Below are 57671 nucleotides of genomic sequence, written 5' to 3'. Positions count from 1 at the left end.
CACCTTAGCCGAGGGGCTGTGCCGGTGGAAGGCCTTCCTTCAAATGTAGGTGAACCGCGCAAGATCGCAGGCTCGATCAACCCCGGCAATGTGATCGATTGCCGCACTGTTACCGAATCCGAAAGGGTCCATGTCTGCAAAAGCACTTTGTGTTTTTGTAACAGGACATTATCCTGCCGCCCTTCTGCTGAATCGCTTCACTGCCTGCGTCAAATCGTAGCGGTCAGCCCGTCCCCCAAAAAAGATCAAGAAAGACCATTTCATGCCCGATTTTCCGTTCTCCCGAGACAGCGCTATCTCAACCCTGCGCCTGATCGGCGGCTGCACCGCCCTTGGCCTCGCCACCTGCACCCAGGCCGCTCCGGCCTTCGACAGTGAATCACCGTACATGCTCGGTGACTGGAACGGCACCCGCAGCGAACTCTCGGCGAAAGGCATCGACTTCAAGCTCGATTACACCGGCGAAATGGGCAGCAACCTGCACGGCGGCTACGACCACGACCGCACCGCGCGCTACAGCGATCAATGGGGCCTCGGCACTCATCTGGATCTGCAAAAACTGCTGGGCTGGAACGACGCCGAATTCCAGTTGACCGTGACCAAGCGCAGCGGCAACAACATCAGCAACGACCGCATCAACGACCCGCGCGTCGGCGGCTTCACTTCGGCCCAGGAAGTCTGGGGCCGTGGCCAGACCACCCGCCTGACACAGATGTGGTACCAGCAGAAATTCTTCGATCAGAAGCTCGACATCAAGGTCGGCCGCTTCGGTGAAGGCGAAGACTTCAACAGCTTCCCGTGCGACTTCCAGAACCTGGCGTTCTGCGGCTCCCAGGTCGGCAACTGGGTCGGCGGCATCTGGTACAACTGGCCGGTCAGCCAATGGGCGCTGCGCGTCAAATATCACCTGACGCCGGAGCTGTACGCACAGGTTGGCGCCTACGAGCAGAACCCGTCGAACCTTGATCGTGGCAACGGCTTCAAGCTCAGCGGCAGCGGCACCCAGGGCGCGATCCTGCCGGTGGAACTGGTGTGGACACCGAAGCTCAACGGCCTGCCGGGCGAGTACCGCGCCGGTTACTACTACAGCAACGCCAAGGCCACCGACGCCTATAAAGACAGCAACGGCCAGCCAGCAGCCCTGAGCGGCGAAGCCTATCGCAGCGCTTCGAGCAAGCACGGCGTGTGGCTCGGCGTGCAGCAGCAGATCACCAGCGTCGCCAGCGACAACTCCCGTGGCCTGAGCGTGTTCGCCAACGGCACGATGCACGACAAGAAGACCAACGCCATCGACAACTACGTGCAGGCCGGCGTGGTCTACAAAGGCCTGTTCGACGCCCGCGCCAAAGACGACATCGGCTTCGCCCTGGCCCGCGTCCACGTCAACCCGGCCTACCGCAAGAACGCCGAGGCGACCAATCAGGCCCGCGCGGTCTACGACTACGACGATCCGTCCTACCTGCCGCCGCAGGACACCGAATACAGCGCCGAACTCTATTACGGCGTGCACGTCACCAATTGGCTGACCGTGCGCCCGAACCTGCAATACATCCGCCATCCGGGCGGTGTGGACAAGGTCGATGACGCGCTGATCGGCGGGATCAAGATCCAGTCGTCGTTCTGACCCGATGCGGGCCGCTCAGGCCTGCAGATGAAATTCGATAGCAAGACAAGTTTTTATCTGAACCATGCCCGCGCCCAATCGTCATCTACAGTGACTACAGCGCGGGACTACTTGAAACGTCACGGAGAACCACACTATGAGCACCGAAAGTGCTTCGAGTCGAGGCCGTCTGCTTCCGAGCCTGCTCGGCATTCTGCTTCTACTGATGGGCCTGGCCATGCTGGCCGGGGGAATCAAGCTGAGCACGCTCGGCGGCTCGCTGTACTACCTGCTGGCCGGTATCGGCATCACGCTGACCGGCATTCTGTTGCTGATGCGTCGTCGCGCAGCACTGGGCCTGTACGCCATCGTGCTGTTTGCCAGCACCGTCTGGGCGCTCTGGGAAGTCGGCCTGGACTGGTGGCAACTGGTGCCACGTCTGGCCCTGTGGTTTGTCGTCGGTTTCGTGATGCTGCTGCCGTGGTTCCGTCGTCCGCTGCTGCTCAACGGTCCTGCACCGATGGGCACCGGCGGCCTGACCGTAGCCGTGGTGCTGGCCGGCCTCACCGCTCTGGCCAGCCTGTTTACCCACCCGGGCGAAACCTTCGGTGAACTGGGTCGCGACACCGCCGACACCACCAGCACCGCGCCAGCCATGCCCGACGGCGACTGGCAGGCCTATGGCCGCACCGAGTTCGGTGACCGCTACTCGCCACTGAAGCAGATCACCCCGGCCAACGTCGGCAAGCTGCAGGAAGCCTGGCGCATCCAGACCGGCGACCTGCCGACCGCCGATGACCCGGTGGAGCTGACCAACGAAAACACCCCGCTGAAAGCCAACGGCATGCTCTATGCCTGCACCGCTCACAGCAAAGTGCTGGCGCTGGACCCGGACACCGGCAAGGAACTGTGGCGCTTCGACCCGCAGATCAAGAGCCCGGTCGGCTTCAAGGGCTTCGCCCACATGACCTGCCGTGGCGTGTCGTACTACGACGAAGCCGCTTACGCCAAGTCTGAAAACGCTGCGTCCGCCGTCATCTCCGAGGCCGGCAAAGCCGTCGCCCAGGCCTGCCCGCGTCGCCTGTATCTGCCAACCGCCGATGCACGCCTGATCGCACTGAACGCCGACACCGGCAAGATCTGCGAAGGCTTCGGCAACAAAGGCGTGGTCGACCTGACCCAAGGCATCGGCCCGTTCACCGCCGGAGGCTACTACTCCACCTCGCCAGCCGCGATCACTCGTGATCTGGTGATCATGGGCGGTCACGTCACCGACAACGAATCGACCAACGAGCCATCGGGCGTGATCCGCGCCTTCGACGTGCGCGACGGTCACCTGGTGTGGAACTGGGACAGCGACAAGCCGGACGCCACCGAGCCTTTGGCCCCGGGCCAGATCTACAGCCGCAACTCGGCCAACATGTGGTCGCTGGCCAGCGTCGATGAAAAACTCGGCATGGTTTACCTGCCACTGGGCAACCAGACCCCGGACCAGTGGGGCGCCGACCGCACCCCGGGCGCCGAGAAATTCAGCGCCGGTGTAGTCGCTCTGGACCTGGCCACCGGTAAAGTGCGCTGGAACTACCAGTTCACCCACCACGACCTGTGGGACATGGACGTCGGCAGCCAGCCAACCCTGCTGGACATGAAAACCGCCGACGGCATCAAGCCTGCGCTGATCGCCCCGACCAAACAGGGCAGCCTGTACGTCCTCGACCGTCGTGACGGCACGCCGATCATCCCGATCCGCGAGATCCCGGTTCCGCAAGGCGCCGTGAAAGGCGACCACACCGCACCGACCCAGGCCCGTTCGGACCTGAACCTGCTGGCCCCGGAACTGACCGAAAAAGCCATGTGGGGCGCCAGCCCGTTCGACCAGATGCTGTGCCGCATCCAGTTCAAGGAACTGCGCTACGAAGGTCAGTACACACCTCCGTCGGAACAGGGCAGCCTGATCTATCCGGGTAACGTCGGCGTGTTCAACTGGGGCGGTGTTTCTGTCGACCCGGTTCGCCAGATGCTGTTCACCAGCCCGAACTACATGGCCTTCGTCTCGAAGATGATCCCGCGTGCCGAAGTGGCCGCCGACAGCAAGCGTGAAAGCGAAACTGCCGGTATCCAGCCAAACACCGGTGCGCCATACGCGGTGACCATGCACCCGTTCATGTCGCCACTGGGCGTACCGTGCCAGGCCCCGGCCTGGGGCTACGTCGCCGGTATTGACCTGACCACCGGCAAAGTCGTGTGGAAACGCAAGAACGGCACCAGCCGCGACAGCTCGCCAATCCCGATCGGCTTCACCCTGGGCGTGCCAAGCATGGGCGGTTCGATCGTGACTGCGGGCGGCGTCGGCTTCCTCAGCGGCACCCTCGACCAGTACCTGCGCGCCTACGACGTGAACACTGGTAAGGAGCTGTGGAAATCCCGTCTGCCTGCTGGCGGCCAGGCGACCCCGATGACCTACACTGGCAAGGACGGCAAGCAATACGTCCTGCTCGTGGTGGGTGGTCACGGTTCGCTGGGCACCAAGATGGGTGACTATGTGATTGCGTACAAACTGCCGGAATAAGTTTTAGCGGCGGTAAAGAGAAAGGCGATGCCCTGTGAGGGGTGTCGCCTTTTTTGTGGGCTGCGCTTTTTTACACGGAGTGTTTATGTCCTACAGACGGGGTGTTTGCAGGGGATGTTTCTGACATGTCGCGTCGGTTGTCCCTAGGAAACGGGGTGGATAGGCTTTGGGGGTCGCTGCAAATTCAGCGATGGGGCGTCGCGGCCCGATAACTGATGCATAATCGCCAACCTCACGGCACCTCGGTGCCTGTTGTTTGTGTCATGGCGGCTGTGCGCGGGATACCTTCTCTGGAGGTATGCCGATTCCTCAGTTATCGGTCCGCGAACCCGCGTACAGCTGCCACCTCAGATTGCGTCGCGGCAATTGAAGGCAGCTCCAATTTCACCAACTGAGTATTCACCATGAAAAAACCAACACCCAATCCCCCCGAATCAAACGACGCATCGCCCTACGAATCGCCAGATTCCAAAAAACTCCACGAAGCCGCCGAGCGCGCCCTCGACCACTACCTGAAACCCAACGCCACCACCCTGCGCTTCCATAAACCCAGCACCATGTTCCAGGTCGCACCCGATCAGGACAGCGAAAGCCTGCTGGTCCACGCCTGCGAATCACTGGCACAGGCCAACCTCATGACCAGCGACATCGCCGCACACATCGACCTCCCGCAGCGGCGGACAATCCTGGCCATTCAGCAAATCATCATGCTGGCCGAGCTGGCGGTGAATCGGGTGCTGGATAACGTCGAAGTACAGCGTTACCCAACACACAGCTGAGCCGCCCTGACGAAACCGACCTGCCAGCGACAGACTGTATTCGCTGGCAGCTCGATAGGGACGCAGAGCGTCCCGGGCTGCATTCCCACACAGAGCGTGGGAACGATCAAGTTACAGCCATGCGCGGGAGGGCCTACGCCTTGCCAGGTTCCATTCCCCGGTCGACCAACCCGCGCATGGCGCCCAAAACAAACCGGATGAGCGTTAGCTCGACAACGCTTTTGATCTTGATCCACCCGCCCCTTCGGAAGGCTGAGTGGAGGTGTTCATCCGGGGATTGGCGCGCAGCGCCGTTTGGCGAAGCCGAACTCATCGACGAAGTCGATGCCCCCGGAGGGATGCCGGAGCGAAGGGACCCGAGCTTGCGAGGGCCGAACGCCGGGGCGAGACCTTTTGGTTCCTTTTGGGGCGTTTGCCAAAAGGGACTCGCTGTAAAAGCGAAACCGCCAGCGAGCGCACCCGCAGAAACGGATATTCACCCCAAACACCCAGAGCATGGTCGGCCCAGAGGCCGCCAAGTCCAAAACCCTGTCAAAACCCTGAACACACAACCAGAAACACCCACCCCCATTGAAACCACCAAAACCCTGCCCCATCTAAGACCCATACCCCATTGCGCAGGTGCCCCATGAGCGACCAGCAAGAATTCCCCGAGAACCCCGACGACATCACCGAAACCGACGCCGAACACATCGAACACCACGTCCCCGGCAAAGGCCTCGCCCTGCCCGGCCAGAACCTGCCGGACAAGGTCTACATCATCCCGATCCACAACCGCCCGTTCTTCCCGGCCCAGGTCCTGCCGGTCATCGTCAACGAAGAACCCTGGGCCGAAACCCTCGAACTGGTCAGCAAATCCGAACACCACTCCCTGGCCCTGTTCTTCATGGACACGCCCCAGGAAGACCCGCGCCACTTCGATACCAAGGCATTGCCGCAATACGGCACCCTGGTCAAGGTGCACCACGCCAGCCGCGAAAACGGCAAACTGCAATTCGTAGCCCAGGGCCTGAGCCGTGTGCGCATCAAGACCTGGCTCAAACACCATCGCCCGCCGTATCTCGTTGAAGTCGAATACCCGCACCAGCCCACCGAGCCGACCGACGAGGTCAAGGCCTACGGCATGGCGCTGATCAACGCGATCAAGGAACTGCTGCCGCTCAACCCGCTGTACAGCGAAGAGCTGAAGAACTACCTCAACCGCTTCAGCCCCAACGATCCGTCGCCGCTGACCGACTTCGCCGCCGCCCTGACCTCCGCCACCGGCCCCGAGCTGCAGGAAGTGCTCGACTGCGTGCCGATGCTCAAGCGCATGGAAAAAGTCCTGCCGATGCTGCGCAAGGAAGTCGAAGTCGCGCGCCTGCAAAAAGAAATTTCCGCCGAAGTGAACCGCAAGATCGGCGAGCACCAGCGCGAGTTTTTCCTCAAGGAACAGCTCAAGGTCATCCAGCAAGAGCTGGGCCTGACCAAAGACGACCGCAGCGCCGACCTCGAGCAGTTCGAGCAGCGCCTGGAAGGCAAAGTCCTGCCGACCCAGGTGCAGAAGCGCCTCGAAGAAGAAATGAACAAACTGTCGATCCTCGAAACCGGATCGCCGGAGTACGCGGTCACCCGCAACTACCTCGACTGGGCGACCTCGGTGCCGTGGGGCGTGTACGGCGAGGACAAGCTCGACCTCAAGCACGCGCGCAAGGTGCTGGACAAACACCACGCCGGCCTCGATGACATCAAGGATCGCATCCTCGAATTCCTCGCCGTCGGTGCCTATAAAGGCGAAATCAGCGGTTCCATCGTGCTGCTGGTGGGCCCGCCGGGCGTGGGTAAAACCAGCGTCGGCAAGTCCATCGCCGAATCCCTCGGCCGGCCGTTCTACCGCTTCAGCCTCGGCGGCATGCGCGACGAAGCCGAGATCAAGGGCCACCGCCGCACCTACATCGGCGCGCAACCGGGCAAACTCGTGCAGGCGTTGAAAGACGTCGAAGTGATGAACCCGGTGATCATGCTCGACGAGATCGACAAAATGGGCCAGAGCTACCAGGGCGACCCGGCCTCGGCGCTGCTGGAAACGCTGGATCCGGAACAGAACGTCGAATTCCTCGACCACTATCTGGACCTGCGGATGGACCTGTCGAAAGTCCTGTTCGTCTGCACTGCCAACACTCTGGATTCGATTCCCGGCCCGTTGCTGGACCGAATGGAAGTGATTCGCCTGTCGGGTTACATCACCGAAGAAAAAGTCGCCATCGCCAAGCGTCACCTGTGGCCGAAACTGCTGGAAAAGGCCGGCGTGTCCAAGGGCAGCCTGAGCATCAGCGACAGCGCCCTCAAAGCCCTGATCGACGGCTACGCCCGTGAAGCCGGCGTGCGCCAGCTGGAAAAACAGATGGGCAAACTGGTGCGCAAAGCAGTGATGAAGCTGATCGACGACCCGAAAGCGGTGATCAAGCTCGGGCCGAAAGACCTCGAAGCGTCCCTCGGCCATCCGGTGTTCCGCAACGAACAAGTGCTTTCCGGCACCGGCGTAATCACTGGCCTGGCGTGGACCAGCATGGGCGGCGCGACCCTGCCGATCGAGGCCACGCGGATTCATACCCTGAATCGTGGCTTCAAGCTCACCGGGCAACTGGGCGATGTGATGAAGGAGTCGGCGGAGATCGCCTACAGCTACGTCAGCTCGCACCTCAAATCCTTCGGTGGCGATCCGAAATTCTTCGACGAGGCTTTCGTCCACCTGCACGTACCGGAAGGCGCGACCCCGAAGGACGGCCCGAGCGCCGGCGTGACCATGGCCAGTGCCCTGCTTTCGCTCGCCCGCAACCAGCCGCCGAAAAAAGGCGTGGCGATGACCGGTGAACTGACGCTGACCGGACATGTACTGCCGATTGGCGGGGTGCGCGAGAAGGTGATTGCGGCGCGGCGGCAGAAGATTTTTGAATTGATTCTGCCGGAGCCGAATCGCGGCAACTTTGAGGAACTGCCGGATTACCTGAAGGAAGGGATCACCGTGCATTTCGCCAAGAAGTTTGCGGATGTGGCGAAGGTGCTTTTCTGAAAGCTCAGTAGCGCCTGCTCGCGGAGGCGTCGTCACAAACGACGCCTCCGCTGCTGTCACACTTTGTCTCATCTTCAGTTATGCTCGCCGTTCGTCGCCAACGCCGGAGCCACTGAGCCTATGTCCCCCACTCGCCTGTTTGTCCCCCTGTCCCTCGCCCTGCTGGCCGCCTGCGCCACGCAACCGAAAACCAACGTGACCGTGGAAAAACAGAGCGAATGCCCGGTGCGGCTGACCAACGGCCAGAACCTGACCGTCATACTGCCAAGCAACCCCACCACCGGCTATCGCTGGGCCATCCAGGACTCGGCCGGCGGCGTGTTGCATGCGCTGAGTCCCGAGGTCTACAGCAGCCCGAAAGATTCCGGCATGGTCGGCGCGGGCGGTTTCTCCACCTGGCGCTTCCAGGCCTTTGCCACCGGCACCGGGCGCCTGCGCCTGACATCGCAGCAACCCTGGGAGCCTGAAGTCGAGCCGGTGGAAACCTTCGACTGCGCGATCTCGGTGAACTGATCGTGGGCTGGCTGATCCTCGCGCTGATGGGCGCAGCGACCTTTCTCTATGGCGTCAGCACCCACGCGGCGTTGCTTTGCCTGCTGGTCAAACCGTTGCCGGTGCTGGCACTGCTGGGTTGGCTGCACGATGCACCGCCGAGTGACTATCGCCGCTGGATCAGCCTCGGTCTGATTTTCTCTTTGCTCGGCGATGTGTTGCTGGCATGGCCGGGAGATTTGTTCGTGTTTGGCCTGGGTGCTTTTCTGATCGCGCATCTGGCGTATCTCAAGGCTTACCTGAGCGATTGCCGGCGTCTGGCCCTGCTACCGCTGATCCTTGCCGTTGGCGTTGGCGCAATCCTGCTCGGCATCCTGATTTCCAGCGGACTCGGACCGTTGACCGTGCCGGTGATCGTCTACGGCACCGCCATCAGCGCCATGCTCTGGCGTGCCTTGGCCCGCCTCGGCAGCGGCGTACCTCAACGTTCGGCACTGCTGGCGGCGGGCGGCGCGGTGGCGTTCGTGTTCTCCGACAGCGTGATCGGCATCGACCGCTTCGTTGCTCCATTCCACGCTGCCCCCTACGTCATCATCCTCAGCTACTGGCTGGGGCAGTGGGGCATCGCCGCCTCGGCATTTTCCCAGAGCAAACGCCCGGTCCTTTGATCGGGCGGTTTATCAGACAACCCGCGCATCTGCGCGCCACTTTGGCTAAAATGCCGGCCTTTTCATCGACACCGCCGGAACCGCCGTGAGCAAAGAACCCGATCGCATTTTCGCCCAGCCGATGGCCCAGGTGCCTGACTTCGCCTTCAACGAGGACGTGGTGCGGGTGTTCCCGGACATGATCAAGCGTTCGGTGCCCGGTTATCCGACCATCGTCGAGAACCTCGGCGTGCTTGCGGCGCAGTTCGCCCAGCCGAACAGCGTGCTCTACGACCTTGGTGCTTCGCTGGGTGCCGTGACCCAGGCCCTGCGTCGCCATGTGCGCACTGATGGTTGCCGGGTGATCGCGGTGGATAACTCGGCGGCGATGGTCGAGCGCTGCCGCGAGTACCTCAACGGTCAGGACTCGATGTTCCAGGAGCTGCTGCCGGTCGAGGTGATCGAAGGCGACATCCTCGCCCTCGACTTCAAACCGGCCTCGGTAGTGGCGCTGAACTTCACCCTGCAATTCATCGCCCCGGAGCAGCGCACGGCGTTGCTCTCGCGCATTCGCCAATCGCTGCTGCCGGGCGGCGCGCTGATTCTGTCGGAGAAGCTGCGCTTCAACGATGCCGAAGAACACGCGCTGCTGACCGACCTGCACGTGGCGTTCAAACGCGCCAACGGCTACAGCGAACTGGAAATCGCCCAGAAGCGCAGCGCCATCGAAAACGTCATGAAGCCCGACAGCCTCGAAGAACACCGCGAGCGCCTGCTGGCCGCCGGGTTCTCGAAAGTCGTGCCGTGGTTCCAGTGTCTTAACTTTGCCTCGTTGATCGCCTTGCCATGATTGATCTGTCCCCCCTCGCCCGCCGTTTGGCTGGCACGCCGCTGGCCGAATGGGCCAACACCCTGCAAGCACAACTCGACAAGAAAATGGAGAAAGGCCACGGCGATCTGGAGCGCTGGCAAAGTGCGCTGGACGCCTTGCCGAAGATCCAGCCAAGCGAAGTAGACCTGCTCAACGGCCTGAAGCTGGACACCGATTGCGACGACGAAACCCGCGCACAGATGCGTATCGCACTGATGGGCCTGTCGCCGTGGCGCAAAGGGCCGTTCGATCTGTTTGGCGTGCACGTCGACACCGAATGGCGCTCGGACTGGAAATGGTCGCGGGTCGCTCCGCATCTGGATCTGAAGGGCAAGCGCATCCTCGATGTCGGTTGCGGCAACGGCTATTACATGTGGCGCATGCTCGGCGCAGGTGCCGACAGCGTGATCGGCGTCGATCCGAACTGGCTGTTTTTCTGCCAGTTCCAGGCCGTACAGCGTTATCTGTCAGAGCCGAATGCCTGGCACCTGCCGTTCCCGTTCGAAGACCTGCCGCCGAATCTGGAAGGCTTCGACACGGTGTTTTCCATGGGCGTGTTCTATCACCGCCGTTCGCCGATCGAGCATTTGCTGGCGCTGAAGGATTGCCTGGTGAAGGGCGGCGAACTGGTGCTGGAGACGCTGGTGGTCGAGGGCGACAAGCATCAGGTGCTGGTGCCGGAAGACCGTTATGCGCAGATGCGTAACGTGTGGTTTTTGCCGTCGGTGCCGGCGCTGGAGTTGTGGTTGCGACGTGCGGGTTTTACTGACATTCGTTGCGTGGATGTCAGCATGACAACGGTCGATGAGCAGCGCGGGACCGAGTGGATGAAGTATCAGTCGTTGAGCGATTTCCTCGATCCGCAAGATCACAGCAAGACGATCGAAGGGCTGCCGGCGCCGATGCGGGCGGTGATTGTCGCGAAGAAGTAAATCTTCCGAACACCACAAAAACCTGTGGGAGCGAGCTTGCTCGCGATAGCGGTTTGACAGTCAACGTTTCTATAACTGTCGGACCGAATCGCGAGCAAGCTCGCTCCCACATTGTTTTTTGTGTTCAGTCTGCGGGTTTGGCGCGTCTCGCCCTGAAGAACTCGGTCAACACCGCCCCACACTCCTCCGCCAGCACCCCGCCTTCATACAACACTCGATGGTTGAGAAAGCCTTGGGTGAAGAACTGTCCCTGACTCTGCACAATCCCGGCCTTGGGCTCCAGTGCGCCGTACACCACACGAGCAACCCGCGAATGCACGATCAGTCCGGCGCACATGCTGCACGGCTCCAGGGTCACGTACAGCGTGCTGCCCGGCAGACGATAGTTGTCCACTGCTTGCGCAGCGGCGCGGATCGCGACCATTTCTGCGTGTGCGCTGGGGTCGCTGGTGCTGATCGGGCAATTGAAGCCGCGACCGATGATCTCGCCATCCTGCACCAGCACCGCGCCCACCGGCACTTCGCCAAGGGCCGCGCCTTGCGCCGCCAATGCCAGGGCTTCGCGCATGAAGTCGCGGTCACGGCTGCGGTCGATGATCGCCGCGGGGCGAATCTGACGCATCACTTCACCTCGATGGCGGCCATCAGGCCGGTTTCCATGTGGTCGATCACGTGGCAGTGGAACATCCACACCCCCGGGTTATCCGCCACCAGCGCCACTTGCGCACGCTCGTTCTTGCCCAGCAGATAAGTGTCGGTGAAGTACGGCACGATCTTGTGCCGGTTCGACGCAATCACCTTGAAGCTCATGCCGTGCAGGTGAATCGGGTGCTGGTACTGGGTCATGTTCTTCAGTTCGAAGATATAACTCTGGCCCAGTTTCAGACTGGCGATCGGCCGATCGGCGCAGGTCTTGTCGGTGATGTCCCAGGCCTTGCCATTGATCTGCCACAGGCTCGGCGGCTTGCCGTTGTCGACATTCACCGACACTGAACCGACCCATTCGAAATTGAAGTTGAGTTTCTCGGCATTGGCCAGATCCGGTTCGGCCACCGGGTTGGCGGGCAGTGCCTTCGGCCACTCGGTCGGCGCGTCGTTGTTGGCCACCGAACGCAAGGTGCCCAGACGTACCGGGCCGTTACGCAGCGACAATTCCTCACCAGCCGGCGGCGCCTTGATCGCCAGGCAGATGCGCATGCCCGGGCCGAGCCAGTATTCCTTGCCCAGCGGTCGGGGCTCGACCGGGTTGCCGTCCAGCGCATAGATCTGCGCTTCGACGCCAGGAATATTGATGCGATAGGTCAGGGTGTTGTCGAGGTTGAGCAAACGCACACGGGTGATCTGCCCGGCCGGCAACTCGATCACCGGCGACGGCACACCGTTGATGGTCGACAACCGCCCCGCCGTACCACCACGGGCGGCTTCGCGCGGGACGCTGAATTCGACGAAATTGCCCTCGTCGTCGATGTGCCAGTTCTTCAGGCTCAAGGTCTTTTCGTACTTGAACCCGGTCGGTTCGCGCTCCTCGACGATCAACGGCCCGACCAGCCCGCGACCAAGTTCTTCGCTGCTGCTGACGTGCGGGTGATACCAGTAGCTGCCGGCGTCCGGCACACGGAATTTGTAATCGAAGTATTCGCCCGGCAACACCGGCAATTGCGAGACATAAGGCACACCGTCCATCTCCAGCGGCAGGCGGATGCCGTGCCAGTGGATGGTCGTCGCCACCGGCAGATGGTTGATGAAGCGCACCCGCAGCCACTCGCCCTGACGCACGCGCAATTCGGTGCCCGGCGCCGACGGGCCGAACGCCCAGGCTTCGGTCTTGTGCCCGGGCACAAGTTCGACGTCCAGCGGTGCCGCGATCAATTCATAGTCATGCCCCGCGTCGGCATCGGCCATTTTTCCCAGCCAGTAACGCGACGCGCCCCCCGCTCCAACACCAACGACAACAAGACCGGCCAGGCCACCGAGGATTTGGCGACGGGTAAAGGACATGAACTCAACTACCTCACGTATCAGCGGCGGGCCCGCAGGCCCGTAAAGGGCGAATACGATACACCTGCAATTGAGAAAGATTAAGTGAAGTGTTGTCGCATCGAATCCGGTAATAACGACAAAATGAACCTCACTGTGCTCTTGAGCATCAAGCAGGGGCGGTATTTCCTCCAGTGGTTGCATTGGCCCACTGCGCCATAAACTCGGCTACCCGCTCCTCGATGCGACTCTCGACGGTGCGAAGACGTAATAGCGCAATACCCGCCTTTTGCAGGATGCTGTCTTTCAAGGCATCCCGTTCGATTTGCATCGGTGTCGCGTGACTACCCCCGTCGACCTCTATCACTCCGAGTGGTCGTTTGCCGACTTTGAAATAGATCACGAAATCACAACTGGCGCGGTTGTCCATGAACTCCCTCTCTCTTGGGGTCAGCCACTCGTTGGCCGTCGAGACCAGTTGGTTCAACTCGACCTGGCCGTGTACAGCAATTCCCCGGTAGATCTCCCGATCAAGGGCCTCTCGCAGTATCTGCGCCATGATCTGCTCGGACTTGTAGTCGGAATCGCTCCTTCGCAACTTGCTATTGAGCCGCTCCAGCGACTTGTCGTATTCCTTGTAGAGCAGATCGAAAGCCGATATCACCGGTGCGCGATGAAGTTGCGATTCATCAGCGTAATACTCCATGTAACGCACCAGCGCTGCGATGTGCCCATTGTTTGCCGTGAAAACGTCTTCGCCGGTGACCATGGTGAATCGCTTTTTGGCCCGCGATACCGCCACATTGATCATCCGGGGGTCGTCCACGAATGCCAGAAGTTTCGGTGTCGTGCTCTTTTTGTCCAGCACAGTGGAAAAAACGATCTCGTCGCACTCCCGCCCCTGAAATTTGTGGACGGTGTCTTTTACGAAATCCTCTGGCAAAAGCGTGCCAGATAACCTGGCCTGGTTCCTGAAAGGGGCGATGAAGCCTCTGCCGTCCTTGTCCTCCCAAGTACTTTCGCCCTCACCATCAAGCACTGCCAACAGTGAATCCAGCTCCCGGAGATTGGTTTTGCGCCGCGTGTGATTCCCCTTCGCGGTCACCAGCAACGACAACGGCTTTTCCCCACGATCTTCAGTCATCGGAACCAGTTGATTGTCGTAGAACTGCTGATTGCAGAACTTGATGATCTGCGGGTGACAGCGATAGTGTTCCTTCAATAGAGTCATTGGGATCGTACCTTCGAACACGCTGACACACGAATCGAGCAAACTGTACTTCTCGCAATCGTAGTGAGGCGCTGGCGCGGCCATGCCCAGCGTCGCGGGAATGTGCGCCAATTGCTTTCTGTCACCGACAACGATCAGATTCCTCGCACAGCCCAGAGCCAATATTCCAGGAACAATGTCCTGCTGCGAAGCCTCGTCAATGATGACGTAGTCGAGCACCGTGCCGGTTTTCAAGGAATTGACGATGGAATGCGTACCGCTTGAAATGATCGGGTAGCGCTTTATGAACTCATCGAATCTGGCTTTGCGATAACTCTTGGCATCGAAGGACTCAGTTTGCGGTACATGTCGGTGGAGATGCTGCTTCAGGTACTTCATCGAGATACTCGTAAGTTCTTCAAGCAACACCTGATAATTACCGAGCCGTAACTTTTCCTGAATCCCTGCCAGCGCCGCTTTTGTTTCCTGAAGCGCTTTGTCGTAGTAATGAAGCTGCAGACCGTAGAAGACCGATTTGCGCTTGGCCCAGTCATCGAATGGTTTCATGCGCAGGATCTTGAAGTTGAACAGCATTTCTATCCTGTCCTTGATTCGCACGCGGTTGCCAGCAAGGTGCGTCAGGAATGCCATCAGGTCAGTGGACTTTTGCGGGGTCAGGTTATATTTGCCTAGGGGAATGGGATCCAGCACGCCACTTTCTTGCTGCCACTGCCGCAAATAACTGCGCTCGATCTCCAGTTCACTGACTTCAGTCTGCAGCCTGGCCATCGTGTTGCGGTCAGACAGGTAGCATTTGAGCTGCTTAAAGACACTCTGAATATTCGCCATCTCAGGCGCCGCTTCTGGAGCGATTGTGGGTCGGGGACGAGGATTGGCAAAAAACGCTTCACGGTTTTCAGTGCTGCCCAACTCGGCAACCAGATAATCGAGACCTGACTTGCCTAGCTTTTCACATACGTTGGACACGGCTGCATTGTTGTTCGACACCACCGCCACGGTTTTTCCACGCAGCAGAATGTTGGCGATGATGTTCAGAATGGTTTGTGTCTTGCCGGTGCCGGGAGGGCCTTCGATCAAACTGATCTGAGAAGTGAAAGCCTGCTCCACTGCTTCAAGCTGACTCTCATTGAGACCAAATGGAAAAATAAGATCCGCTACAAGCTCCTGACTTCCATTACGACCGGTGCAATAAGCGTGCAATGCGGTGCTCGCGCATGCAGAAATTGAATCGAACTGGCGCTGTACATTCTCGGCGATCACCTTATCCTTTTCCGATTCGGCCTGAATGACTCTCGCATCAGCTACAGAGCGGAAATACTGGAAAACCGAATCGTCTTTCATCTTCGTCGGTGTGGTGAACTCGATATCGGCAAGCTTGTAAGCGTACTTTTTACCACCTGCTGAATACTGAACGACGGCATATTTTTCGCCGTAAATCACTGCACTCTCGACAGTACTTATCACTGAGCTGGACTTTTTCCTCAGTAGCTGATGTTTCACCTCTCGAGTCGGAACAACCACACACTCGGCAAGCGGACTGGGCCAACTCTTGCCAGATGGGTAGTGACAAGTCAGCGAAACTCCACCGCGCCCATCACCTTTTATCGTCCAGTCGCTTATCTGACGGGTCTTGTCTATTCCGTTCACGTAGATGGAAATCATATATCCCTTACGCAAGCTGCGCTCACAGCTTGCCCACATCCCTGTCGTTGAAATCCGAATCCAGCGATTCGGAGCAATTGACACTATTTTGCCACCACCCTTCATCCGTATACCAGCTTCTCGCCGGCGCACGCACCAAATAGAAATAAGCGTGTCCGGCTGAATTACAAGAGCGCCTTTCGGCACCCTTGTAATTCAGCATATTTCCACTTGGTCGTCGCCAGATGGAACACAACAAATACTTGAAAGACTTTGCGGGCCCTGAAGGGCGAGCGACCTATCACTCATAAACACCCTTGCTTTTTTCGGTGAAGCAGCTTGTTACCGTTGGAATGCGAAGCAACCTGACAACCGGGGAGAACTTTCCGTAGAATGCCGGCGTGGCTATGGAACACCTTCCTTCTAAACCCTATGAACTAGGGGTTCCGCTCTCCACACCGCGCCTGCTCTTAGCAGGCGTTTTCATATCCGCTGCAGACACGATGCTGCAGCTCGCTCACGACGGCGACCAAAGGAGAAAATCAAGCATGAATCAGGAGCTGTTCCTGCGTCGCCGTAGCAAAGTTTACGTCCCGATGGGCACTGGCGGCGCCACGCGCGCTCAAGTCGCGTCGGCTGTCCGGGAAATCGCAGCGTTCCGGTGCGTACTGTCAGAGCCTCTGATTGAACAAATCGGCCTGTTGTCGGCGACCGAACTCAAGTACTGGTTGCGTGACATCGTTGGAGTTCTTCGGCGCAGGAGTGGCGCTCACGTGCACCACCGACCGTTTTATCCTGACTTTCCAGAGCAGGTTCTGACGGCATCGGAGGCCGAGCTGTACCTCAACGCCGTCATGCATTACCACACGCTGCGACGTTTACCCGCGACTGAAGAATCTCGACCTCCACTGCTTGAAGGTAACTTCATTTCCTGGGTTATCGAACCGGGAAGCATCCCTGAATTCGAGTCACTGCTCGAGCCACTGGTTTCATCACGCACCTCGCTCTCCGAAGAGGAAGCGACTGATGTCATCTGGTTTATCCGCGAGTACAAAAGTGATGTGTTCCGTCTGCTGCCTGAGGTCGTCCCGTTCCGGGAGATTCGGGCACAGGTTGGCGGCGCACTGATCCTGCATGTAGTTGGCGATGCTCGGGTGGATGCATATCTGGAGCAAAACGTCGAAACGGCGACTGACGTGCTACGACTGGCGATAGCGCTGAATGGAGGTGACGTGTCACTGGCGACCGCTACGACACGTTTCAAAGCGATGAAGCGCTCGATGCGCTGTCGGCTGTTGAGTCTGCTCGATCAAATACCCAACGCTACTGAAGACGTCATGCGGCAGGCCGAGCGATGGAAACGCCTGGCTGAAGTACTTCATCCGGGCGATTACGCCGATAAGTACCCAAGAGCGCTGGCCGCCATCACCGCAGCGCGTCGCAACGAAGCACCTCACTCATTTGGTTCACGTGTCGAAACATTGTTCGCTCGGCGTGATATTGCCGAGCTTGTGTCCGTGCTGGAGAGTCGTCCCGGTGAGTTCGCCCGACGGCTCGACGCGACCCTGCGGCGCGCGACGGAACCAGAGTCGGTTCTCGATGCGTTCGAGGCTGTTGCGGCACAAGTGTCCTCGCCTGTCCTGCTGCAGTTGCTGGCCCAGTCACGTGCACCGCGCCCCCTGCCTCTTCGTGCGTTCACACCGAAAGGTTCATTCGCCAAAGTGTATGGCATCAAGGATGATCGAGAGCCTCTCGCACCGGAGGTGTTGGGCCGTGCAGCCCGAATCTGCGAAGACGCTCTGGTATCGCGTTTTGCGACACTACCGCCATTGGGTCGCTGTTACATCGATCCGGAATTAAGCGAATACAGGGTACCGCTGGCACAACGCGCTTCTTCGAAATCGCTACGGACACTGGTGCGGGGCAGCCGATTGCCGATGCCTGACACACGTTTCATTCGTCTGTTCCTGTGGTGGAAAAACGGTCGTTCACGCACGGACATCGATTTGTCCGCCGCATTTTTCGATGCCAACTTCGTGTTCAGAGAAACGGTTGCGTACTACAACCTGAGAGATTACGGCGGCTGCCACAGCGGCGACATCGTCGACGCACCCGAAGGGGCTTCGGAATTCATTGACCTCGACCTTGAAGTCCTCGTCGAGAAAGGTATCCGTTATGTCGTCACGTCCATCAACTCGTACACCCAGCAGCCGTACTGCGATCTTCCAGAATGCTTCGCTGGCTGGATGGCCCGCACCGATACGGCATCGGGAGAAATATTCGAACCGCGAACCGTGTTCGATCGTATCGATATCGCATCCGATACACAAATCTGCCTGCCATTCGTGATGGACTTGCAGGAGCGACGCGTGATCTGGGCCGACCTTGGACTGACCTCAGCTCCCCGGTGGAACAATGTCGGGAACAACCTCAGCGGAATATCGTTGATGCTGCGGGCTTTGGTGCATACACCACGGCCTGATCTGGAGACATTGTTCGATTTGCATGTACGAGCACGAGGCGAACGAGTGGTTTCGCCGCAGCAGGCACAAGCGGTGTTTGCACCTGATCAAGGGATAACGCCGTTCGATACGGATTTGATTCGGTCAAAGTTCCTTTAAATACCTGCGCCCGCCTCGCCACTTCCCGCCCAAAAAAAAATGCCAGTCAGATTAACTGACTGGCATTTTCTATAACCCCTTTTGCGCCTCTGCGAATTCAACCTCGAACTCTAGACAGCGCGGCGCAGGATCACTCCCACTCAATGGTCGCCGGCGGCTTGCTCGACACGTCGTAAGTGACGCGGGAGATGCCTTCGATTTCATTGATGATGCGGCCGGAAACGGTTTCCAGCAGTTCGTAAGGCAGGTGTGCCCAACGCGCGGTCATGAAGTCGATGGTTTCCACGGCACGCAGGGCCACGACCCAGGCGTAACGACGGCCATCGCCTACCACACCCACCGATTTCACCGGCTGGAACACGACGAACGCCTGGCTGACCTTGTGGTACCAGTCGGCCTTGCGCAGTTCTTCGATGAAGATGTGATCGGCGCGACGCAGCAGGTCGGCGTATTCCTTCTTCACTTCACCGAGGATCCGCACGCCCAGGCCCGGGCCCGGGAACGGGTGACGGTAGACCATGTCGTACGGCAGGCCCAGTTCCAGGCCCAGACGACGGACTTCGTCCTTGAACAGTTCGCGCAGTGGCTCGACCAGTTTCAGGTTCATTTCGTCCGGCAGGCCGCCCACGTTGTGGTGCGACTTGATCACGTGCGCCTTGCCGCTTTTCGCGCCAGCCGACTCGATCACGTCCGGGTAGATGGTGCCCTGAGCGAGGTACTTGATGTTATCCAGCTTGCAGGATTCGGCATCGAACACGTCGATGAAGGTACGGCCGATGATCTTGCGCTTCTTCTCCGGGTCGGCTTCGCCGGCCAGGTTGTTCAGGAACTGGTCTTCAGCGTTGGCGCGGATCACCTTGACGCCCATGTTCTCGGCGAACATGGCCATCACTTGCTCGCCCTCGTGCAGACGCAGCAGGCCGTTGTCGACGAAGACGCAGGTCAGTTGGTCGCCGATGGCCTTGTGCAGCAGTGCCGCAACTACCGAAGAGTCCACACCGCCGGACAGACCCAGCAGCACGTTGTCGGTACCGACCTGCGCGCGGATGTTGGCGATCGCGTCTTCGGCAATCTTCGACGGGGTCCACAGGGCTTCGCAGCCGCAGATGTCGAGAACGAAACGCGACAGGATGCGACCGCCCTGTTTGGTGTGGGTCACTTCCGGGTGGAACTGCACGCCGTAGTAAGCGCGCTCGTCGTTGAACATGCCGGCGATCGGGCAGCTCGGGGTGCTGGCCAGGATGTGGAAATCGCTTGGCATCTTGGTGACCTTGTCACCGTGGCTCATCCATACGTCGAGGCCGAACAGGCCGTCGGCGTCGATGTGGTCTTCGATGCCGTCAAGCAGACGGCTCTTGCCGACCACATCAACGCGGGCATAACCGAACTCACGCAGCTCGGAACCTTCAACCTTGCCGCCCAGTTGCTCGGCCATGGTCTGCATGCCGTAGCAGATGCCGAAGACCGGTACGCCCAGGTCGAACACCGCTTGCGGGCAGCGCGGGCTGTTGGCTTCGTGCACGGACTCGGGACCGCCGGCGAGGATCACGCCTTTTGGAGCGAATTCGCGGATCGCATCCTCGTCCATGTCGAACGGGTGCAGTTCGCAGTACACACCGATCTCGCGCACGCGGCGGGCGATCAGTTGGGTGTATTGCGAACCGAAGTCGAGGATCAGGATGCGGTGAGCGTGAATGTCGAGGGCCATGATTCAGTCTCGTCTAAGTAATTCAGAAACAGTCTTGATTCAGAAACGACTCGGGGCTGAATAAAACAGCCCCGGTCATTTAACGTTTTGCTTGAAGCCTCAACCTACGCGGTAGTTTGGCGCTTCCTTGGTGATCTGCACGTCGTGGACGTGGGATTCGGCCATGCCGGCACCGGTGATCCGCACGAACTCAGGCTTGGTGCGCATCTCTTCGATGTTGGCGCTGCCGGTGTAACCCATCGAGGAACGCAGACCGCCCATCAACTGGTGAATGATCGCGCTCAGGGTGCCCTTGTAAGGAACACGGCCTTCGATGCCTTCCGGAACCAGTTTCTCGGCGCCTGCCGAGGAGTCCTGGAAGTAACGGTCGGAAGAACCTTGAGCCTGGGACATGGCGCCCAGCGAACCCATGCCGCGATAGGCCTTGTAGGAACGGCCCTGGAACAGTTCGATCTCGCCCGGCGCTTCTTCGGTACCGGCGAACATCGAGCCCATCATCACGCAGGACGCACCGGCCACGATGGCCTTGGACAGGTCACCGGAGAAACGGATGCCGCCGTCGGCGATCAACGGAACGCCGGTGCCTTCGAGGGCAGCGGCAACGTTGGCGATGGCACTGATTTGCGGAACGCCGACACCGGCGACGATACGGGTGGTGCAGATCGAGCCAGGGCCGATACCGACCTTGACCGCATCGGCGCCGGCTTCGGCCAGGGCCTTGGCGGCTGCGCCGGTGGCGATGTTGCCGCCGATCACCTGCACTTCAGGGAAGTTCTCCTTGACCCAGCGAACGCGGTCGATCACGCCTTTGGAGTGACCGTGAGCGGTGTCGACCACCACCACGTCCACACCGGCATTGACCAGCGCGGCAACGCGGTCGCCGGTGTCTTTACCGGTACCGACTGCAGCGCCAACGCGCAGACGACCTTGGTCGTCCTTGCTGGCCAGCGGGTAGGCCTTGGCTTTTTCGATGTCTTTGACGGTCATCATGCCTTTGAGGGCAAACTTGTCGTCGACGATCAGGACTTTTTCCAGGCGGTGCTTGTGCAGCAACTCGCGGACTTCGTTCTTGTTGGCGCCTTCGCGAACGGTGACCAGACGCTCTTTCGGCGTCATCACTTCACGAACGGTGGCTTCCAAACGGGTTTCGAAACGCACGTCGCGGGAAGTGACGATGCCGACCAGGTCGCCATCGTGCAGCACCGGAACGCCGGAAATGTTGTGCATGCGGGTCAGTTCGAACAGATCACGTACCGTGGCGTCAGCCTCGATGGTGATTGGATCCTTGACCACACCGGCTTCGAACTTCTTGACCTTGCGGACTTCGGCAGCTTGCTGCTCGATGGTCATGTTCTTGTGGATAATGCCGATGCCACCTTCCTGAGCCATGGCGATTGCCAGACGGGCTTCGGTGACGGTGTCCATGGCGGCAGAAACCAGAGGAATATTCAGTTCGATGCCACGGGTGAGGCGGGTCTTGAGACTGACTTCGTTAGGAAGCACCTCGGAATAACCAGGCACTAAAAGAATGTCGTCGAAGGTCAGAGCTTCTTGGCTGATACGCAGCATCGCGGGGGCTCCCGAGCGGGAAAATGGAAGCGCGCCATTATAGTCAGACACCCCTTCGGGTTCAATGTAAAACTTGTCTTATATCAATGTTGCTGATGTACGGGAAAAGCCACCCCTACAACTCGACCTTGACCCAGCTCACCGGCTGATCCAGCCAGTCGGCGAATTCGTCGATGAAACTCTGCTTGAACCCCGCCTCCAGCCAGTTGTTGAAGATGAAACCGAGGTTGGAAAACCCGCACTCCTGTAAATACAGAAAACCGTTGATGTCGTCTTCATGCCCGCATTCGGGGCAGGTGAAGTTGTCGGTGCGACCCGGCATCCAGTCTTCCAGGCTTTCGAACAGCGCTTCGCCGATTTCCTGGCGACACTCGGCGCAACCAGCCTCTTCGAGAAAGCCCTTGGCCGGGGTGTAGATACAGCGTTTGGTGATGACTTCCAGACCATTGATCGGCTCACCGAACGGCAGCGCCTCGGGGTGCAGCACCACCGCGCGGGCGCCATCGGCGATGGCATAGGCCATGCGGTTGCCGGTGCGTCCGCAGGTGCTCAGTTCTTCCTTGACGATATTCTTGCGCACCAGCCAGCGCAGGATCGCCCGGGCGCGGGGCTCGTGCACCGGCAGGTTGGAGATTTTCGGGACGATGATGCTTTGGGAGTTCATGGAAAGTCCTGCGGTGTGGCTTCTGACGCTTTCGCGAGCAAGCTCGCTCCCACCCTGGATGCATAACCCTGTGGGAGCGAGCTTGCTCGCGAAGAGGCCCTAAAGGCCGGCAGCTTAATCCCTGACAAAATCCGGTCAAGTGCTTAAATAGCGGCCGATCAGCGCAATCCCGCTCGCCAGCACCAGCCAGGTCACCAGCCGCACGAAGGCCTCGCGGGACAGGCGCATGGTCAGCCGCCGTCCGACCCACAAGCCCAGCGCCATCGCCGGCAACAGGCACAGCGCAAGCATCAACAAGGGTAGCTCGGCATACACCCCTGCGATGGCGAACAGGCTCAAACGCACCACTGTGCTGCAACTGATGAGCGCACTTTGCGTGGCCCGTGCCGCGTCCTTGGGCAGGCGGCTGTTGAGGTAAATCGCATAAAGAAAGCCGCCACTGCCGAACAACGCGCCGAACAGCCCGCCCACCGTGCCCATCGGCAACGCCCACCCGGCGGACAACTGCGCCGGCCGGGCCTTGATCCACAAGCTGTAAACCGCATAGGCACTGATGAACAGTCCCATCAGCAACAACAGCAGATCGGACTTGAGGTTGAGCAGAAAAATCACCCCCAGCGTGCACCCGACTGCCATGCACGGCAGCAGCCGCAGCAACTCCGGCTTCGCTACATCTCTGCGCGATGGCAGCAGATTGCCGAATGCCGCGACGAAATCCAGCAGCACCAGCAACGGCACGATTTTCGACAGCGGCATGAACAGGATCAGGATCGGCCCCGCCACCAGCGCCGTGCCAAAACCGGCAATGCCGAACACGATGTAGGCCAGCGCAACACCCACTCCTATGACTGCCCAGCCCCCGAAGCCCCACGACCATTCGCTCAACAACCCCGCCACATTCATCCGCTCGCTTCCTTTAATAAGCCTGCGATGACTTTAGCCAGCGCCGAGGGTTGCGACTAATATCATCGAAACCGCCAAGCCATCTCGAAAAGGCATGCCTCGTGCTTTCAACCCGTCAATTGCGCTACTTCGTGGAAATCGCCGAGTGCGGCAGTTTCAGCGCCGCGGCCGAACGCCTGTTCATTGCCCAGTCGGCACTGAGCCGGCAGATCAAGGACATGGAAAACCGCCTGCAAACGCCGCTGTTCGAACGCACCGCACGTCAGCCCCGGCTCACTGCCGCTGGCGAAGCATTCCTGCCCCGGGCGAGAAACCTGCTCAATGAATTGAACAAGGCCAGCACCCTCGCCACGGAAATCGGCCAGGGCCAGCGCGGCACCTTGCGTCTGTGTCACTCCAGCACCGTGCCGATCAGCGGCCAACTGTTGCGCGACATGAGCGCTTACCTGGAGCAGCAACCCGGGGTTTCGCTGGACATCGGCACGTTATCTTCGGAGGCCCAGCTCGAAGAACTGGCCGAGGGGCGGCTCGACATCGGTCTTCTGCGCCTGCCGGTTTTGCGCCAGCGCGAATGTGTTCAGATCGTGCCGCTCTACACCGAGCGCTTGCTGCTTGCCGTGCCGGCGGAACATCGACTGGCCTTTGCGGAGGCAGTCGATCTGGCGCAATTGAAGGACGAAGCGTTCATTTCCATCCCCCATCCGCAACGCGGCGGGCTGAGTTACTTGTGCGCCGACCTGTGTATGCGTCACGGCTTTTTCCCTCAGGCAGCGCGGGTGATGTCGCGCAAGACCACGCAACTGCAATTGATCCAGGCAGGTTTCGGCATCGCCCTGCTGCCGGAGTCGATGCAGGACATCGCGCCCGCTGGTGTGAGATTTGTGCCACTGACCGGCGATTGCCAGAGCACTGTCGCCCTCGCCTTTCGGCAAAATCCCACACCTCTGGTGCAACACTTCCTCCAGACATTCACCGGCGAAAGCCTTTAAACTGCGCCCCATGATTAAAGATCCCTTTGCAAGACTCGGCCTCGACCGCGAAGTCCTGACCGTCAGCCAGCTCAACGGCCGCGCGCGGGTGTTGCTCGAAGACGTGTTCAGCAACATCTGGGTCGAAGGCGAAATCTCCAACCTCGCCCGCCCGGCGTCCGGCCACGTGTATTTCACCCTCAAGGACAGCGGCGCGCAGGTGCGTTGTGCGCTGTTCCGGCAGAATGCTGCGCGGGTGCGTCAGGCACTGAAGGATGGTCTGGCGGTCAAGGTGCGTGGCAAGGTCTCGCTGTTCGAAGGGCGTGGCGACTATCAGTTGATCCTCGACACCGTGGAGCCTGCCGGCGACGGTGCCCTGCGTCTTGCTTTCGATGCCTTGAAGGAAAAGCTCAGCGCTGAAGGTTTGTTCAGTGCCGAGCGCAAAGTACCGCTGCCGGCCCATCCGCAGCACATCGGCATCATCAGTTCGCCGACCGGCGCGGTGATCCGCGACATCATCAGCGTGTTCCGGCGCCGGGCACCGCAGGTCAGGCTGACCCTGATCCCGACTGCCGTTCAGGGCCGCGAAGCCACCGCGCAGATCGTCCGCGCCTTGAAACTGGCGGATGCCCGGGGCTTCGACGCGCTGATCCTGGCCCGTGGCGGCGGTTCGCTGGAAGACCTTTGGTGCTTCAACGAAGAAGCCGTGGCCCGGGCGGTAGATGCGTGTGTGACACCGATCGTCAGCGCCGTCGGCCATGAAACCGACGTGTCGATCAGCGACTTTGTGGCCGACGTTCGTGCACCGACACCATCTGCGGCGGCCGAATTGCTCGCCCCGGACTCCAGCCACCTGATCCGTCAGGTCGAAAGCCTGCATCGCCGACTGGTGATGCGCATGCGCGACCGCTTGATGCGTGATCGTCTGCGACTGGAAGGAATGGCCCGCCGCTTGCGCCATCCCGGCGAACGACTGCGCCAGCAGGCACAGCGTCTGGATGATCTGGACATGCGCCTGCGCCGGGCGTTCGAGCGCCAGCTCAATACCCGCCGCGAACGCCTGATTCGTCTGGAAACCCGTCTGGCCGGGCAACATCCCGGACGACAACTGGCGCTGCTGCGCCAGCGTCTCGACAGCCTCGCCGAACGACTGCCACGCGCCATGAACGAAGGCCTGAAACGCCGGCGCCTGCAGCTGCAAAGCCAGATGCAGACCCTGCACGTGGTGAGCCCGCTGGCGACCCTCGGCCGTGGCTACAGCATCCTGCTGGATGAACGTGGCAACGCGATCCGCGACGCGGCGCAAACCCACACCGGCCAACGTCTGAAGGCCAGACTGGGCGAAGGCGAACTGCAAGTGCGCGTCGAGGACAACCACCTGACGCCTGTCACACTCTCTCTACTGGACTGATCCATGCCGCGTTTTCTTGCTCCGCTGTTGTTGCTGTGTCTGACCTTCAACGCCCACGCCGACAGTTACATCACCCGGCTGCTGAACAAACCGGTGCCGGGCGGCGTAGCCGTCGTCGATCTGGGCGCCGCCGCACAAGCGCCGAAGGCCACGTACCAAGGCAAACCGGTGTTGGTGGTCAAGGAACAGAACAACTGGCTGGCGATTGTCGGCGTTCCGTTGACCGTCAAACCCGGCACCCAGCAAATCAGTAGCGGCGGCCGTAACCTCAACTTCACCGTCGGCAACAAGAAATACCCGGAACAGCACATCACGCTGAAGAACACGCAACAGGTCAACCCGAACCCGGCGAACCTCAAGCGCATCGAGGGTGAACTGCCCGAGCAGATCAAGGCCTATCGCAGCTTCAGCCCGAACACACCGAGCAACCTGTTGCTGGACAAACCGGTCAACGGGCCGCTGTCGAGCAAGTTCGGCGTGCGCCGTTTCTTCAACGGTGAAGAACGCAATCCACACGCCGGCCTCGACTTCGCGGTGCCGGCCGGCACACCGATCAAGACCCCGGCAGCGGGCAAGGTGATCCTGATCGGCAACTATTTCTTCAATGGCAACACCGTGTTCGTCGACCACGGCCAGGGCTTCATCAGCATGTTCTGCCACATGTCGAAGATCGATGTGCAAAACGGCCAGCAACTGGCTCGCGGCGCAGTGGTTGGCAAGGTGGGTGCCACAGGTCGGGCGACCGGGCCGCACATGCACTGGAACGTCAGCCTGAACGACGCGCGGGTCGATCCGGCAATCTTTATCGGCGCATTTCAACCTTGATTCGCCCCCAGCGGGGATTGCGCGCGACGAATGGTCCGCGCAATCCCCGCCAACAATTACCGCCATATCAAGAATAAAATCTCGGAAAAAACCTCTTTCCGGGTATTCCTCTCAATTTTTTTCGACTGCTTGCCATCCTCATCCCCCGCGGTTAGGGTTGAAGGCATGAAAACCTCTCACACCCTTATTCAGCTTCGCCAGCACCGCAGTCTGTGCCTTGTCAGCGCACGACTGCCGGGCTGAATCGCTGCGCCTCGTCCCAAGCTTCTCCGAACATTCGTTCCACCGGCAGGCCGCCTCTTTTCGGCCCAGACAATAAGGAATTTCCCGATGAGCATGCTCAAAGACCCGTCTTCGAAATACCGCGCGTTTCCTGTGATCAACCTGCCGGATCGCACCTGGCCGTCGAAAACCATCGATGCCGCGCCGATCTGGTGCAGCTCCGACCTGCGTGACGGCAACCAGTCGTTGATCGAGCCGATGGACGCGGTGAAAAAGCTGCGCTTCTGGAAAACCCTGGTGCAGGTGGGCGTGAAGGAAATCGAGGCGTCGTTCCCGGCCGCTTCGCAAACCGACTTCGACTTCGTGCGTACCCTGATCGAAGACGGCCACATCCCGGACGACACCACCATCCAGGTGCTGACCCAGGGCCGTGAAGACCTGATCGAGCGCACCTTCGAATCCCTGCGCGGGGCGAAGAAGGCGATCGTTCACCTCTACAACGCGACCTCCCCTTCTTTCCGTCGTATCGTGTTCAATCAGGACAAGGACGGCATCAAGGCCATCGCCGTAAACGCCGCCAAGCTGTTCGTCAAATACGCCGCCATGCAGCCGGACACCGAGTGGACCTTCGAGTACTCGCCGGAAACCTTCAGCGCCACCGAGCTGGAATTCGCCAAGGAAGTCTGCGACGCGGTGATCGAGGTCTGGAACCCGACGCCCGAGCACAAGATCATCCTCAACCTGCCGGCCACCGTTGAATGCGCGACCCCGAACGTCTACGCCGACCAGATCGAGTGGTTCCACCGCAACATCAACCGTCGTGACAGCGTGATCATCAGCCTGCACACCCACAACGACCGTGGCACCGGCGTGGCCGCCACCGAGCTGGGCCTGATGGCCGGCGCCGACCGCGTCGAAGGCTGCCTGTTCGGCAACGGCGAGCGTACCGGCAACGTCGACCTCGTGACCGTGGCACTGAACATGTACACCCAGGGCCTCGACCCACAACTGGACTTCTCCGACATCGACGGCGTGCGCAAGGTCGTCGAAGAGTGCAACCAGATTCAGGTTCACCCGCGTCACCCGTACGTCGGCGACCTGGTGCACACCGCGTTCTCCGGCTCCCACCAGGACGCGATCCGCAAGGGCTTCGCCCAGCAGAAACCGGACACCCTGTGGGAAGTGCCGTACCTGCCGATCGACCCGGCCGACATCGGCCGCAGCTACGAGGCGGTGATCCGCGTCAACAGCCAGTCGGGCAAGGGCGGCATCGCCTACCTGCTGGAGCAGGAATACGGCATCAGCCTGCCGCGCCGCATGCAGATCGAGTTCAGCCAGGTCGTGCAGCGTGAAACCGATCGCCTGGGCCTGGAAATGACCGCCCAGCAGATCCACTCGCTGCTGCACACCGAGTACCTGCAAGCCAACACCCCGTATGCGCTGGTCAGCCATCGCCTGCAGGAAGAAAACGGCCACAGCGCCGTCGAAGTGGAAGTGGCGAGCAAGGGCCAGGGCGAGACCAACCTGCACTGGCGCGGCAAGGGCAACGGTGCGCTGGAAGCACTGGTGGCCGGCCTGCCGATTCCGGTGGAGATCATGGACTACAACGAACACGCCATCGGCGCGGGCACCAACGCCAAGGCAGCGGCTTACATCGAGCTGCGTGTGAATGGCGAACGTGCAGTGCACGGCGTGGGTATCGATGAAAACATCACCACCGCCAGCTTCAAGGCCCTGTTCAGCGCGCTGAACCGCTCACTGAGCCAGCCGGAAGCGAAAGCGGCGTAACTCACCGCTGAAATGCAAAAGGCCCCGGAGTGCGAACTCCGGGGCCTTTTTTATGCCTGCTGGCTTTATGTTGCCTGAACTGGCCTCTTCGCGGGCAAGCCCGCTCCCACAGGGTTTCCTGGTGTACATGACATTGAGTACACAACGGTCACTGTGGGAGCGGGCTTGCCCGCGATGGGGCCCGCACAAACAACGCAAAAACTCAGGTGAACTCGAAGGTGTCCGCATCCAGATTCGCCGGGAACCGCTCGCGGTATGCCGCCAGCGGTGCCGCTTCCAGTACGGCCTTGAACACCCCGTCCGCCTCCCCCGCCGCCAGCAAGGTCTCGCCCTGGAAGTCCAGCACCTGACTGTCGCCGGTGTAGGCAAAACCCTTGCCGTCGGTGCCGACGCGATTCACGGCCGCCACGTAGCACAGGTTTTCAATCGCCCGCGCCGGCAGCAAACGGTTCCAGTGCAAACGCCGCGCCCCTGGCCAGTTGGCGGTGTACAGCAGCAGGTCGGTGTCTTGTGCATCGCGGCTCCACACCGGGAAACGCAAGTCGTAGCAAATCAGCGGCCGGATGCGCCAGCCCTTGAGTTCGAACTGCACCTGGCGTTCGCCGGGCGTGTAGTGATTGTGCTCGCCGGCCATGCGGAACAGATGGCGCTTGTCGTAATGCCACACTTCGCCGTCAGGGCGCGCCCATAACAGGCGATTGCGATGGCTGCCGTCAGCCGCCTGAATGATCACACTGCCGGTGATCACCGCATTGAGCTTCGACGCCTGTGCCTTCATCCATTTGCTGGTCGGGCCGTTTTCGGCTTCCGCCAGAGTTTCGGACTCCATGGAGAATCCGGTGGTGAACATTTCCGGCAGGATGATCAGATCCGCCCCGCGCGCCTGCTCCAGCAACGCATCGAAATGCTCGAGGTTGGCCTGACGATCATGCCAGGCCAGGCTGGTCTGGATCAGCGCCAGGTTGAGATCGGGCAAAGCACTCAGATCACGCATAGTTTTGCCGCCGCTTCCCGCAGCGTCTCCTCGCGTTTGGCGAAGCACAGACGCACCAGGCGCTGGCCTTCAGGTGGATTCTGGTAGAACACCGACACCGGGATGCTCGCCACACCATGCTCGCGAGTCATCCACATCGCCATCTCGACGTCGTTCAGGTCGGGACGGATCTGCGAATAATCGACCAGTTGGAAATAGGTGCCGGTGACCCGGGTGAAGCTGAATCGCGACGGCGCCAGCAGATCACAGAACAGATCGCGCTTGGCCTGATAGAAACCCGGCAGCTCTTCGACGTGTTCTGGATGCTCGGCCATGTAATCGGCCAGCGCATATTGCAGCGGCGTCACGCCACAGAAGCTGACGTACTGGTGCACCTTGCGCAGCTCGGCAGTCAGCGCTGGCGGCGCCACGACGTAGCCGGTTTTCCAGCCCGTGACGTGATAGGTCTTGCCGAACGAGCTGACCACGAATGCACGCTGATACAACTCTTCATGGGCCAGCACGCTCACATGCGGAACGCCGTCGTACACCAGGTGTTCGTAGACTTCGTCGCTGATCACATAGATGTCGCGGTCGCGGATCAACGCTGCCAACTGGTCCAGCTCTGCGCGACTGATCAGGGCGCCGCTGGGGTTGTGCGGGGTGTTGAGGATGATCATCCGCGTGCGCGGGCTCAGCGCTGCACCGAGCTTGTCGACGTCGATGGAGAAATCCTCCAGACCGAGCTGCACATGTACGCAGCGCCCGCCGGCCAGCTCCACCGACGGCTCGTAGCTGTCATAGGCCGGGTCGAACACGATGACTTCATCGCCGCTGTGGATAACCGCCTGAATTGCACAGAAGATCGCCTGGGTCGCGCCGGGGGTGACGGTCACCTCGTGATCGGCATCGACATTCACGCCATAGCTGCGGGCGATCTTCGCCGCAATCTGCTGGCGCAGGGCCGGCAGGCCGGTCATGGGCGAATACTGGTTATGGCCGCTGGCGATGTGCCGACCGACCGCATCACGCAGCGACTGCGGGCCGTCGAAATCGGGAAAACCCTGGGACAGGTTGATGGCTCCGGTCTGTGCCGCGAGCTGAGACATCTGCGTGAAAATAGTGATGCCGACATTCGGCAGCTTGCTGTTGATCATCGGGGTTCCCTGCTCTGCCCCGGCACTGACGACGGCGCGGGAGAGCCCGAGGATAGCCCATCCGGCGCCCATAAAAAAAGGGATTGGCGCAACACAGAATGCCGCGTCACGCCTTTGATTAGACCGATCCGGCCGTCTCTCGGATTCCGGCCAACAGCAGGATAATGACGAGCTACCTGTTACTTCTGACAGTTGTCGAACTACCCATCGAGGCGTTCACTGTCCGGACTCCAATCAGAGGTCAAAATCATGAGAAAACTCAAGGCGGGTGAACTCGATCCCGGGTTTGGTAATGATGGTATTCATCCATTGGAACCACACGGAGACTTTTTTCGGGCCTTTGGTCTGAACCGATCAGACAATGGAGAATTGTTCGTTGCCGGCAGCAGTCAAGGTTTAGAAAGCAACTTTACGAACTTCGTATTGATCAAACTTGATCCGCAGGGAGAACGCGAAAAATCCTTCGCTACGAATGGAGTCCTGGAAGCTCGATTTACCTCCGATGCCAGTCTTTCTTCCATCGGACTGAAGGCATACCCCCTCGAAAACTCGAATATTTTCCTGATCGGTCAGTTCAACAATAGCACCAATGCGCCCTTGCCCGGTCTGGCACAAGTTCGTCCCGACGGAACGTTCGATACGGACTTTGCTGACCAGGGAACCCACGTTGTCCGCACTTCCCTGATACCGGAATACGGCGCACCGAGCGGAACGGTCATTGACGGCAGCCGTCAATCCAGCGGCGCATGGGTGACGATAAATCCTCACGTTGCGGGTCCTGAACTGACCATGGCGCTGATCGTAATGACCCGCGCCAACGGCACGCCAGCCACCGAATTCAATGACGGCAAAGGCTCTGTCGAACTCCCGCTCAGGGGTGGCGAGGAAACAAGGCTGAACGCCATCGCAGTAGACCAGCGGGATGCAATACTGGTGTGTGGTCATACCACGGATGTTCGAGGCATAAAGACAGGCGTTGTCATGCGCTTACAGCCAGACGGGATGGAAGACAAGAGCTTTGCAAATAACGGAGCACTGCAAAGTACAGAACTGTACTTTGATAACTTGCTTCCTTGCGATGACCGAATTTTGTGTTGTGGCTCAACCCGCTCAGGTGAAGCCCTGATTGCGCAACTGGACCGGGACGGAAATCCACTGCACTCCCCCAGCATTACACCTGCTGAAGTGAGTACTCGCTGGATCAAGGTCGCATGGCACGACAACCAGATTCTTGCACTCGGCGAGCAGCAATTTCCTTTCGGACCCGGAACGGTGGTTGCCCGTTTCAACGAGCGTGGAATTCTCGACCCTTCATTCGGCAGAGATGGGGGCTGGACTCCCATTCTTTTCAACGGACAACCCGCAGAACCTCGGGATATCGTGATCGACTCGTCGGGGATTTTAGTACTGGCATCAGCGAAAGATCTGACCGGATCGCAAACACACTTTCTGGCCCGACTACTGAACTGATCTGACAGCCACAAAAAAGGGCGTCATGGACGCCCTTTCCCGATTGCATCAGCGCTTGTCGCGGCGCTTCTTGCTGGCCTTCTTGTTGTGCGACATCAAACGACGCTTCTTGTTGACCTGGCGGTCGGTCAGCGTGTTCTTGTTGCCTTCGTACGGGTTCTCGCCGCCCTTGAACTCGATACGGATCGGCGTACCGACCAGTTTGAGCACACGGCGGTAAGTGTTTTCCAGATAGCGCACGTACGAGTTCGGCACTTTCTCGATCTGGTTGCCGTGGATCACGATCAGCGGCGGGTTGGCGCCCCCGAGGTGGGCATAACGCAGCTTGATCCGGCGGCCGTTGACCATCGGTGGCTGGTGCTCGCTGACCGCGTCTTCGAGGATCTGGGTCAGGCGGCTGGTCGGCCAGCGGGTGACCGCCGACTTGAACGAGTTCTGCACCGAAGCGTAGAGGTTGCCCACGCCGGTACCGTGCAGGGCCGAGATGAAGTGGATGTCGGCGAAGTCGACGAAGAACAACCGGCGTTCCAGTTCGGTCTTCACGTAGTCACGCTCGCCCGGAGTCATGCCGTCCCACTTGTTCAGAGCGATGACCAGCGCACGGCCGGACTCAAGGGCAAAGCCCAGCAGGTTGAGGTCGTGATCGACCACACCTTCGCGGGCGTCCATCACGAAGATCACCACGTTGGCGTCTTTGATCGCCTGCAGGGTTTTGACCACGGAGAACTTTTCGACTTCTTCGTGGATCTTGCCGCGCTTGCGCACACCGGCAGTGTCGATCAGCGTGTACTTCTCGTCGTTACGCTCGAACGGGATGTAGATACTGTCGCGAGTGGTGCCCGGCTGGTCGTAGACGATCACTCGTTCTTCACCCAGCATGCGGTTGACCAGCGTCGACTTGCCGACGTTCGGCCGGCCGATGATGGCGATCTTGATGCCGTCCTTTTCGCTCGGACCTGGAATGCGCTTGGCTTCCTCACCTTCGGCGACTTCTTCCTGCTCTTCGCCTTCCTGCGGCTCGTCCTCATCTTTCGGGAATTCGCTCAGGGCGATTTCCAGCAATTGAGTGATGCCGCGGCCATGCGCACCGGCAATCGGGATCGCATCGCCCATGCCCATCGGGGCAAATTCAGCGCGGGCCATTTCCGGATCGATGTTGTCGACCTTGTTGGCGACCACGTAGGAACGCTTGTTACGCTTGCGCAGGTGTTCGCCGATCATCTGGTCGGCGGCGGTGAAGCCGGCCTTGGCATCTACCAGGAACAGAACGACATCCGCTTCTTCGATGGCCAGCAGCGACTGCTCGGCCATTTTTTCGTCCATACCATGCTCGTCACCGGAGATACCGCCGGTGTCGATCAGAATGTAGGAACGCCCTTGCCACTTGGCCTCACCGTACTGGCGATCACGGGTCAGACCGGACAAGTCGCCGACGATGGCGTCGCGAGTCCTGGTCAGGCGGTTGAACAAGGTGGACTTGCCGACGTTCGGTCGGCCCACCAGGGCGATTACGGGAACCATGCGGCTCTCCACTTCGTTATTTCAGAAAATACAAAAGCCGCTGCGAGGCAGCGGCTGGTGCTCGGGGCAACACCCATGGGTGTTGCAAACCCTGCCGGAGCAGGGCCGCTTGGGGTTCAACCCCAAGCATAGTCAAACCATTACTTGATGGTCAGGGCTTCCAGTTTGCCGCTGTTGCCATACACGTAAATCGTGTCACCCACCACCAGCGGACGGGCACGCAGGCCGTCGCTGTCGATGCGCTCACGGCCGACGAAACGACCGTCCACCTGACTCAGCAGATGCAGGTAACCTTCCAGGTCACCGACTGCAACGTAGCTGGAGAACACTTCCGGAGCCGACAGTTGACGGCGGGCCAGCGAGTCGTTGGTCCACAGTGCAGTGGTCGAACGCTCGTCGACGCCTTCAACGGTGCCCGAGGACAGGCTCACGTAGACGTTGCCGAAACCCTGGGCGATACCGGCGTAGCTCGACGCATCGCGCTGCCACAGTTGACGGCCGCTTTCCAGGTCCAGTGCCGCAACGCGACCCTGATAGCTGGCAACGTACAGTGTGCCGCCGGACAGCAGCAGACCGCCGTCGATGTCTACCACGCGCTCCAGTTCCGAACGACCTTGTGGAATCGCGATCCGTTGTTCCCAGACCGGCACGCCGTTGGAAATGTCCAGAGCGACCACTTTACCGGTCGACAGGCCAGCCACCGCGAGGCGGTTGGTCGCGAGCGGTGCACTGGTGCCACGCAGGGTCAGTACGGCCGGGGTGCTGTCATACACCCAGCGCTGATGACCGGTGGATGCATCCAGACCGATCAGACGATCGTCCTGGGTCTGCACGACCACGATGTCGCCATTGCTGGCTGGTGGCGCCAATACTTCACTGGTCACGCGAGCGCGCCACTTCTCTTCACCGTTGATGGTATCGAGAGCGATGACGTCGCCACGCAGCGTGCCGACCAGAACCAGACCGTAACCCACGCCGACGGCGCCGGAGACTGGCACATCCAGTTCTTTCTTCCACTTCACGTCGCCGTTGCTGCGATCCATGGCCATCACGATGCCGGTCACGTCGGCGGCGTAGATGGTGTCACCATCGATCGCCGGTACCAGCATGTTGTAGGTTTCGCCCTGACCGTCGCCGATCGAACGGCTCCAGACTTTGTGCAGAACCACTTCTTCCTTGAAGGAAGTCAGTTCGGCTGGTGGCAGTTCTTTTGTGCTGTTGCTGCTGCAACCCGTGGCCAGAATGGCCAGAGCCAGCAATGCTGCATGCTTCCAACCGATCACGTCACGCATCCCCTTTGGCCAGGTCGTCCAGCTTGATTTGAAGGCCGCCGACTGCCGCTTCTTCCGACAGTGCCGCCTTGGCTTTTTGATACGCCGCGTTCGCTTCGTCAGTGCGGCCCAGCTGTACCAGCAGGTCGCCCTTGAGTTCTTCGCGAGTCGCCAGGAACGACTTGTCGGCATCGCCTTCAAGCAGTTTCAGGGCTTCATCCGCCTTGTTCTGTGCACCCAGCACCTGCGCCAGACGCTGACGGGCGATTTCGCCCAGCGCGGCGTTGGCCGGTTTGGCAACGATTGCCTTGAGCTCGGTCGCCGCGTCATCCAGCTTGCCGCTGTCGACCGCAACCTTGGCCACGAACAGGCTGCCGTACTGCGCGTAGGCAGTACCGCCGAATTCGCTGTTGAGCTTGCCGGCCAGATCCGCAACGCGCGCAGCGTCAGGCTTGCCGTCCGGGGTCAGCGTGGTTTCCAGCAATTGCTGATAGAGCACCGAGGCGCCTTGCGACTGGTTGCTCTGATACTTGTGAAATGCCTGCCAGCCGAACACGATGACCAGCGCCAACAGGCCGCCAGTGACCAGAGGTTTGCCGTTGCGTGTCCACCAGTCCTTCAAATCCGCCAACTGTTCGTCTTCGGTACTCGACACCCCAATACTCCTTAATCGCTAAATCGGCTGTTTAAACAGCTTCAACCCTGCACGACGCAGGTGGCCAGGTGAGCGGCAAGCGCATCCCAGGCAATGCTTTGTTGTTCGCCCTGGCCACGCAGGGGTTTGAAACCTACCACTTGCTGGGCCATTTCGTCGTCACCGAGGATCAGTGCGTACAGCGCACCGCTCTTGTCGGCTTTCTTGAACTGGCTCTTGAAGCTGCCGGCACCGGCATTGACTTGCAGGCGCAGGTTCGGCAACTGGTCGCGTACACGCTCGGCCAGGGCCAGACCGGCCAGCTCCGCCTCTTCGCCGAAGGCGCAGAGGTAGACGTCGACCTGACGGGCGAGTTCTTGCGGGATCTGCTCCAGGGTTTCCAGCATCAGCACCAGGCGCTCGATGCCCATGGCGAAACCGACGCCCGGGGTCGGCTTGCCGCCCATCTGCTCGACCAGACCGTCGTAACGGCCGCCCGCGCACACGGTGCCCTGGGCGCCGAGCTTGTCGGTGACCCATTCGAATACGGTTTTGCTGTAGTAATCGAGACCGCGCACCAGTTTCGGGTTGAGCACGTAAGGAATGCCGACAGCATCCAGACGCGATTTCAGACCTTCGAAGTGGGCACGGGACTCTTCATCCAGGTAATCCGCCATTTTCGGCGCATCGACCAGCACCGCCTGGGTGTCGGCATTTTTGGTGTCGAGCACGCGCAGCGGGTTGGTTTTCAGGCGACGCTGGCTGTCTTCGTCCAGTTTGTCGTGGTGCGCCGAGAGGTACTCGACCAGCGCTTCACGATAACGGCCACGGGACTCGCTGGTACCCAGGCTGTTGAGTTCGAGCTTGACCGCATCACGGATGCCCAGCTCGCCCCACAGACGCCAGGTCATGATGATCAGCTCGGCGTCGATGTCCGGACCGTCGAGGTTGAAGACTTCCAGACCGATCTGGTGGAACTGGCGATAACGGCCTTTCTGCGGACGCTCGTGACGGAACATCGGGCCGATGTACCAGAGTTTCTGCACCTGGCCACCGCCGGTGATGCCGTGCTCGAGCACGGCACGCACGCACGCAGCGGTGCCTTCCGGACGCAGGGTCAGGGAGTCGCCGTTGCGGTCGTCGAAGGTGTACATCTCTTTTTCGACGATGTCGGTCACTTCGCCGATCGAGCGTTTGAACAGCTCGGTGAACTCGACGATCGGCATGCGGATCTGCTTGTAACCGTAGTTATCCAGCAAACGCGAAACGGTGCCTTCGAAGTAGCGCCATACCGGGGTCTGTTCCGGCAGGATGTCGTTCATGCCACGAATGGCTTGCAGGGACTTGCTCACAGAAATTCCTTAATTCGTTCGATCAGCCGCGCGCGATGACCGCTGCGTCGGCTTCGACCTTCTCGGCCGCCTTCTCGCGGATCAGCTTTTCCAGCTCGTCCACCAGATTGTCATTCGTCAGTTTCTGCGACGGCTTGCCGTCGATGTAAATCAGGTTCGGCGTACCGCCGGTCAAGCCGATATGGGCTTCCTTGGCTTCGCCGGGGCCGTTGACCACGCAACCGATCACCGCAACATCCAGCGGCACCAGCAGGTCTTCAAGGCGCCCTTCCAGCTCGTTCATGGTCTTGACCACATCGAAGTTCTGCCGCGAGCAGCTCGGGCAGGCGATGAAGTTGATGCCACGGGAACGCAGATGCAAAGACTTGAGGATGTCGTAACCGACCTTCACTTCCTCGACCGGATCGGCCGCCAGCGAGATGCGGATGGTATCGCCAATCCCCTCGGCGAGCAGCATACCTAGGCCCACGGCGGATTTCACTGTACCGGAGCGCAATCCACCGGCTTCAGTGATGCCCAGGTGCAGCGGCTGGACGATTTCTTTCGCCAGCAGGCGGTAGGCTTCGACGGCCATGAACACGTCGGAAGCCTTCACGCTGACCTTGAAGTCCTGGAAATTCAGGCGTTCGAGGTGTTCGACATGACGCAGTGCGGACTCGACCAGCGCGGCCGGGGTCGGCTCACCGTATTTCTTCTGCAGGTCTTTTTCCAGGGAACCGGCGTTGACACCGATGCGGATCGGAATCCCGCGGTCACGGGCGGCATCGACCACCGCGCGCACGCGGTCTTCGCGACCGATGTTGCCCGGGTTGATGCGCAGGCAGTCCACACCCAGTTCGGCCACGCGCAAAGCGATCTTGTAGTCGAAGTGGATGTCGGCAACCAGCGGCACCTTGACCAGTTGCTTGATCTTGCCGAACGCCTCGGCGGCATCCATGTCCGGGACCGATACGCGAACGATGTCGACGCCAGCGGCTTCCAGACGGTTGATCTGGGCGACGGTGGCCGCGACATCGTTAGTGTCGCTGTTGGTCATGCTCTGCACCGCGATAGGTGCATCGCCGCCCACAGGCACGTTACCGACCCAGATCTTGCGCGATTCGCGACGTTTGATTGGAGATTCGCCGTGCATGACTTATTGACCCAACTTCAGGCGAGCAGTCTCGCCACTGGTGAACGGAGCGACATCGACCGGCTGGCCGTTGTAGCTGACCTGCGCTGCCCGGGCAACACCCAGACGCACGGCCAGCGGTGGCTTGCCTGCCACAGAGACGCTGTCGCCTTTATGTTTCAGACCGCTGAACAGAACCTTGCCGCGACCATCGGTGACCTGTGCCCAGCAATCAGCGGTGAACTGCAGTTGCACCTGACCTTCGCCGGCTGCCGGAGCAGCGGTTTCTGCGATTGGTGCAGGGGTGGCCGGGACAACGGGTGCTGTGACAGTCGGTGCCGGAGTCGCCGGAACATTAGGGGCAGGTGCAGCCGGAGTGGCGACAATCGGGGCCGGGGCATGAGCCGGAGCAACTGGCGTCGCCGCCGGGGCAGCAGGTACGGCCGGTGCGGCAGCCGGAACGACGGGCTCGGCACCGGTCGACTCGGCAGCGGTTTCCGACTGGGGCAGTGTCAGCGCCGTCGCGCCCTCGGTCTGACCTTCGGTAACAGCCTGGTCTTCCGGCTCGTCGATCGGATGAATCTGCGTGGTGCCATCGGCGCCTTCGACTTCAACGTGCTCCGGGGCCAGACTGGTCAGGTCCTTGGTGCGCAACGAGGTCTGATCCTGCCACCAGACGAAGCCGCCGCCGATGACCGCGATCAGCAGCAACAGGCTGACGATACGCAAAATGGTGTGGGAAACACGAACCGGCTCTTCGATCCGGCCCAAGGCGTGGACATTGCTGCCCTGGGAGTCGGTGCCGGTGGACTGGTCGAACTGCTGGACCAGGACCGCCTGATCCATGCCGAGCAATTTGGCATAGGCGCGAATATAGCCGCGAGCGAAGGTATGCCCCGGCAGCTTGTCGAACGCACCGGCTTCGAGGTTGGTCAGGGAAGTCACGGTGAGGTTGAGCTTGAGGGCCACTTCGGCCAGCGACCAGCCATTGCTTTCGCGGGCCTGGCGCAAGGTCTCACCGGGGTTAACGCGATTCGCTGCTACAACTTCGGGATGCGCCGCTTTCATCATTGCTCCGACAGGTATTGCTGATATTCCGGCGTACCGGGATAGAGTCGTTTTAATTGCAGGCCCGCACTGGCGGCCTTGTCGCGATCTTCAAACACTTTTGCCAACCGAACCGCGAGCAACAGACTACGTGCATTTTGCTCGGACAGCTGGCTGAAACGGTCGTAATAGTCACGCGCGGGCACATAATGCCTGTCTTCGAATGACAACTCAGCCATTTCCAGCAACGCCCGGGGTTGCTGACGGTTCAAACGCAATGCTTTTTCCAGTTGCTGCTGGGCCAGATCACGCTGGCCAAGCTTGGACGCCGTCATGCCAAGGTTCTCGAACACACGGGAACGCTCAGGATACAGGGTATCGGCGGCGGCCTGTTCAAAACGCTCGTAGGCTTCCTTGTAACGCTGCTCTTCGTAGAGAAAACTGCCGTAATTGTTGAGGATGCGGGCATCGGCGGGACGGGAGGACAGTGCCTTGCGAAAGTGTTCGTCGGCCAGCTTCGGCTCCATCTCGGACTGAAAGACCAGCCCAAGAGCCGCGTTGGCGTCGGGATCGGAACCGTCCAGCTCGAGGGCCTTTTTCAAGGGTACCTTGGCCCGCTCGGTCATGCCTTGCTGCAAGTATCCCAGCCCCAGCTGCACGTAGGCAGCCCGCGCTTCGTCGCGGCCCTTGCTGGTCTTCATCGGGTTGTAATCGCCCGACAGGACACAGCCAGCACACAGGCTGGCCAACAGCAACAGCAGCGCAAAGCGCAGGGACATAGAGATCCTCTCTTAGTTAGTGTTCGCGGCGTTCTGTGCCAGATCGCTGTCGGCGCTCAATTCGCGTACGGCGATGTAACGTTCGCTGCGACGGGTGCGATCCAGCACCTGCCCTACCAATTGACCGCAAGCCGCGTCGATGTCTTCACCACGGGTGGTGCGCACGGTCACGTTATAGCCTGCCTGATGCAGCTGATCCTGGAACCGGCGAATCGCGTTGTTGCTCGGCCGCTCGTACCCGGAATGCGGGAACGGGTTGAACGGAATCAGGTTGATCTTGCAGGGAATATCCTTGAGCAACTCGATCATTTCCACGGCGTGCTCAAGCTTGTCGTTGACATCCTTGAGCAAGGTGTACTCGATGGTCAGCACACGTTTCTCGCCCAGGGCGGACATGTAGCGCACACACGAATCGAGGAGCATCTTAAGCGGATATTTCTTGTTGATCGGCACCAATTGGTTACGCAATGCGTCATTCGGTGCGTGCAGGGACAACGCCAGGGATACGTCGATGTGCTTGGCCAGCTCATCGATCATCGGCACCACACCCGACGTGGACAGGGTCACGCGGCGCTTGGAGATCCCGTAGCCCAGGTCATCCATCATCAGATGCATGGCGGCCACGACGTTGTCGAAGTTCAGCAGCGGTTCGCCCATGCCCATCATCACCACGTTGGTGATGGCGCGGTCGATGGTAGCCGGAACACTGCCGAAGGATTTGTTGGCAATCCACACCTGGCCGATGACTTCGGCGGCGGTGAGGTTGCTGTTGAAGCCTTGCTTGCCGGTGGAGCAGAAACTGCAGTCCAGGGCACAGCCTGCCTGGGACGAAACGCACAGAGTGCCGCGTTTGCCCTGGGGAATGTAAACGGTCTCGACACAGCTGCCGGACGCCACGCGCACCACCCACTTGCGGGTGCCGTCGCTGGAAATGTCCTCGCTGACCACTTCGGGACCGCGAACTTCAGCAACAGCCTTGAGCTTTTCGCGCAAGGCCTTGCTGACGTTCGTCATGGCGTCGAAATCATCGACGCCAAAGTGGTGAATCCATTTCATTACCTGACCGGCACGGAAACGCTTCTCCCCGATTGAGTCGAAGAATTTTTCCATTTCCGGCTGGGTCAGACCCAGCAGGTTGGTTTTAACAGTCGATGTAGTCATGGATTCACCTTCACTCTTAAGCCAATGCTTAGCGAGTGGTTACTTCAGTAGCTGCGAAGAAGTACGAGATTTCGCGAGCGGCAGCGGCTTCGGAGTCCGAACCGTGAACGGCGTTGGCGTCGATCGACTCAGCGAAGTCAGCACGGATGGTGCCGGCAGCAGCTTCTTTAGGGTTGGTAGCGCCCATCAGCTCACGGTTGCGAGCGATGGCGTTTTCGCCTTCCAGAACCTGAACAACAACCGGACCGGAGATCATGAAAGCAACCAGGTCACCGAAGAAACCGCGCTCTTTGTGCTCAGCGTAGAAGCCTTCAGCTTCGGCTTTGGACAGTTGCTTCATTTTCGAAGCAACCACTTTCAGACCAGCCTTTTCGAAACGGGTAACGATTTCGCCGGCAGCGCCTTTTGCAACGGCGTCAGGCTTGATGATGGAGAAAGTACGTTGAACAGCCATGGTGTAACTCCAGAAACGGTAATTTGCGAAAAATTAAACCCGCGAATTATACGCGGGTTCTTGGGTATTGCCTAACCTGCAAGGATGATCAGTCTATTTCATCATTCCAGAGCTGCTGAACCGCTTCCAACACCTTCTCGCCGACCCGGCCAGAGTTAGCGTCGAAGTCAGGCAGCTCCTTGATCCACTGCTGCAACTCGACGAAATTGACAGAATACGGATCTACACCCGGCTTGGCCTCAGCCAATTCTTCTGCAATACGTTGAACATCATTCCAACCGTAGCTCATGACAGTCTTACCAGTCAGTGCGGCGCTTCGGCCGCATGGTTAAGCGAATATTTCGGAATCTCGACGGTGAGGTCTTCCTCGCCGACGATGGCCTGACAGGCCAGGCGCGACTGCGCTTCCAGACCCCAGGCACGATCGAGGAAATCTTCCTCCAACTCGTCAGCTTCTTCCAGCGAGTCGAAACCCTCGCGAATGATACAGTGACAGGTGGTGCAGGCGCAGACGCCGCCGCAGGCGCTTTCCATCTCGATGTGGTGTTCGTGGGCCAGCTCGAGAATCGAAGTGCCGGGCTCAGCCTCGACCACCATGCCTTCAGGGCAGAACTTCTCGTGGGGCAGAAAAATGACCTGCGGCATCAGATATCCTCGATTTCATTCAGGTTGCGCCCCGACAGAGCGGCTTTCACCGTCTGATCCATACGACGGGCCGCAAAAGCATCGGTCACTTGCGACAGACGCTTGGTCTGCTGCTCGATGGCGTAACCATCGGTACCTTTCATCAGTTCGGTCAGTTCCTGCACCTGCAGGTCGATGACCATGCGCTCTTCGGCGTCGAGCAAACGCTCGCCATCCGCCTCCAGAGCGCCCTGCACCGCTTCGATCAGGCGCTGGGCATCAACCTGCTGCTCGCGCAGGACGCGGGCAACCTTGTCGTCATTGGCGTGCTGGAACGAATCCTTGAGCATCTTGGCGATTTCGCCGTCGGTCAGACCGTAGGACGGCTTGACCTGAATGCTCGCCTCAACGCCCGAACCCAGTTCACGGGCAGAGACGCTGAGCAGACCGTCGGCATCGACCTGGAAGGTCACGCGAATCTTCGCCGCGCCCGCCACCATCGCCGGGATACCGCGCAATTCGAAGCGCGCCAGGGAGCGGCAGTCGCTGATCAGCTCGCGCTCACCCTGCAACACATGGATCGCCATGGCCGACTGGCCGTCTTTATATGTAGTGAAGTCCTGGGCGCGAGCAACAGGGATGGTGGTGTTACGCGGAATCACCTTCTCCATCAGGCCGCCCATGGTTTCCAGCCCCAGGGACAGCGGAATCACATCGAGCAGCAGCAGTTCGCCGCCATCGCGCTTGTTGCCGGCCAGCGTATCGGCCTGGATCGCAGCACCGATGGCCACCACCTGATCCGGGTCGATTTCGGTCAGCGGCTGACGGCCGAAGGCTTCGGCGACAGCTTCGCGAACACGCGGAACGCGGGTCGAACCACCGACCATGACCACGGCATGCACATCTTCCAGCTCGATACCGGAGTCGCGAACGGCACGGCGGCAGGCTTTCAGGCTGCGGGCAACCATCGGCTCGATCAGTGCGTCGAAGGCTTCGCGAGTCAGTTGTGCTTTCCAGTCACCATAAGCAACTTCAACACTGTAGGCATTCGTCAGGGCTTCCTTGGCCGCGCAGGCGGTTTGCAGCAGATTGCGCTGCGCACCCGGATCGAGATCGGCGGACAGGCCCGCACTCTCGATGATCCAGCCAGCAATCGCGTGGTCGAAGTCATCGCCACCCAGCGCGCTGTCGCCGCCAGTGGCCAGAACTTCGAAGACACCGCCGGTCAGGCGCAGAATGGAAATATCAAAAGTACCGCCGCCCAGGTCATAAATGGCGACCAGGCCTTCGGCATGCTGATCCAGACCATAAGCCACCGCAGCGGCGGTCGGCTCGTTGAGCAGGCGCAGCACGTTCAGACCGGCGAGTTTTGCCGCATCCTTCGTAGCCTGGCGCTGAGCGTCGTCGAAATAGGCCGGAACGGTAATCACCGCGCCAACCAGTTCGCCGCCCAAGGTCGCTTCAGCGCGCTGACGCAGCACTTTGAGGATATCGGCGGAGACTTCGACCGGGCTTTTCGGCCCCTGCACGGTGTCGATGAACGGCATGTGCGATTCGCCGCCAACAAAGCGGTACGGCAGTTGATCGCCCAGTTGCTTGACGTCGGACAGGCCACGGCCCATCAGACGCTTCACCGACAGCACGGTATTCAGGGGATCGGAGGATGCGGCCAGTTTGGCCGACTCGCCGACTTCGACACGATCGGCGTGATAACGCACAGCGGAAGGCAGGATAACCCGTCCCTCGGCATCGGCCAGCGGCTCGGAAAGACCACTGCGCAACGCAGCGACCAGCGAATTGGTAGTGCCCAAGTCGATCCCCACAGCCAGACGACGCTGGTGCGGTTGAGGACTTTGGCCGGGTTCGGCGATCTGCAGTAGGGCCATCGTGATCAGGACTTATCTGTATATCAGGCGTGCGACCGGAGCGGCACTGGGTTAATCGTCGAGGCGCTCTTCTAACTGGCGCACTTCGTAGGTGAGCTTGTCGAGGAACTGCATGCGCCGCATCAGGCGTTCGGCCTGTTCACGTTGCGCTGCATCATCCCAACAGGCTGCGAAGCTTTCGTTCAGCTGCTCCTGGGCGGTCTTCAGGCGACGCTTGAAGGTCGCGACACCCGCCAGGTCGGCACTGTCCTGCAGATCTTCAAGTTCTTCGCGCCATTGCATCTGCTGCAGAAGAAACTCGGGATCGTGGACCGTGACTTCCATCGGCACTTCATGACCGCTGATCGTCAGCAGGTAACGTGCACGCTGGGCCGGGCTCTTGAGCGTCTGGTAGGCATCGTTGAGCCGAGCGGACTGCTCGAGCGCCGAGCGCTGCTCACGCTCGGAAGCGTCGGCAAAACGATCCGGATGAACGCCGCGCGCCAGCTCGCGATAACGCGTGGCCAGTTGCTCGAGATCCAGACGAAAGCCCGGTTGCAGCTCGAATAAAGCGAAATGACAAGGAGTTCCCACGACCAGCCTCAGATGTTGAAGCTTTCGCCGCAGCCACACTCACCGCGCACGTTGGGATTGTTGAACTTGAAGCCTTCGTTCAACCCTTCCTTGACGAAATCGAGCTCGGTGCCGTCGAGGTAAGCCAGGCTCTTGGGGTCGATAATCACTTTTTCGCCGTGACTCTCGAACACCTGATCTTCTGCAACCACCTCGTCGACAAACTCCAGCACGTAGGCAAGGCCGGAACAGCCCGTGGTGCGAACACCCAGACGAATCCCTTCACCCTTGCCGCGCCCGTCGAGGGAGCGTCGCACGTGTCGAGCAGCCGCTTCTGTCATGCTGATAGCCATCGTTGACTCCTTACTCGTCGCCCAATGCTTAGATCAAGCCTTTCTTCTGCTTGTAGTCGCGAACAGCCGCCTTGATGGCGTCTTCAGCGAGTACCGAGCAGTGGATTTTCACTGGCGGCAGGGCCAGTTCTTCGGCCAGCTGGGTGTTCTTGATGGTTTCCGCTTCGTCCAGGGTCTTGCCCTTCATCCACTCGGTGGCGAGGGAGCTGGAAGCGATAGCCGAACCGCAGCCGTAGGTCTTGAACTTGGCGTCTTCGATAACGCCCTGATCGTTGACCTTGATCTGCAGACGCATCACGTCGCCGCACGCCGGAGCGCCGACCATGCCAGTGCCGACATCTGGATCTTCCGCGTCCATCTTGCCGACGTTGCGCGGGTTTTCGTAGTGGTCGATGACCTTTTCGCTGTAAGCCATGATTCTCAATCCTCACTCATCAGGGCCGCTCTTGAGACCCTGCAACTGCGCTGCGCAAACCGCCGCGTCGCTACAGGATCCGTATCCGGCGGCTTCTATGTTTAGTGTGCCGCCCACTCGATCTTCGAGATATCGACGCCGTCTTTGTACATGTCCCACAGCGGCGACAGAGCGCGCAGCTTGGTAACGGCCTCGCAGACTTTCTGCGCGGCGTAATCGATTTCTTCTTCGGTGGTGAAACGACCGAAGGTGAAGCGGATCGAGCTGTGTGCCAGTTCGTCGTTGCGGCCCAGGGCGCGCAGCACGTACGAAGGCTCCAGGGAGGCCGAGGTGCAAGCCGAACCGGACGAAACCGCCAGATCCTTGAGCGCCATGATCAGCGACTCGCCTTCAACGTAGTTGAAGCTCAGGTTCAGGTTGTGCGGAACGCGGGCAGTCAGGCTGCCGTTGACGTACAGCTCTTCCAGATGCTCGACCTGCTTGTAGAAGCGGTCGCTCAACGCTTTGATGCGCACGTTTTCGGCAGCCATGTCTTCCTTGGCTACACGGAACGCTTCGCCCATGCCGACGATCTGGTGGGTCGCCAGGGTGCCGGAGCGCATGCCACGCTCGTGACCGCCGCCGTGCATGGTCGCCTCGATGCGCACACGCGGCTTGCGGCTGACGTACAGCGCGCCGATGCCTTTAGGACCGTAGGTCTTGTGGGCAGAGAACGACATCATGTCGACTTTCAGCTTCTGCAGGTCGATTTCGACCTTGCCGGTGGACTGGGCGGCGTCGACGTGGAACAGAATACCTTTCGAACGGGTCAGCTCGCCGATGGCGGCGATGTCGTTGACCGTGCCGATTTCGTTGTTCACGTGCATCACCGACACCAGGATGGTGTCTTCGCGCAGCGCGGCTTCGATCATGGCAGGTGTGATCAGACCGTCTTCGGTCGGCTCGAGGTAGGTCACTTCGAACCCTTCACGCTCCAGTTGGCGCATGGTGTCGAGGACAGCCTTGTGCTCGATCTTGGAGGTAATCAGGTGCTTGCCCTTGGAGGCGTAGAAATGTGCCGCACCCTTGATTGCCAGGTTGTCGGACTCGGTGGCACCGGAGGTCCAGACGATTTCGCGCGGGTCGGCGTTGACCAGATCGGCCACCTGACGACGGGCGTTTTCGACGGACTCTTCGGCCTTCCAGCCGAACACGTGGGAACGGGACGCCGGGTTACCGAAGTTTCCGTCGACCAGCAGGCATTCACTCATCTTTTGCGCAACGCGCGGATCGACCGGGGTGGTCGCAGAGTAATCAAGGTAAATCGGCAATTTCATGGACTATCTCCTAAATCAGGCTGGCTGGCGTGCCGCTAGCTCTCTGGCTGTCATTCGACGGCGGACGCTTCAATCTTGTCCAGGCGCGGCGCCTTGCCATTGCAACGACGCTGATCCTGACGCTGGGCCACTTCCTGCACCTCACGGCGAGTTACGAGGTCGGCCAAGCTGATACCGCTGAGAAATTCGTGAATCTGCAGGCTCAGGTCGCACCACAGGTGATGGGTCAGGCAGGTGTCGCCGGAATGGCAATCGCCCTGGCCCTGGCATTTTGTTGCATCGACCGATTCGTTCACCGCATCGATCACCTGGGCGACCTGGATGCCCTGCATGTCGCGGGACAACTGGTAGCCACCGCCCGGACCGCGAACACTGGAAACCAGGTTGCTGCGGCGCAGCTTGGCGAAAAGCTGTTCGAGATAGGACAGGGAGATGCCTTGGCGCTCGGAGATATCGGCCAGGGACACGGGCCCGTGCTGCGCGTGCAACGCCAGGTCAAGCATGGCGGTCACGGCGTATCGGCCTTTTGTAGTCAGTCGCATGGACAATTACCACGGAGTTCGGAATGGGCGGGAGTATGCAATTCCCGAGCATTTAAGTCAACTATAAGACCTAGTGCTTTAGTCGGGTTTACCCGCAAAAGAGCGCGCGAATGATAGCAGGGTCTGCGGCTTAATGGCACACCGGCTGGCAGCAGCCCTGCAAGCGCATCAATGCGTCGTGGATTCGTCCTTGCCCTTCACACAGGCGAAGTCTTCTTCGCGCAGTTCAGGCAGATCTTTCGCACAATAATTGCTGCCCAGATCCTTCAACGCCCCGCACATCCCTTCCAGACGGCCATCCACCGCCTGCAGGTGATCGAGCAATTGGCCAATGGCACGCGCCACCGGGTCCGGCATGTCACCGCTCACACCATAGGCATCGAAACCGATTTTCTCGGCCATCGCCTTGCGTTTGGCATCGGCTTCATCATCGGATTTGACGATGATCCGCCCCGGAATCCCCACCACAGTGGCGCCCGGCGGCACCTCTTTGGTCACCACAGCATTGGAGCCGACCTTGGCGCCAGCGCCGACCGTGAACGGACCTAGCACCTTCGCGCCAGCCCCCACGACAACGCCATCACCCAGCGTCGGGTGACGCTTGCCTTTGTTCCAGCTGGTGCCGCCAAGAGTCACGCCCTGATAGATGGTGACGTCATCGCCGATTTCTGCGGTTTCGCCAATCACGATACCCATGCCATGGTCGATAAAGAAGCGCCGACCAACCTTGGCGCCTGGATGAATCTCGATACCGGTCAGCCAGCGACCGAAGTTCGACACCAGCCGCGCCAGCCATTTCAGATCGTTGCGCCAGAGCATGCCGGCCAGTCGATGAATCCAGATCGCATGCATGCCGGGGTAGCAGGTCAGGACTTCAAAAGCGTTACGCGCCGCCGGGTCTCGGTGGAATACGCTCTGGATATCTTCACGCAAACGCTCGAACATCATTAATCCTTCCGCTTAAGGAGCTCGCCACGGGCCGCTTTCTGGGTTTCCGTGAGGATGCCACGCAAAATATTCATTTCCGCCCGGCTGACCGAGCTGCGTCCGTACAACCGGCGCAGGCGCGCCATCAAATGCCGGGGCTTTTCCGGATCGAGAAATTCGATGGCCACCAGGGTCTGCTCCAGGTGCTCATAGAATCGCTCCAGCTCATCCATGGTCGCCAGCTCGGCGCTTTTCACGGATGCCACTTCTTCTTTCTCGATCTTGGTCGGCTGGCCTTGTGCGGCCAGCCAGGCCATGCGCACCTCATAGCTCAACACCTGCACCGCCGCCCCGAGATTCAGCGAGCTGAATTCAGGATCGGAGGGGATGTGCACGTGATAGTGACATCGTTGCAGCTCGTCGTTGGTCAGGCCGGAGTCTTCACGCCCGAACACCAGCGCGATTTCCGCGCCCTGCCCGGCCTCCTCAACCACTTTGGTCCCGCACTCGCGCGGATCCAGCAGCGGCCAGGGAATGCGGCGGTCACGGGCACTGGTGCCAAGCACCAGATTGCAGCCGACCAGAGCGTCTTCCAAGGTGGCGACGACTTGCGCATTTTCAAGGATGTCACCGGCACCCGAGGCGCGGGCATCGGCTTCGTGATGCGGAAAGATTCGCGGATCGACCAGCACCAGCCGCGACAAACCCATGTTTTTCATGGCGCGCGCGGTCCCGCCGATGTTTCCCGGGTGGCTGGTATTGACCAGGACGACACGAATGTTTTGCAGCACGGCGGGCGCTCTCGGACTGGGGAAAGGGGTGCAAATCTTACAGAACAGCCTACCGTTAAGCTATGAAAGCGAACAGCGACCTTCACCTGAAGAAAAGTTCTGATAGAATGCGCGGCTTTCTTTAACAACCTTAGGTGACACATCCATGCAGCCCATGCTGAATATCGCGCTGCGCGCCGCCCGCAGCGCCAGTGAACTGATCTTCCGCTCCATCGAGCGCCTGGATACCATCAAGGTCGACGAAAAAGACGCCAAGGATTATGTATCCGAGGTCGATCGCGCCGCCGAACAGAAAATCATCGACGCCCTGCGCAAGGCTTACCCGAATCACTCGATCATGGGTGAAGAGACCGGTATGCACGCCGGTAGCGGCATCGAAGGCGAAGAATACCTGTGGATCATCGATCCGCTGGACGGCACCACCAACTTCCTGCGCGGCATTCCTCACTTCGCTGTCAGCATTGCCTGCAAATACCGTGGCCGCCTGGAACACGCCGTTGTTCTGGATCCGGTTCGCCAGGAAGAATTCACCGCCAGCCGTGGTCGCGGCGCTCAACTGAACGGTCGTCGTCTGCGTGTCAGCGGTCGTACCAGCCTGGACGGCGCTCTGCTCGGTACCGGTTTCCCGTTCCGTGACGACCAGATGGACAACCTCGACAACTACCTGGGCATGTTCCGCGCCCTGGTTGGCCAGACTGCCGGCATCCGCCGCGCCGGTTCGGCGAGCCTGGACCTGGCTTACGTTGCTGCCGGCCGTTTCGACGCGTTCTGGGAATCGGGCCTGTCCGAGTGGGACATGGCAGCAGGCGCCCTGTTGATTCAGGAAGCAGGCGGCCTGGTGAGCGACTTCACCGGCGGTCACGACTTCCTTGAAAAAGGCCACGTCGTTGCCGGCAACACCAAATGCTTCAAGGCAGTTCTGACGGCGATCCAGCCGCACCTGCCGGCCTCGCTGAAGCGCTAAGCGTTTCGCGAAACAAAAAAGCACCCTTCGGGGTGCTTTTTTTATGCCTGCACATTGCCTGATTCCCGGGCACGAAAAAGCACCCCGAAGGGTGCTTCTTTTTTACTACAACCGCTTATTGCCCAGGCTGCGCCTGCGACAGGATCAGCTTGCCTTCCTTGTCGACCGGAATCTGGTTGCCCGGATCACGATCCATCCGCACCTTGCCTTCCTTGCCGTCCAGCGAGTAGCGGACGTCATAACCTACGACCTTGTCGCTGATGTCATTCACCGTGTTACAGCGAGTCTGGGTGGTGGTGTAGGTATCGCGATTCTGCATGCCTTCCTGCACCTTGTTACCGGCATAACCGCCACCGACCGCGCCAGCTACCGTGGCAATCTTCTTGCCGGTGCCGCCGCCGATCTGGTTACCCAGCAAACCACCTGCCACGGCACCGATGGCGGTACCGAGAATCTGGTGTTGATCCTTGACCGGCGCCTGCCGGGTCACAGCGACATCCTTGCATACTTCACGTGGCGTCTTGATCTGTGTCTTGACCGGTTCAACGGCCAGAACCTGCGCATACTCAGGGCCGCTTTTAACCAGGCTGTAGGTGGCGACAGCGCCCCCGGCAGTCACACCGACAGCACCCAGTACCGCACCAACCAGCAACGACTTGTTCACATGAACCTCCTGACCATCACATGCGGGACGCGCCCGCGCTTCTCCCAGCCTTGGAGCAATAAAAAAGGCGCGAGTTCAACTCGCGCCTTTTTTGACTGACAACCGGGGAAGCGATGGCCGTTATGGACGGTCGTCGACTTCCTTCTCGGTATTGGCCGGTGGAATCAGGTCTTCCGAAGACAGATTCAGCCAGATCAGCACCACGTTGGCGATGTAGATCGACGAGTAGGTACCCGCCAGAACACCGATGAACAGGGCGATGGAGAAGCCGAACAGGTTGTCGCCACCGAAGAACAGCAGTGCCGCGATCGCCAGCAAGGTGGAGATCGAAGTCGCCATGGTGCGCAGCAGGGTCTGAGTGGTCGAGATGTTGATGTTCTCGATCAGCGAAGCCTTGCGCAGCACGCGGAAGTTCTCGCGCACCCGGTCGAACACGACGATGGTGTCGTTCAGCGAGTAACCGATGATCGCCAGTACCGCCGCCAGCACCGTCAGGTCGAAGGTGATCTGGAAGAACGACAGGATACCCACGGTCACGATCACGTCGTGAATCAGCGAAACGATGGCACCGACCGCGAATTTCCACTGAAAGCGGAAAGCCAGGTAGATCAGGATGCCGCCGAGCGCCAGCAGCATGCCGAGGCCGCCCTGGTCGCGCAGCTCTTCACCGACCTGCGGGCCGACGAACTCGACGCGCTTGACCGTCGCCGGGTTTTCACCGCCGACCTTCTGCAGCGCTTCCGCCACCTGATGGCCCAGCTGCGGGTCTTCACCCGGCATGCGCACCAGCAGGTCGGTGGTCGCACCGAAGTTCTGCACGACCGCTTCGTGATAACCGGCGGTAACCAGTTGCTCACGCACTTTGGTGACGTCGGCCGGACGCTCGTAGGTCAGCTCGATGAGCGTACCGCCGGTGAAGTCCAGGCCCCAGTTCATGCCCTTGTGGAACACGCTGAACAAGGCCAGCACGGTAAGGAACAATGTGACGCCGAACGCGAAGTTGCGAACGCCCATGAAGTTGATTGTACGTAACATGGCAGCCCCTTAAATCCACAACTTCTTGAAGTCACGACCGCCGAAGATCAGGTTGACCATCGCGCGGGTCACCATGATGGCCGTGAACATCGAGGTAAAGATCCCGAGGGACATGGTCACTGCGAAACCCTTCACCGGGCCGGTGCCCATGGCGAAGAGGATGCCGCCGACCAGCAAGGTGGTCAGGTTGGCGTCGAGAATCGCGGTGAATGCCCGGCCGAAGCCTTCGTTGATTGCACGCTGCACGGTCATGCCGGCGGCGATCTCTTCACGGATCCGCGAGAAGATCAGCACGTTGGCATCGACCGCCATACCCATGGTCAACACGATACCGGCGATACCCGGCAGGGTCAGGGTTGCACCCAGCAGCGACATCAATGCCAGCAGCAGCACCATGTTCACCGCCAGCGCGACGGTAGCGATCAGGCCGAAGAAGCGGTAGATGGCGATGATGAACAGCGAGACGAACAGCATGCCCCACAGCGATGCATCGATACCCTTGGTGATGTTGTCCGCACCCAGGCTCGGGCCGATAGTACGTTCTTCAGCGAAGTACATCGGAGCCGCCAGACCACCGGCACGCAGCAGCAGCGCCAGCTCGGAAGACTCGCCCTGGCCGTTCAGGCCGGTGATACGGAATTGCGCACCCAGCGGCGACTGGATGGTCGCCAGGCTGATGATCTTCTTCTCTTCCTTGAAGCTCTGCACCGGCACGTCTTTCTCGACGCCATCGACCATCTGCTTGACGTAGGTGGTCACCGGACGCTGTTCGATGAAGATCACCGCCATGCTGCGACCGACGTTGCTGCGGGTCGCGCGGCTCATCAGTTCGCCACCGTGCCCATCCAGACGGATGTTCACTTCAGGTGTACCGTGCTCGCCGAAACCGGCCTTGGCATCGGTCACCTGGTCACCGGTGATGATCAGGCTACGCTCGATCTGCGCAGGAGGACGCTTGCCTTCGCGGAACTCGAAAGTCTCGGAAGTGGCTTTCGAGGCACCCGGCTCGGCGGCCAGACGGAATTCCAGGTTGGCAGTCTTGCCGAGGATACGCTTGGCTTCGGCAGTGTCCTGCACGCCCGGCAGCTCAACCACGATGCGGTTGGCGCCCTGACGCTGGACGATCGGTTCGGCAACACCCAGCTCGTTGACGCGGTTACGTACCGTGGTCAGGTTCTGCTTGATGGAGTATTCACGGATTTCCGCCAGCTTGGCCGGGGTCATCGCCAGACGCATTACCGGTTGCCCGTTGAGGTCGGCCGGAACAATGTCGAAATCGTTGAAGTTCTTGCGGATCAGCGCACGGGCCTGTTCGCGGGAGTCAGCATCGCTGAAGCCCAGCTGAATGGCGCCATTGAGCTGCGGCAGGCTGCGATAGCGCAGCTTCTCTTTGCGCAGCAGGCTCTTGACGTCGCCTTCGTAGACTTTCAGGCGTGCATCGAGGGCTTTGTCCATGTCCACTTCCAGCAGGAAGTGCACACCACCGGACAAGTCCAGACCCAGCTTCATCGGGTGCGCAGCCATGTTGCGCAGCCATTGCGGGGTGGTCTGTGCCAGGTTCAGCGCGACGACGTAGTCATCACCCAATGCCTTGCGCACAACGTCTTTGGCCGGCAACTGGTCTTCAGCCTTGGTCAGACGGATCAGGCCGCCCTTGCCGTTGGCTGCCAGGCTCGACGCCTTGACGTTGATCCCGGATTCACGCAGCGCGGTGCTCACGCGGTCCAGGTCGGCCTGGTTGACCTGCAGGGCCGTGCTGGCGCCGCTGATCTGGATGGCCGGGTCATCGGGGTATAGATTCGGAGCGGAATAAATCAGACCGATCGCCAGCACCGCCAGGATCAGAATGTATTTCCACAGAGGATATTTGTTCAGCATCACGCCGCCCGTTATGACGCGGGGCGCCTTGCGCGCCCCGTCGATTGAGTAGAAGTTGTTACCCTTAGATCGCTTTCAGCGTGCCTTTTGGCAGCGTGGCGGCGATGGCGCCCTTCTGGAACTTCATTTCCACGGTGTCGGAAACTTCCAGAACCACGAAGTCATCGGCCACTTTGGTGATCTTGCCGGCGATGCCGCCGGTGGTGACCACTTCGTCGCCCTTCTGCAGGCTGTTCAGCAGGTTCTTCTGCTCTTTGGCGCGCTTGGCCTGTGGACGCCAGATCATCAGGTAGAAGATGACCAGGAAGCCGACCAGGAAAATCCACTCAAAGCCGCCGCCCATAGGCGCTGCAGCCGGTGCAGCCGCGTCAGCCATGGCGTTAGAGATAAAAAAGCTCATTTAGCACTCCAGTTGCAAATGTTGAATCTTGGGGTCAGAAAACTCAGTCCAAAGGCGGAACGGGGAGCCCGCGTTTGGCGTAGAAGGCATCGACAAAGGCGGCCAATGTACCCTGTTGAATAGCCTCGCGCAAACCAGCCATCAGCACCTGATAATGGCGCAAGTTATGGATGGTATTGAGCATGCTTCCCAGCATTTCGCCGCACTTGTCCAGGTGATGCAGATAAGCGCGGGAGAAGTTCTGGCAGGTATAGCAATCGCAGGTCGGATCCAGCGGCGAATCATCATGGCGATGGAACGCGTTACGGATCTTCAGCACGCCTGTATCAATGAACAGATGCCCGTTGCGGGCATTACGGGTTGGCATCACGCAATCGAACATGTCCACACCGCGGCGCACACCCTCAACCAGATCTTCCGGTTTGCCAACGCCCATAAGGTAACGAGGTTTGTCAGCCGGCATCATGCCCGGCAGGTAATCGAGCACCTTGATCATTTCGTGCTTCGGCTCGCCCACCGACAGACCGCCGATGGCCAGGCCGTCGAAGCCGATCTTGTCCAGGCCTTCCAGCGAGCGCATGCGCAGGTCCTGGTGCATGCCGCCCTGAACGATGCCGAACAGCGCCGCCGTGTTGTCGCCATGGGCATTCTTCGAACGCTGGGCCCAGCGCAGCGACAGCTCCATGGACACACGGGCGACGTCTTCGTCAGCCGGGTACGGGGTGCATTCGTCGAAAATCATCACGATGTCCGAACCCAGGTCACGCTGGACCTGCATCGACTCTTCCGGGCCCATGAACACTTTCGAACCGTCGACCGGAGAGGCGAAGGTCACGCCCTCTTCCTTGATCTTGCGCATGGCGCCGAGGCTGAACACCTGGAAACCGCCGGAGTCGGTCAGGATCGGGCCTTTCCACTGCATGAAATCGTGAAGATCGCCATGCGCCTTGATCACTTCGGTGCCCGGGCGCAGCCACAGGTGGAAGGTGTTGCCCAGAATGATTTCCGCGCCAATCGCCTCGATATCACGCGGCAACATGCCCTTGACCGTGCCGTACGTGCCCACCGGCATGAAGGCCGGGGTCTCGACGGTGCCACGGGGGAAGGTCAGGCGACCACGACGGGCCTTGCCATCGGTGGCCAGGAGTTCAAAGGACATGCGACATTCGCGACTCATTCTGTTTCCTCTGGGCCTGTCTGTTCAGGGGCAGTCGGTGCGGGATTACGGGTGATGAACATCGCATCACCGTAGCTGAAAAAGCGGTAACCGTTGTCCACGGCGGCCTTATAGGCGGCCATGGTTTCCGGGTAACCGGCAAACGCCGAAACCAGCATCAACAGCGTGGATTCGGGCAAATGGAAATTGGTCACCAGGGCATCGACCACATGGAACGGCCGGCCCGGGTAGATAAAGATGTCGGTATCGCCGCTGAACGGCTTGAGCACGCCATCGCGGGCAGCGCTTTCCAGCGAACGCACGCTGGTGGTGCCCACGGCAATCACCCGACCACCGCGTGCGCGGCAAGCGGCGACTGCGTCGACCACGTCCTGGCCGACTTCCAGCCACTCGGTGTGCATGTGGTGGTCTTCAATCTTCTCGACCCGCACTGGCTGGAAGGTACCGGCGCCAACGTGAAGAGTGACGAATGCAGTCTCGACGCCCTTGGCGGCAATCGCCTCCATCAGCGTCTGGTCGAAGTGCAGCCCGGCAGTCGGTGCAGCCACCGCACCCAGCTTCTCGGCGTAAACGGTCTGATAACGCTCGCGATCCGAACCTTCGTCCGGGCGATCTATATAAGGAGGCAGCGGCATGTGCCCGACACGGTCGAGCAGCGGCAGCACTTCCTCAGAGAAACCCAGCTCGAACAGCGCATCGTGACGCGCCAGCATCTCGGCTTCGCCACCACCGTCGATAAGGATCTTCGAACCCGGTTTCGGCGACTTGCTGGAACGCACATGGGCCAGCACGCGGTGCGTATCGAGCACCCGCTCGATGAGGATTTCCAGCTTGCCGCCGGAGGCTTTCTGCCCGAACAGCCGCGCCGGAATCACCCGGGTATTGTTGAACACCATCAGATCGCCCGGGCGCAAATGCTCAAGCAGATCAGTGAATTGACGGTGTGCCAGGGCGCCGCTGACCCCATCCAGGGTCAACAGGCGGCTACCGCGACGCTCGGCCAAAGGATGGCGGGCGATCAGCGAATCAGGAAGCTCGAAGGTAAAGTCAGCAACGCGCATGATGGGGTTCGTCTAGCAGGGCCGGAAAGTCTAGCGGAAATATCGAAAATTGACCATGAAACGTGATTGACCAACGGTAGGCACCTCTCTATACTTCGCCGCCATTGAGCCCTGATGGCGGAATTGGTAGACGCGGCGGATTCAAAATCCGTTTTCGAAAGGAGTGGGAGTTCGAGTCTCCCTCGGGGCACCAAAATTAAGAAAGGTCTTGCTTTGCAAGGCCTTTTTTTTCGCCTGCCGGAAAGTGCCGCTGGCCCTCCGGCGAGATCTCACACAGGTTCACCCCATGGAAACGTCACTGGAAACAGTCGCCCTTTTCTCCCTGAAACTCGCGTACGAGGAAGAAGGCCTGAGCCCGATCCTGCGCGATGATCTGGTCATGGGCGATTACCAGCGGGATGTGTTCGAGCTGCTGGTACGCCGGGAGGATGTCGAAACCATTCAGTTCAAGATGAACGAATGCCTGGGCCTGGCGATGGATGCCCTGGGCGGTATCGAAAAACCGTTGGGGCGTGAATTGAACAGGTTGTCGGTTGATTTCGGCCAGGCACGATCGGTGGCGCAGATGGATGCACCACTCCTCGCCCTTAAAAGCTACCTGAAGGACATCCTGTAATTCGTCATCAGCGCAGCGCTTTCACGACACGGATATCTGTGGGAAAGCCATCCGGGCCGACCAGTTTCTTCCATCCCACGTACTGGAACGTCCCGCGTTCATCGATGTAATCGCCCTTCTCCACGGACCGAGCTCCCAGTACCGCCACGCGTTTTTCCTCACCGCACCCGCCATCCGATGGTCTGACGGTATAGATCACATACGGTTTCACATACTGCCTGGCGCGAAAGTGCCGGCCACAGACTGCATCGACGGTGATCATCATGGTCTTGAGGCGAGCTTCGCCATCCATGTCTTCATGCAGTTTCAGGAATGAGAGTTCACCCACATCGCTGAATCCCAGAGAGCGGGCGCGCTGGTATTCGGGGGAGTTCTCGTGAGCGATCCGGCCTTCCTGCACGGCACGTTGGTTTTGCGCGGCATAATCAGCCTTGCCTTGGGCGATCATCGATTCGGCTTGCGCGATGGTGCTGTCGCACTGGGCGTATTCGCGGGAATAGAGATATTCGGGCGTCAGGTTCGGGCGGCGTTCATCGAGGACTCGCAGGTTATCCTCCAGGGCAAACATAATCTCGAAGGCCGTCGTGCGACCGCTCTGGACGTCAGCCATTTTTTCCTGCATTCGCTGACAGTTGGCGCTGTAGTACTGCCAACTGGCCTGTGGAGCTTCTGTCCAGGCTGCGAACGCCGGGGTTACCGCGAAAACGAGCGTTATCGCGCCGAACAGACGCGAGGCATTGAAGGCGGCAAACATAGGTAATCCATTACAGGAGAGAAGTGGCGCGACGCTACTATTTTGATATCTTCTCGTCCACTGCTGACAAACGCATCAACAGCACCTCACTCCAAAAAATCGCATTCAAGGAACGAACCGCATGTTTGCCTTGTTTTACTTCTTCGCCTGGGCCGCCATGTGGGTTTGGGTCGTGAAGACGCGTGGCAACTGGAATCTGCTTCTGGCCAATCTGGCAGGCGCCGCCAGCGGTTTCCTGGTGGCGTTGGCCATCTCGATTGTATGTTCCGGACTTTTCCCCTCAGCCGTCCCTCCGTCCTCCGCAAATTTGCTC

Annotated in this window: 52 protein-coding genes and 1 tRNA gene (1 of these 53 running past the window's edge); 18 read left to right on the top strand and 35 right to left on the bottom strand. The window is 60.0% G+C overall.

Going from position 1 to position 57671, the window contains the following annotated elements; all coding sequences use genetic code 11:
* Window positions 1-262 precede the first annotated feature (262 nt).
* The 8 genes from CAG02_RS13065 to cmoB all read left to right on the top strand — a co-directional run bounded on the left by CAG02_RS13065 (window position 263) and on the right by cmoB (window position 10945).
* Window positions 263-1624: a carbohydrate porin gene (locus tag CAG02_RS13065; RefSeq protein WP_085709423.1), complete on the top strand. Its 1362-nt coding sequence runs from the start codon at window positions 263-265 to the stop codon at window positions 1622-1624.
* Between the two features lie 136 nt (window positions 1625-1760).
* Entirely contained in the window at window positions 1761-4172 is a 2412-nt protein-coding gene (locus CAG02_RS13060; RefSeq protein ID WP_085709422.1) for a glucose/quinate/shikimate family membrane-bound PQQ-dependent dehydrogenase, read from the top strand.
* 404 nt (window positions 4173-4576) lie between these two features.
* Window positions 4577-4951: a DUF6124 family protein gene (locus CAG02_RS13055; protein WP_065258705.1), complete on the top strand. Its 375-nt coding sequence runs from the start codon at window positions 4577-4579 to the stop codon at window positions 4949-4951.
* 628 nt (window positions 4952-5579) lie between these two features.
* Complete coding sequence (gene lon, locus CAG02_RS13050) at window positions 5580-8003, top strand: endopeptidase La (RefSeq protein ID WP_085709421.1); 2424 nt, start codon at window positions 5580-5582, stop codon at window positions 8001-8003.
* A gap of 120 nt (window positions 8004-8123) precedes the next feature.
* Complete coding sequence (locus CAG02_RS13045) at window positions 8124-8516, top strand: protease inhibitor I42 family protein (RefSeq protein WP_085709420.1); 393 nt, start codon at window positions 8124-8126, stop codon at window positions 8514-8516.
* A gap of 2 nt (window positions 8517-8518) precedes the next feature.
* Complete coding sequence (locus tag CAG02_RS13040; protein WP_170931594.1) at window positions 8519-9163, top strand: lysoplasmalogenase; 645 nt, start codon at window positions 8519-8521, stop codon at window positions 9161-9163.
* A 121-nt stretch (window positions 9164-9284) separates the two neighbouring features.
* On the top strand, window positions 9285-9992 hold the full coding sequence (cmoA, locus tag CAG02_RS13035) for a carboxy-S-adenosyl-L-methionine synthase CmoA (protein WP_219737186.1): 708 nt from the start codon (window positions 9285-9287) through the stop codon (window positions 9990-9992).
* Window positions 9989-10945, top strand: a complete 957-nt coding sequence (cmoB, locus tag CAG02_RS13030; protein ID WP_085709418.1) for a tRNA 5-methoxyuridine(34)/uridine 5-oxyacetic acid(34) synthase CmoB — start codon at window positions 9989-9991, stop codon at window positions 10943-10945. Before cmoA ends, cmoB begins: the two co-directional genes overlap by 4 nt.
* A gap of 124 nt (window positions 10946-11069) precedes the next feature.
* On the opposite strand, the gene tadA is transcribed toward cmoB, so the two are convergent.
* The 3 genes from tadA to CAG02_RS13015 all read right to left on the bottom strand — a co-directional run bounded on the left by tadA (window position 11070) and on the right by CAG02_RS13015 (window position 15815).
* Complete coding sequence (gene tadA / locus CAG02_RS13025) at window positions 11070-11567, bottom strand: tRNA adenosine(34) deaminase TadA (protein WP_085709417.1); 498 nt, start codon at window positions 11565-11567, stop codon at window positions 11070-11072.
* Window positions 11567-12943 carry a multicopper oxidase family protein gene (locus tag CAG02_RS13020; RefSeq protein WP_085709416.1) on the bottom strand — a complete coding sequence of 459 codons (1377 nt, stop codon included), beginning with the start codon at window positions 12941-12943 and terminating at the stop codon, window positions 11567-11569. The genes tadA and CAG02_RS13020 overlap by 1 nt, the downstream gene beginning before the upstream one ends.
* 148 nt (window positions 12944-13091) lie before the next feature.
* Window positions 13092-15815 (bottom strand): AAA domain-containing protein, encoded by a 2724-nt coding sequence (locus CAG02_RS13015; protein WP_085709737.1) that lies wholly within the window; start codon window positions 15813-15815, stop codon window positions 13092-13094.
* Window positions 15816-16342: 527 nt separating this feature from the next.
* Between CAG02_RS13015 and CAG02_RS13010 the strand changes: the two genes are divergently transcribed.
* Window positions 16343-18415 carry a TerD family protein gene (locus tag CAG02_RS13010; RefSeq protein WP_085709415.1) on the top strand — a complete coding sequence of 691 codons (2073 nt, stop codon included), beginning with the start codon at window positions 16343-16345 and terminating at the stop codon, window positions 18413-18415.
* Between the two features lie 130 nt (window positions 18416-18545).
* Here the strand turns inward: CAG02_RS13010 and guaA are convergent, their stop codons facing one another.
* The 4 genes from guaA to CAG02_RS12990 form a co-directional block, all read right to left on the bottom strand.
* Window positions 18546-20123, bottom strand: coding sequence for a glutamine-hydrolyzing GMP synthase (gene guaA, locus CAG02_RS13005; RefSeq protein ID WP_085709414.1), 1578 nt, complete (start codon window positions 20121-20123; stop codon window positions 18546-18548).
* Between the two features lie 99 nt (window positions 20124-20222).
* Window positions 20223-21692, bottom strand: a complete 1470-nt coding sequence (gene guaB / locus CAG02_RS13000; protein WP_085709413.1) for an IMP dehydrogenase — start codon at window positions 21690-21692, stop codon at window positions 20223-20225.
* 115 nt (window positions 21693-21807) lie between these two features.
* The gene (locus CAG02_RS12995; protein ID WP_011335799.1) at window positions 21808-22356 is read right to left on the bottom strand and encodes a hypothetical protein; all 549 of its coding nucleotides are present in this window, start codon (window positions 22354-22356) and stop codon (window positions 21808-21810) included.
* A gap of 135 nt (window positions 22357-22491) precedes the next feature.
* Window positions 22492-23259, bottom strand: a complete 768-nt coding sequence (locus tag CAG02_RS12990; protein WP_085709412.1) for a sulfite exporter TauE/SafE family protein — start codon at window positions 23257-23259, stop codon at window positions 22492-22494.
* Window positions 23260-23360: 101 nt separating this feature from the next.
* Between CAG02_RS12990 and CAG02_RS12985 the strand changes: the two genes are divergently transcribed.
* The 4 genes from CAG02_RS12985 (at window position 23361) to leuA (ending at window position 28473) form a co-directional block, all read left to right on the top strand.
* Window positions 23361-24248 (top strand): LysR family transcriptional regulator, encoded by an 888-nt coding sequence (locus tag CAG02_RS12985; protein ID WP_085709411.1) that lies wholly within the window; start codon window positions 23361-23363, stop codon window positions 24246-24248.
* 10 nt (window positions 24249-24258) lie between these two features.
* Window positions 24259-25638 (top strand): exodeoxyribonuclease VII large subunit, encoded by a 1380-nt coding sequence (xseA, locus tag CAG02_RS12980; RefSeq protein ID WP_085709410.1) that lies wholly within the window; start codon window positions 24259-24261, stop codon window positions 25636-25638.
* Window positions 25639-25641: 3 nt separating this feature from the next.
* Complete coding sequence (locus tag CAG02_RS12975; protein ID WP_085709409.1) at window positions 25642-26463, top strand: peptidoglycan DD-metalloendopeptidase family protein; 822 nt, start codon at window positions 25642-25644, stop codon at window positions 26461-26463.
* A 330-nt stretch (window positions 26464-26793) separates the two neighbouring features.
* Window positions 26794-28473, top strand: a complete 1680-nt coding sequence (leuA, locus tag CAG02_RS12965; RefSeq protein WP_085709408.1) for a 2-isopropylmalate synthase — start codon at window positions 26794-26796, stop codon at window positions 28471-28473.
* Between the two features lie 202 nt (window positions 28474-28675).
* On the opposite strand, the gene CAG02_RS12960 is transcribed toward leuA, so the two are convergent.
* Both CAG02_RS12960 and CAG02_RS12955 read right to left on the bottom strand, forming a co-directional pair.
* Window positions 28676-29467, bottom strand: coding sequence for an amidohydrolase (locus tag CAG02_RS12960; RefSeq protein WP_085709736.1), 792 nt, complete (start codon window positions 29465-29467; stop codon window positions 28676-28678).
* A complete protein-coding gene (locus CAG02_RS12955) occupies window positions 29455-30603 on the bottom strand; it encodes a pyridoxal phosphate-dependent aminotransferase (protein ID WP_085709407.1) in 1149 nt (382 codons plus the stop codon). Before CAG02_RS12955 ends, CAG02_RS12960 begins: the two co-directional genes overlap by 13 nt.
* Window positions 30604-30852: 249 nt before the next feature.
* Between CAG02_RS12955 and CAG02_RS12950 the strand changes: the two genes are divergently transcribed.
* The gene (locus CAG02_RS12950) at window positions 30853-32073 is read left to right on the top strand and encodes a hypothetical protein (protein WP_085709406.1); all 1221 of its coding nucleotides are present in this window, start codon (window positions 30853-30855) and stop codon (window positions 32071-32073) included.
* Between the two features lie 48 nt (window positions 32074-32121).
* Here the strand turns inward: CAG02_RS12950 and der are convergent, their stop codons facing one another.
* The 19 genes from der to trmJ all read right to left on the bottom strand — a co-directional run bounded on the left by der (window position 32122) and on the right by trmJ (window position 48809).
* Window positions 32122-33594, bottom strand: a complete 1473-nt coding sequence (gene der / locus CAG02_RS12945) for a ribosome biogenesis GTPase Der (RefSeq protein ID WP_085699823.1) — start codon at window positions 33592-33594, stop codon at window positions 32122-32124.
* Window positions 33595-33734: 140 nt separating this feature from the next.
* Window positions 33735-34886, bottom strand: a complete 1152-nt coding sequence (gene bamB / locus CAG02_RS12940) for an outer membrane protein assembly factor BamB (RefSeq protein WP_085709405.1) — start codon at window positions 34884-34886, stop codon at window positions 33735-33737.
* The gene (locus CAG02_RS12935; RefSeq protein WP_085709404.1) at window positions 34879-35520 is read right to left on the bottom strand and encodes a tetratricopeptide repeat protein; all 642 of its coding nucleotides are present in this window, start codon (window positions 35518-35520) and stop codon (window positions 34879-34881) included. Before CAG02_RS12935 ends, bamB begins: the two co-directional genes overlap by 8 nt.
* Before the next feature lie 41 nt (window positions 35521-35561).
* Window positions 35562-36851 (bottom strand): histidine--tRNA ligase, encoded by a 1290-nt coding sequence (gene hisS / locus CAG02_RS12930; RefSeq protein ID WP_085709403.1) that lies wholly within the window; start codon window positions 36849-36851, stop codon window positions 35562-35564.
* Window positions 36852-36873: 22 nt separating this feature from the next.
* Complete coding sequence (gene ispG / locus CAG02_RS12925) at window positions 36874-37983, bottom strand: flavodoxin-dependent (E)-4-hydroxy-3-methylbut-2-enyl-diphosphate synthase (protein WP_007956680.1); 1110 nt, start codon at window positions 37981-37983, stop codon at window positions 36874-36876.
* A 3-nt stretch (window positions 37984-37986) separates the two neighbouring features.
* Complete coding sequence (locus tag CAG02_RS12920; RefSeq protein WP_085709402.1) at window positions 37987-39030, bottom strand: RodZ family helix-turn-helix domain-containing protein; 1044 nt, start codon at window positions 39028-39030, stop codon at window positions 37987-37989.
* The gene (gene pilW / locus CAG02_RS12915) at window positions 39030-39788 is read right to left on the bottom strand and encodes a type IV pilus biogenesis/stability protein PilW (protein WP_085709401.1); all 759 of its coding nucleotides are present in this window, start codon (window positions 39786-39788) and stop codon (window positions 39030-39032) included. The genes CAG02_RS12920 and pilW overlap by 1 nt, the downstream gene beginning before the upstream one ends.
* Before the next feature lie 12 nt (window positions 39789-39800).
* Entirely contained in the window at window positions 39801-40949 is a 1149-nt protein-coding gene (gene rlmN / locus CAG02_RS12910; RefSeq protein ID WP_085709400.1) for a 23S rRNA (adenine(2503)-C(2))-methyltransferase RlmN, read from the bottom strand.
* A gap of 28 nt (window positions 40950-40977) precedes the next feature.
* Complete coding sequence (ndk, locus tag CAG02_RS12905; RefSeq protein WP_003227894.1) at window positions 40978-41403, bottom strand: nucleoside-diphosphate kinase; 426 nt, start codon at window positions 41401-41403, stop codon at window positions 40978-40980.
* An 88-nt stretch (window positions 41404-41491) separates the two neighbouring features.
* The gene (iscX, locus tag CAG02_RS12900) at window positions 41492-41692 is read right to left on the bottom strand and encodes a Fe-S cluster assembly protein IscX (protein ID WP_085709399.1); all 201 of its coding nucleotides are present in this window, start codon (window positions 41690-41692) and stop codon (window positions 41492-41494) included.
* 14 nt (window positions 41693-41706) lie between these two features.
* On the bottom strand, window positions 41707-42048 hold the full coding sequence (gene fdx / locus CAG02_RS12895) for an ISC system 2Fe-2S type ferredoxin (protein WP_041071821.1): 342 nt from the start codon (window positions 42046-42048) through the stop codon (window positions 41707-41709).
* The gene (gene hscA, locus CAG02_RS12890; RefSeq protein WP_085709398.1) at window positions 42048-43913 is read right to left on the bottom strand and encodes a Fe-S protein assembly chaperone HscA; all 1866 of its coding nucleotides are present in this window, start codon (window positions 43911-43913) and stop codon (window positions 42048-42050) included. The genes fdx and hscA overlap by 1 nt, the downstream gene beginning before the upstream one ends.
* A 51-nt stretch (window positions 43914-43964) precedes the next feature.
* Entirely contained in the window at window positions 43965-44486 is a 522-nt protein-coding gene (gene hscB / locus CAG02_RS12885) for a co-chaperone HscB (protein ID WP_085709397.1), read from the bottom strand.
* Between the two features lie 8 nt (window positions 44487-44494).
* Window positions 44495-44818 carry an iron-sulfur cluster assembly protein IscA gene (gene iscA / locus CAG02_RS12880; protein ID WP_003227904.1) on the bottom strand — a complete coding sequence of 108 codons (324 nt, stop codon included), beginning with the start codon at window positions 44816-44818 and terminating at the stop codon, window positions 44495-44497.
* A 28-nt stretch (window positions 44819-44846) separates the two neighbouring features.
* Entirely contained in the window at window positions 44847-45233 is a 387-nt protein-coding gene (iscU, locus tag CAG02_RS12875; protein WP_064589074.1) for a Fe-S cluster assembly scaffold IscU, read from the bottom strand.
* 101 nt (window positions 45234-45334) lie between these two features.
* Window positions 45335-46549, bottom strand: a complete 1215-nt coding sequence (locus CAG02_RS12870) for an IscS subfamily cysteine desulfurase (RefSeq protein ID WP_085709396.1) — start codon at window positions 46547-46549, stop codon at window positions 45335-45337.
* Between the two features lie 50 nt (window positions 46550-46599).
* Window positions 46600-47091 (bottom strand): Fe-S cluster assembly transcriptional regulator IscR, encoded by a 492-nt coding sequence (gene iscR, locus CAG02_RS12865; protein ID WP_007956690.1) that lies wholly within the window; start codon window positions 47089-47091, stop codon window positions 46600-46602.
* A gap of 168 nt (window positions 47092-47259) precedes the next feature.
* Complete coding sequence (cysE, locus tag CAG02_RS12860) at window positions 47260-48036, bottom strand: serine O-acetyltransferase (RefSeq protein WP_085709395.1); 777 nt, start codon at window positions 48034-48036, stop codon at window positions 47260-47262.
* Between the two features lie 2 nt (window positions 48037-48038).
* On the bottom strand, window positions 48039-48809 hold the full coding sequence (gene trmJ, locus CAG02_RS12855; protein WP_085709394.1) for a tRNA (cytosine(32)/uridine(32)-2'-O)-methyltransferase TrmJ: 771 nt from the start codon (window positions 48807-48809) through the stop codon (window positions 48039-48041).
* A gap of 145 nt (window positions 48810-48954) precedes the next feature.
* Here trmJ and suhB point away from each other — a divergent pair, with 145 nt between their 5' ends.
* Complete coding sequence (gene suhB / locus CAG02_RS12850) at window positions 48955-49773, top strand: inositol-phosphate phosphatase (protein ID WP_085709393.1); 819 nt, start codon at window positions 48955-48957, stop codon at window positions 49771-49773.
* A gap of 115 nt (window positions 49774-49888) precedes the next feature.
* On the opposite strand, the gene CAG02_RS12845 is transcribed toward suhB, so the two are convergent.
* The 6 genes from CAG02_RS12845 to queA all read right to left on the bottom strand — a co-directional run bounded on the left by CAG02_RS12845 (window position 49889) and on the right by queA (window position 55988).
* Entirely contained in the window at window positions 49889-50437 is a 549-nt protein-coding gene (locus CAG02_RS12845) for a glycine zipper 2TM domain-containing protein (protein ID WP_085709392.1), read from the bottom strand.
* A 120-nt stretch (window positions 50438-50557) separates the two neighbouring features.
* On the bottom strand, window positions 50558-51472 hold the full coding sequence (gene secF / locus CAG02_RS12840) for a protein translocase subunit SecF (protein ID WP_085709391.1): 915 nt from the start codon (window positions 51470-51472) through the stop codon (window positions 50558-50560).
* Between the two features lie 9 nt (window positions 51473-51481).
* On the bottom strand, window positions 51482-53350 hold the full coding sequence (secD, locus tag CAG02_RS12835) for a protein translocase subunit SecD (protein ID WP_085709390.1): 1869 nt from the start codon (window positions 53348-53350) through the stop codon (window positions 51482-51484).
* Window positions 53351-53414: 64 nt separating this feature from the next.
* The gene (gene yajC / locus CAG02_RS12830) at window positions 53415-53750 is read right to left on the bottom strand and encodes a preprotein translocase subunit YajC (protein WP_065257675.1); all 336 of its coding nucleotides are present in this window, start codon (window positions 53748-53750) and stop codon (window positions 53415-53417) included.
* A 43-nt stretch (window positions 53751-53793) separates the two neighbouring features.
* On the bottom strand, window positions 53794-54909 hold the full coding sequence (gene tgt, locus CAG02_RS12825; RefSeq protein WP_162803510.1) for a tRNA guanosine(34) transglycosylase Tgt: 1116 nt from the start codon (window positions 54907-54909) through the stop codon (window positions 53794-53796).
* Between the two features lie 14 nt (window positions 54910-54923).
* Window positions 54924-55988, bottom strand: coding sequence for a tRNA preQ1(34) S-adenosylmethionine ribosyltransferase-isomerase QueA (gene queA / locus CAG02_RS12820; RefSeq protein WP_085709388.1), 1065 nt, complete (start codon window positions 55986-55988; stop codon window positions 54924-54926).
* Between the two features lie 108 nt (window positions 55989-56096).
* Between queA and CAG02_RS12815 the strand changes: the two genes are divergently transcribed.
* Window positions 56097-56181: transfer RNA gene (locus tag CAG02_RS12815), tRNA-Leu, on the top strand.
* Window positions 56182-56274: 93 nt separating this feature from the next.
* Window positions 56275-56604, top strand: a complete 330-nt coding sequence (locus tag CAG02_RS12810) for a hypothetical protein (RefSeq protein ID WP_085709387.1) — start codon at window positions 56275-56277, stop codon at window positions 56602-56604.
* A 7-nt stretch (window positions 56605-56611) separates the two neighbouring features.
* On the opposite strand, the gene CAG02_RS12805 is transcribed toward CAG02_RS12810, so the two are convergent.
* Window positions 56612-57358 carry a hypothetical protein gene (locus CAG02_RS12805; RefSeq protein ID WP_085709386.1) on the bottom strand — a complete coding sequence of 249 codons (747 nt, stop codon included), beginning with the start codon at window positions 57356-57358 and terminating at the stop codon, window positions 56612-56614.
* 121 nt (window positions 57359-57479) lie between these two features.
* Between CAG02_RS12805 and CAG02_RS12800 the strand changes: the two genes are divergently transcribed.
* Window positions 57480-57671 carry the 5' portion of a hypothetical protein gene (locus CAG02_RS12800; protein WP_085709385.1) on the top strand. It continues 171 nt past the right edge of the window, so only the first 192 of its 363 coding nucleotides appear in the window; it begins with the start codon at window positions 57480-57482; its stop codon lies beyond the right edge, outside the window.

It is taken from the genome of Pseudomonas sp. R43(2017) (genome assembly GCF_002112345.1).
GTDB classification, from domain to species: Bacteria; Pseudomonadota; Gammaproteobacteria; order Pseudomonadales; family Pseudomonadaceae; genus Aquipseudomonas; species Aquipseudomonas kribbensis.
This window is presented reverse-complemented; position numbering and strand designations above follow the sequence as displayed.

Bases quoted from the DNA above. Each gene is read 5' to 3' on its own strand.
- CAG02_RS12810 (WP_085709387.1), top strand. From the start codon at position 56,275: ATGGAAACGTCACTGGAAACAGTCGCCCTTTTCTCCCTGAAACTCGCG.
- tgt (WP_162803510.1), bottom strand. From the start codon at position 54,909: ATGTCCTTTGAACTCCTGGCCACCGATGGCAAGGCCCGTCGTGGTCGC.
- xseA (WP_085709410.1), top strand. From the start codon at position 24,259: ATGATTAAAGATCCCTTTGCAAGACTCGGCCTCGACCGCGAAGTCCTG.
- bamB (WP_085709405.1), bottom strand. From the start codon at position 34,886: ATGCGTGACGTGATCGGTTGGAAGCATGCAGCATTGCTGGCTCTGGCC.
- CAG02_RS12990 (WP_085709412.1), bottom strand. From the start codon at position 23,259: ATGAATGTGGCGGGGTTGTTGAGCGAATGGTCGTGGGGCTTCGGGGGC.
- CAG02_RS12960 (WP_085709736.1), bottom strand. From the start codon at position 29,467: ATGCGTGATCTGAGTGCTTTGCCCGATCTCAACCTGGCGCTGATCCAG.
- CAG02_RS13020 (WP_085709416.1), bottom strand. From the start codon at position 12,943: ATGTCCTTTACCCGTCGCCAAATCCTCGGTGGCCTGGCCGGTCTTGTT.
- CAG02_RS13010 (WP_085709415.1), top strand. From the start codon at position 16,343: ATGAATCAGGAGCTGTTCCTGCGTCGCCGTAGCAAAGTTTACGTCCCG.
- rlmN (WP_085709400.1), bottom strand. From the start codon at position 40,949: ATGACTACATCGACTGTTAAAACCAACCTGCTGGGTCTGACCCAGCCG.
- der (WP_085699823.1), bottom strand. From the start codon at position 33,594: ATGGTTCCCGTAATCGCCCTGGTGGGCCGACCGAACGTCGGCAAGTCC.
- suhB (WP_085709393.1), top strand. From the start codon at position 48,955: ATGCAGCCCATGCTGAATATCGCGCTGCGCGCCGCCCGCAGCGCCAGT.
- guaA (WP_085709414.1), bottom strand. From the start codon at position 20,123: ATGGCCCTCGACATTCACGCTCACCGCATCCTGATCCTCGACTTCGGT.
- tadA (WP_085709417.1), bottom strand. From the start codon at position 11,567: ATGCGTCAGATTCGCCCCGCGGCGATCATCGACCGCAGCCGTGACCGC.
- ispG (WP_007956680.1), bottom strand. From the start codon at position 37,983: ATGCACGGCGAATCTCCAATCAAACGTCGCGAATCGCGCAAGATCTGG.
- lon (WP_085709421.1), top strand. From the start codon at position 5,580: ATGAGCGACCAGCAAGAATTCCCCGAGAACCCCGACGACATCACCGAA.
- CAG02_RS12950 (WP_085709406.1), top strand. From the start codon at position 30,853: ATGAGAAAACTCAAGGCGGGTGAACTCGATCCCGGGTTTGGTAATGAT.
- iscU (WP_064589074.1), bottom strand. From the start codon at position 45,233: ATGGCTTACAGCGAAAAGGTCATCGACCACTACGAAAACCCGCGCAAC.
- hscA (WP_085709398.1), bottom strand. From the start codon at position 43,913: ATGGCCCTACTGCAGATCGCCGAACCCGGCCAAAGTCCTCAACCGCAC.
- iscR (WP_007956690.1), bottom strand. From the start codon at position 47,091: ATGCGACTGACTACAAAAGGCCGATACGCCGTGACCGCCATGCTTGAC.
- guaB (WP_085709413.1), bottom strand. From the start codon at position 21,692: ATGCTGCGTATCAGCCAAGAAGCTCTGACCTTCGACGACATTCTTTTA.
- CAG02_RS13015 (WP_085709737.1), bottom strand. From the start codon at position 15,815: ATGATTTCCATCTACGTGAACGGAATAGACAAGACCCGTCAGATAAGC.
- ndk (WP_003227894.1), bottom strand. From the start codon at position 41,403: ATGGCTGTTCAACGTACTTTCTCCATCATCAAGCCTGACGCCGTTGCA.
- yajC (WP_065257675.1), bottom strand. From the start codon at position 53,750: ATGAGCTTTTTTATCTCTAACGCCATGGCTGACGCGGCTGCACCGGCT.
- secD (WP_085709390.1), bottom strand. From the start codon at position 53,350: ATGCTGAACAAATATCCTCTGTGGAAATACATTCTGATCCTGGCGGTG.
- secF (WP_085709391.1), bottom strand. From the start codon at position 51,472: ATGTTACGTACAATCAACTTCATGGGCGTTCGCAACTTCGCGTTCGGC.
- CAG02_RS12955 (WP_085709407.1), bottom strand. From the start codon at position 30,603: ATGATCAACAGCAAGCTGCCGAATGTCGGCATCACTATTTTCACGCAG.
- CAG02_RS13055 (WP_065258705.1), top strand. From the start codon at position 4,577: ATGAAAAAACCAACACCCAATCCCCCCGAATCAAACGACGCATCGCCC.
- CAG02_RS12870 (WP_085709396.1), bottom strand. From the start codon at position 46,549: ATGAAATTGCCGATTTACCTTGATTACTCTGCGACCACCCCGGTCGAT.
- cmoA (WP_219737186.1), top strand. From the start codon at position 9,285: ATGGCCCAGGTGCCTGACTTCGCCTTCAACGAGGACGTGGTGCGGGTG.
- fdx (WP_041071821.1), bottom strand. From the start codon at position 42,048: ATGCCGCAGGTCATTTTTCTGCCCCACGAGAAGTTCTGCCCTGAAGGC.
- CAG02_RS12995 (WP_011335799.1), bottom strand. From the start codon at position 22,356: ATGAACTCCCAAAGCATCATCGTCCCGAAAATCTCCAACCTGCCGGTG.
- queA (WP_085709388.1), bottom strand. From the start codon at position 55,988: ATGCGCGTTGCTGACTTTACCTTCGAGCTTCCTGATTCGCTGATCGCC.
- CAG02_RS12805 (WP_085709386.1), bottom strand. From the start codon at position 57,358: ATGTTTGCCGCCTTCAATGCCTCGCGTCTGTTCGGCGCGATAACGCTC.
- CAG02_RS12975 (WP_085709409.1), top strand. From the start codon at position 25,642: ATGCCGCGTTTTCTTGCTCCGCTGTTGTTGCTGTGTCTGACCTTCAAC.
- CAG02_RS13060 (WP_085709422.1), top strand. From the start codon at position 1,761: ATGAGCACCGAAAGTGCTTCGAGTCGAGGCCGTCTGCTTCCGAGCCTG.
- cysE (WP_085709395.1), bottom strand. From the start codon at position 48,036: ATGTTCGAGCGTTTGCGTGAAGATATCCAGAGCGTATTCCACCGAGAC.
- cmoB (WP_085709418.1), top strand. From the start codon at position 9,989: ATGATTGATCTGTCCCCCCTCGCCCGCCGTTTGGCTGGCACGCCGCTG.
- pilW (WP_085709401.1), bottom strand. From the start codon at position 39,788: ATGTCCCTGCGCTTTGCGCTGCTGTTGCTGTTGGCCAGCCTGTGTGCT.
- CAG02_RS13065 (WP_085709423.1), top strand. From the start codon at position 263: ATGCCCGATTTTCCGTTCTCCCGAGACAGCGCTATCTCAACCCTGCGC.
- iscX (WP_085709399.1), bottom strand. From the start codon at position 41,692: ATGAGCTACGGTTGGAATGATGTTCAACGTATTGCAGAAGAATTGGCT.
- leuA (WP_085709408.1), top strand. From the start codon at position 26,794: ATGAGCATGCTCAAAGACCCGTCTTCGAAATACCGCGCGTTTCCTGTG.
- CAG02_RS13045 (WP_085709420.1), top strand. From the start codon at position 8,124: ATGTCCCCCACTCGCCTGTTTGTCCCCCTGTCCCTCGCCCTGCTGGCC.
- iscA (WP_003227904.1), bottom strand. From the start codon at position 44,818: ATGGCTATCAGCATGACAGAAGCGGCTGCTCGACACGTGCGACGCTCC.
- CAG02_RS12920 (WP_085709402.1), bottom strand. From the start codon at position 39,030: ATGAAAGCGGCGCATCCCGAAGTTGTAGCAGCGAATCGCGTTAACCCC.